Origin of the sequence: Streptomyces sp. NPDC086787 (assembly GCF_044745865.1) — a bacterium.
Classification (GTDB): domain Bacteria; phylum Actinomycetota; class Actinomycetes; order Streptomycetales; family Streptomycetaceae; genus Streptomyces.
This window is the reverse complement of sequence record NZ_JBIVBC010000010.1, coordinates 229,241-285,390: the sequence shown is the minus strand read 5'-3', so window position 1 is coordinate 285,390 and position 56,150 is coordinate 229,241. Positions and strand designations below refer to the sequence as shown.

The following is a 56,150-nucleotide window of genomic DNA, read 5'->3' as shown; positions in this document are numbered from 1 at the left end:
CGACTTCCTTCACACCTACAACTACCATCGCTGCCACACCGCACTCGGAGGCCAACCACCCATCAGCCGTGTCAACAACCCTGCGGGTCAATACAGCTAGGGCCCGTGCAGAGTCGTGATAAGTGTTGGCTGCATGGCGTAGGAAATCGATCTGGCTCCACGCGGTCATGGCGGCGGGAGGCGCGCGCCTTGTCAGCAGCGACGGCGTCGGGCCGGATCCGCGGCCGCACCACCGGGCTGCGGACCTTGATGCCCCGCAGGACGGGGATGAGCTGCGGGCCGTCGGCTGCCTGCCCCGGGGTGAGCACGAAGGACAACGGACAGCAGCGCCGTTCGGACGCCAGGCGCACTTTGGTGAAGCCCCGGTCACAGCCAGTTGACCCTGCTGCCAGTCCTTGGGGCCGCAGTCCGGCGGCAGGACCGACGACGTCACAGCTCGTCATTCAGCAGCGAGTACATGAACATGTCCCGGCGCTCGTCCCCCACCTGCTGCCACCCTCGCAGCAGCCCCTCCTGTCGGAACCCAGCACGCTCGGCGGTGCGCACGGACGCCGTGTTCCACGGCTCCACCCACAGTTCGAGTCGAGGAATCCGCAGATCACGCAAGGCCCAGCCGGCCACTGCGCCGACGGCGGCCACGGCGGCACCCTGACCACGCGCCGACTTGACGACCCAATAGCCCAGCGACACCCGCCCCTGTTCCAGGTCCCTCAGCCACAGCCCCACCTGGCCGACCGGCCGACCGTCGGAGGTCACGATGACGAACGTATAACCGGCCCTCGTGGTTGCCCGGCCCCACTGCCGTTCGATGAACGCGACGCCCGCCGGCTCGGAATAGGGCGAAGGCACCGTCGTGATCAACGGGATGTAGTCGTCTTCCGATGCCTCAAGGACAAGCGGAAGGTCCGAAAGGCGCCAGGGCCGAAGCGTGAATCCACCGTCAGCGGTGAGTTCAGGCACGTCAAGAGGCTTCATCCGCCCATCCTGTCGTGGGTCCAGGTCAGTCCGCACCTACGTTTCGAGCACAGCCCCGCACTGACGTCATTTCTCGGGCTCTGGCTCCAATTCCGTGATCGGTCGCAGTGCGTGCTGGCCACTGGTATCTGGCAGTGGCGCGCTGATGGCCAGCTCGTCGAGTCTGGCTGCCAGATCCGCGGCGAGAGTCGGGACGTGGCGAGCGGCCCACTTCCTGCACAGAGCAAGAACGCCTTGCAGTCCCTCCTGCACGGTATGCAGGATCCCCGGCAGGTCACACATCACGATCTCGATGGGCTGCGCGGAGGGAGTTTCTTCAGCGTCGGCGCTGTCCAGCCACAACTGCACGACCTCGTCGGCGTGCTCAAGCCTTGGTGAAGGGTCATGGCCGGGCCACAGCGTTTCCCCGTCTACGACGTCGAGCCACTCACGCCAGTCCTCCGGGCCACAACAACATCCCGGCTGGGCAGTGACATTGCTCCGGGTGTCGTGAACGCGCAGACCTCCCGGTGCGATGTTCCTCTCTGACTCCAGCAGGCGGCGAGTCGTCTAGCTACCGTCCATCAGGGGGCGTTCGTCGTCGCATGTACGCGAGTTGTGGGCAGCCAGCATGGCGGGCCGGATCGCGCTGCTCGGTGACGCGGCACACGCGATGACGCCCCACCTCGGACAGGGTGCCTGCCCAGGGCTGGACGACGCGGTCTCGCTGGCCGCCGCGCTCGTCAACGAGCCCAGCGTCGAAGCCGCACTTCGCCGCTACGACGCCGAGCGCCGACCGTGCAGTCAGGCAGTCGCGCGAGCCGCCCGGCAGGCCGGGCGGACGGGCCGGCAGCCCTCCCACCCACTGGCCGTCGCCCTGCGGAACACGGCGATGCGGCTGACACCCTCCCGCGCCGCAACGCGCATGATCCTTCGGCACCACGCCTGGGTCCCACCACAGCTGAGCTGAGCTGATCACAGACCGGACTGGCCTCCCGCCAACGCGCCAACAGCCCGCAAGCCGCTTTGGACGAGCGGCGGCAGCCGCATCACCCTTCGTCGCGCAGCCGGGCCGCCAGGGAGGTCAGCGGCTCGGTCTCCTCGGTGTGGCCGAGGGCGGTGAGGTTGGAGACCGCCGCGTCGAGGCGGGTGAGGGCTGGGGCGGGGCGTTCAAGGAAAATGCCCTCCACAGCACCCGCGAGACGGATGCATTCGGCCCACTCTCCGATGTGGTCCGCGTCGGGTCCCGGTTCGCCGAGGAGGGCGAGGCACTTGTCCAGTGCGGCCAGGGCGGTCTCGTACTCACCGGCGTAGGAGTTGACCCGTCCGTGTTCGTAGGCGAGGGCGCTGTCCAGGGAGCGGCCATGGGCCTCGTAACCCGCGGCGCGGGCCTCGTCGGCGACGCTGCCCGCGTCAGCGAGGAGGGCGAGGGCGTCGGTCAGGCCGTCGGAGCCCTGCCGCTGGGCCTGGAGCCGGGCGAGTTCGCGCAGGCAGTTGCTGAGCTGCTCGTAACGCGGGGCCTGCGCGTGCGCGGCGAGCGCCTGGTTCGCGGCCTCGCGAGCCGGGCCGAACTCGCCGGACTCGGCGAGGAGTACGGCGGTCTCCGCGGCGATCACGGCGTGGCTTCCGAGGTCGTCGTGCCAGTCGGCCGACTCGGCCGCGAGGGCGGCGAATTCGGCCGTGGCTGCCTTGAGGTCCTCCCCCGTGTGCAGCGCGCGTGCGCGGGTCAGGCGCAGTTGTGCCACGAGCCGGTCGTCCAGCTCTCCGGCGGCGACTTCCGGTTCGGCCAGGAGGGAGTCGAGCAGGGCGATGCAGTCCTCGACGCGGCCCAGGTCGAGGCTGAGTTGGGCCGCGTTGCTGTAGGTGCAGAACGCGTCGGTCCGGTTGCCGTGGCGCAGTTCCAGCTCGGCGGAGCGTGTGAGGTGCCGCAGTGCCTCGTCGGGGCGGCCCAAATGCATGCCGGCCTCGGCCAGGTCTCCGTGGAAGCGGGCGGTGTCGACAGTGGCGGACGGCCAGTCGGCAGCCAGTCTCAGGCTCTCGGTCAGATCCGCGTGCGCGGCCTCCGCGTCCCGTAGGCCGAGCTGGATCCGGCCGCGCAGTCCGAGTGTGCGGGGCAGGTGCCAGGCCGGGCCGTGCGCCTTCAGCCGGTCCAGGAGGGCGTCGATCTCCGTGACCGCTGCGGGCAGGTCGCCGGAAAGCGCGTACGTACTGGCCCGCAGCAGGAGGGCGCCGGAGACCTGGCTGACGATGTCGTACCGGGTGGCGAATTCGAGCAGCAGGTCCACTTCGGCGAAGACCGGCGCGACGTGCTCCTCGTTCCCCGACGTCTGCAGCCGCAGGCCGAGCGCGGTCGCCCTCAGCCGTAGCAGACGGGCCTCCTGGTACGGGGGGAGCCCGGACGCCTCCTCGTGAAGTCGTACGAGGGCGGCGTGGGCGGCGGTCAGCGCGGCGGCCTTCGCCTCGGCTCCCTCGGCATGCTCCGCGGGGGTCCCGCCCGCAGGGAGCAGGGCACAGGCGCGGGCGAGTACCGCGTGACCCGGTGCTCCGGCCTCGTCATACAGACTCGCGGCCTCCTCGTAGAGGGCGGCGGCTGCGCCGACCTCGTCCTTCTCGCCCGCCCTGCCCGCCTCGTCGGCCGACAGGTCCGCCCGCAGCTGTACGAGTGGTCCCACGGCCGGGTCGTCGGGGTGGGCGTAGTCGGGGGCGGCGACCAGCGTGCGCAGCCGTGCCCAGCAGGCCACTGCGTCCGGATGTCCCTGCTCCTCCAATGCTCGTGCCCGGGCGATGAGTTCGGGCAACGTGTCGGGGACGTCGGCGGCCGCGCGGGCGGTGGGCGCGGCAGCCGGGGCGGCCGGGGTCACGTCGTCGAGGCCGCGGGTGCGCAGGGTCAGTTCCAGGGAGCCCAGGAGGGGGGCGCGGTCGAGGCGGGCTCTGCGCCGGTCGGTGTGGGCCGTGGTTCCGTTGCGGGCGTCGAAGCGGGCGGCGAGGTCGTGGGCGCGGTCACGCACCTCGGCGCGCAGGCCGGCCACCGTCCAGGTGCGGCCGGCGTATCCGGCCGCGGGCAGTTCGCCGTGGCCGAGGTGTTCGACGCGCTGGAGGAGGACCTCCACGCCGGTGAGGAAGCTGAGCAGGTCCAGCGGGGAGTCGACGTCGTCGAACAGGCTCCGGTTCTCCGCGAGCAGTTCAAGCCCACGTGCCTCGTTGCCGGTCAGCGCGCAGAACTCCAGGTGCCGGCCGATCTCGCCGGACATCGAGGGGTTTCGGCGGCAGGAGCGGTAGCCGGTGAGGTGCAGTGCGCGGGCCCGGTCGGTGTGCCCGGTGCGCAGCAGGGGAAGCAGCGCGTACGAGGTGGAGCGGGCGGGTTCTTCCTGGCAGGACTCCTTCCCGGTCAGGACGGGCTCCCAGGTGCGCAGCGCCCGCTCGTCGTCGCCGGTCGCGAGGTGGTACCGAGCGCGCTCGCAGATCTCGCAAGCCTCGCAGTCGGTGAGGTTGGTGCGGGTACGGGCCGCCCACAGCTCGTACGCGAGGGTGGTGTCCTCGCCGACGTGGGAGGCGAGCTGGTATGCCTGTCCGTAGTAGGGCTGAAGGCCGAGGCCGGCCTTCTCGTACCGGTCGCGCATCTCCGCCAGCCACTGGCGCAGGCTGGCCAACGGCACCTCGGGCAGCGCGCGCAGGGCGTTGGCCACCCACTTGAACCGCCAGAACAGCGTGCGACGCAGGCGCTCGTCGAAGACGTCGGGCTGCTCGTCGAAGAGGGTGAGCACACGGGCGAAGACGACGGGTGACTTCCGGGGCTCGGAGCCGTAGGTGTACGCCTCCTGGAGTTCGAGGAGTGCGTGGACGAGCGGGCGGGGCTCGGCGAACTGCTCGGCGGCGTCGACCAGTTCCTCGGCCGTGACCGTGCGGGAGCGGCCGTAGGGGCGCCGGTCGTTCTCCCGAAGCGCCTGGTACAGCTCGTCGGTGGTCTGGGGTGCGGTCGTCATCGTCAGCGGTCCTTGCGGAGGGCGTGGGCGAGAAGGTCGAGGAAGGAGCGGTTGATGAGGCTCGACTCGGCGGGCCTGAGCGGGCGCCGGGACAGCATCGCGGCCTGCCCGTAGAGGGCTTCGGCACTGGTGCGGGCCAGCTCGGGTTCGTCGATGGTGACGGCAGCGCGGACCAGCGGATTGAGCTGGTTGAGGATCAACTGAGCCTGCGGGGCCTCCTGACGAAGGTGGCCGAGGATGTCGCCCCACACACCCCCCTGCTGCTCGCGGGCGAGCTGGGAACGGGTGCGCTCGTGCCGGGCCTCGCGGCTGTCGAGGAGGAGGGCGGGGGCCGAGGCGGGCTTGAAGGTGCGCAGCGCGACGTCGCAGTCGAAGACGGCGAGGGCGTCGCGGGCCAGGGCGAGGTAGGCCGCTGCAGCCAGTTCCGTCTCGCGGTCGACGGGGTCGAGGTGGGCGGTGAGCGTTGCCGGGTCGAGGTCGGCGACGCTGACGTCCGGCCTGATCTCCGGCAGCCGGTGGACCAGTTCACGGTCGTAGGTGTAGCCGCCGTTGACGACGCCGAGCCCGGCGGCCGAGGCGATCGCGGCGACCTGCCGGAACTCCTCCACGCTGGATGTGACGAGCACGGTGCGGTGGGTGCGCGCGAACTCGTCCAGCGTGGCGTGTCCGTCGGTGGTCTCGAAGGGCAGCCACGGCAGCAGCATCCGCAGGATCTCGTCGTCGTGCACGGCCAGCGACTTCACGGCCAGGTGGTGGGCCTGGAGGAAGCGGCCGAGGAGGTCCGGGTCGCTGGCGGCGGTCCGGGCCATCCACGCGCGCAACCGCTCGGCGAGGGCGTCGCGGACCGCGGCGAGGGTGTCGTCCTCGTACAGGGACTCGCGGGAGGCAGTCGGGCGCAGGCTCTCCGCGTCGAGTACGCAGCGGACGAAGAACGCCCACTCGGGCAGGATCTCCTCGGCCTGCTCGGACAGCAGCATGCCCTTGACGTGCACGCGATGGCCGTGGCGGCGCCCGGCCGGCACGGCCTCGGGGAGCACGCACGCGATGCCCTTCAGGCCCACGGCCGGCAGGTCCAGCTCGATGGTGTCCAGGGGCGTGAATCCGAAGATCTCCTCGCCGTACGCGGCCAGCGCACGGGAGCGTGCTCCCGGCGTCGGGTACGTACGCGCCCAGGGCGCGGGCTCGGGGTTGACGGCTGCGCCCGGGCCGCCCGTGCCGTCGGTGAAGGTCACCGGATGGCGCAGCAGGGAGCCGAAGTGTCGGGCCAGCGCGTGCACCTGCGCCGGCCGGGTCCACTCGTCCGCGTCGGCGCGCGGAGTCAGCGTGACGGTGGTGCCGGGGCGCGGGCGGGCGGAGGCGGGCAGGGTGCGGACGGAGTAGCTGCCGTCTCCGCGTCCCCGCCACTCGACGGCGGGGCCATTCGGGGTGCGGGCGGAGCGGCTCACGACATGGATCTCGTCCGCGACCAGGAAGCAGGAGAGCAGGCCGATGCCGAACTGGCCGATGAAGTCGGCGCGTTGATCGGCGATCCCCTCGGCACGCTTGCTGCTGCGGCCGATCGTGGCGAGGAAGGCGTGCACGTCGGCCTCCGTGAGACCGACGCCGTCGTCCTCCACTCGTACGACCGAGCCGTCGGCGTACAGGCGGATACCGAACGCGTCGGCGGGGGCGCCCGGTTGGAGGGTGTGCCGCGCGGTCAGCGCGTCCACCGCGTTCTGCAGGAGTTCGCGCAGGTAGACGCGGGGGCTGGAGTAGAGATGGTGGGAGAGGAGATCGACGAGGCCGCGCAGATCCACCTGGAAGGTGCGGTCGGAGCCGGCCGGGGTCGAAGAGGTGTCGGGCAGAGTCATCGGGCAGTCCGGGGTGAGGTGGGCGACGAGCGGCGGGTGGGGTGGCGGGGCGACGGGTTCAGGCGTTGCGCCGGGCGCGGGCGTACATCTCTTCCGGCCGCGCCATGTACTCCCAGGGCCATGGGGTGTAGGCGCCTTGCAGCTCGCGGAAGACGCGCGGCGTCGCGGTGCTCACGACGGCCAGGGACAAGGCCATGGCGAACATGTTGAAGTCCTGCTGCCAGCCCGGGCGACGCACGTAGGCGGGGTGGAGGATGCTGCGCTCGGCCGCTTCCACCAACTCGTCCTGGATCTCGGGGCTTCTGAGGCAGTCCTTACGGTCGGACTCGACCCAGTCCTCGATGTGCGCCATGGCGATCACACAGCCGAGGCGATGGCCCTCGGGCGCGCCGGCGAACGCCTTCCGGGCGTACGCCAGGGCCTCACCGGGCTCGCCGCCCCAACGGGGCTGAAGTTGAGACACCCACCCGATGTGGGTCTCCAGGTCCAGCGGGTCGCGGCGCAGGGCGGCGGCGAGCCGGGCCTCACTGACGGCGGGGGCAAGCGACATGCCGCGGCCGGAGGTGAGGAGGCGGCGCCAGGGCGTGATCCATTCGGGCCGCAGCTCGGCGGCTTCGAGCAGCTGCTCCTCGGCGATGCAGAGTCGCTCGTGGAAGACCCGCCACTGCTCGGGCGTGACGTTCACCGCACGGTCGCTGGTGCGCGCCTCCCAGCCCCAGTTGATGTGGCGCGCCCCGGATATCAGCAGAGCCGTCGCCCGGTGCTCCTTGTCCTCCTCGACGGCCCGGCCTATCCAGTCCTGCACGCCGTCGAGGTCGGCCAGCTCACCGAGGACCTGGTGGTCGCGACCGAGATCGAAGGGAGCCAGCGCCGCCTTGACCGCCGCCCAGTCACCCTCGGTGGCGGCCTCCACCAGCGCGAGCACCCGTGTGTCTCCGAGCGCGCGCAGCGTGTATGTCCCGTTCTTCGGCCTACGCGGGACGGGAAGGGCGTACGGATCCGCCTCCGGTCTCTCCGCACCCCTACCGAACAGTCTTTCAAACATGCCGCGTTCCCCCGCTCTCCGCGTGATCGTCCAGAGCAGCATAGGTGCCCCCACCGTCACTACTTCCACAGGGTTTCCACCGGTGCTTCACCATTTCGTTCCCGCCGTCGCGCATCTTCCCGGTCCCAGGCGACAACGCGACGGGAACAGTGCAACGGACGGGTGATCAGACCGCATGCCTGCCTGCTGGCCCGCAAGCCTGAAAAGCCCTGACGGGGCTTGTTCCTGCGGCGAGGCTGCTCATGTCACGTCGCTGGGTGGATCCCTACGGCGACAGCCTCAAGGGACGAGGACGATACGGATCGGGTTGCCCGTCTTATGTTCCAGCCGGGCGACCGCCTCCTTGGCGTCGGCGAGGGGCAGCCGGTCGCTGACGGAGCCGGACAGGTTCAGTCGGCCCGTGGAGACGAGTCGGATGAGCTGCTCCACATGTTCCGGCTCGGAGCCGTAGTGACCGCGGATCTGGTTGCCCAGGAAGCCGAACCGCCGGCCGTCGCTGAGGACGAGTGGCTGTCGGGTGATCCCGACCAGCACCAGTGTTCCACCCGGCCCCAGACAGAGCGCGGCCTGCTCCCGTACCGCCGGCACACCCGCGAAGTCGAAGGCGAACCGCAGTCCACGTCCCTCGGTGGCCGCCCACATCGCCTCGACGAATCCCTCATCGCTCGGATCGAGGGCGAGATCCGCTCCCAGGCGCTCGGCACGTCGCCGTGCCTCGGGCAGCGGATCCACCGCGATGACCGGTGCGGCACCTGCCAGCCTGGCCACCATGATGCCGTGCGCTCCGAGGCCACCCGCACCCCACACGGCCACCGCGTCGGCGGGGCGCACCTGGGCCGTGGCCACGACGGCGGCGTAGGGGGTGGAGACCGCGTCGGGGATGATGGCGGCCTGCTCGAACGGCAGATGGTCCGGGATCCGGCAGAGGGTGTCCTCCCGTGCCAGGGCAAATTCCGCCCACCCGCCGTCGTAGTCCACCCCGCGGGTGCGCGGCGCCAGGCACCCGGGGCGGCGCTTGCGGCAGGCGTCGCATTCACCGCAGCTCTGACCGGCCTGCAGGGCCACGCGTGTGCCCGGCGACCAGGAGCCGGTGAGGTCTGGTCCGGGAGTGTGGATCACCCCCGACACTTCGTGTCCGAGGGTGATGACGCCGTCCGGGTGAGACCGCGGCCTGAGGCTCCCGTCGATCAGGTGCACGTCGGACAGGCACACTCCGGCCGCTTCGACCTTCACCAGCACTTCGCCCGGTCCGGGGCGGGGAACCGGGACCTCCTCGACCGCGAACGTCCCCGACGCGAGATGGAGACGCCCGGCAAGCATGGTGTCCATGTGACTCCCGCGACGTGATGGTTCGGCCCGGTCCGCCGCCTGCCAGGTACGGCCGGATCTGCGTCCTTTATACCTCCGGTGTCGTACGTGGACACCTCGGGCAGCCGGTGGCTACGGCGCGGAACTGCTTGAGTCGGTTGAAGCGGGGTTCGACGTCGAGATGTTGGTGGATCTCTCCTTCGTAACGACATGGACGCCGTACTGATCCGACCCGACGGATACATCGCCTGGATGCAAGTCCTCCATGTGGCGCCCGGCAATTACCCCCGAGGTAATCGCGCTGCCCAACCACCCACGGCTACGTTCTGGGCATCGCTCACACCCCCGGCACGACCGGAACGAAAGGAGGCCCCACGGTGCCCGCTTACGGCTTCGCTCATCTCCGCAGCCGTCGGAATCACTCCGACATCATCGAGTACCTGGAGCGCATCCAGGCAACCCTCGACCCGTTCGCCGGCCGCTTCGTCATCCACGGTCCGCCGGTCGAAGTCGTAGAGGGTACGTGGCCCGGCAGCATGGTGCTGATCGAGTTCCCCAGCCTGACCGAAGCCCGTGCCTGGTACGACTCCCCCGCCTACCGGGCCATCCTGAGTTTGCGTACCGACCATGTGGAGGGCGACCTGGTGCTGATCGAGGGCGTCGGTCCGAACTACGACCCGGCCGAGCGAGCCCACAAGCTGCGCACAGAGGACGCCCGAGCGGGCCGGTCGGCCACGTAATCCTTCGGCCACCGACCGCCATGGGTGCCTCCTGTTGAGGAGGAACTGCTACTGGCCGCCCGGGCATGCGCGTTGGGCCGGTGGCATCCATCTACCAGTCACAAGCCGCCCCGGAGGCCGTGGTCGCCGTTGAGACCTTGGTGCGGGTTCTGGGCATCGACAGTTGAAGCCTGCGGCGAGCCGGCATGTCCCCCGCCCCGGTCCTGGCGCATCGCCACTCGACTCGGCCCACGGGCTGAGGGGACCGTTCTCAAGGTGCTGACCACCATCGGTTCGGCTGGAGTGGCCTTCCAGAACGGCCCGCGCCGGAGATCCCCCGACAGTGTCAGGTCCAGGAGGAGCAGAGCTGGGCCCGTGACCGACAGCAGCAGGCGGAAGTCTGGGACGAGCGCCGCCAACCGTGGTGGGAGGTCCGGCATCCGAAGTCACCGTATGCGGCACAAGACTCCTGAGGGGCGTCCTGGCGTGTGGCGGCTCGCGGCAGGCTACGTTTCACTCCCGCGTTCCCCCGGTTCGGGAACGGCTGTCGCCACCACTCATTCTCCTCTGGAGAGCGATGAGCCCCCGAAGGATCGCGCATGACACACGCCCGCCTCGCCGTCCTCGTCACGACCGGTGCTCTGCTGCTCCCCGCGACGGCGTCCGCCCAGGTGCATGCGGCGGATGTCGGCGTGGCCTGCGACCCCGGTGACCTGATCGCAAAGGTTGCCGCGGCCAACACCGGCGGCGACCCGGTACTCAGTCTCGCCTCGTACTGCGTCTACGAGTTCGGTGTCGGCGACGCGAACGGCGACGCCATCCCGCAGATCACTCTTCCCGCCGGCATCACCATCCACGGGAACAACGCCACGCTGCTGCGCTCCACGACTGCCGCAACCGACTTCCGCCTCCTCGAGGTCGCTGTCGGCGGACAGCTCACTGCGGACAACCTCACCGTCATGAACGGCCGCGCCTCCGGCAACGGCGGTGGCGGGGTCCGTGTCACAGGTGCGGGCAGCACGCTCACCACGACCGACGTCTCCTTTCTCGGCAACGCCGCGGGGGAAGGAGCCGGCGGAGCCGTCCTCGGCGAAACCGACACGATCACCTCCCTGACCGGAGGCTCCGTCCGCGACAATCGCGCCCAGATCGGTGGCGGCGTTGACAGCGAAACCGGTGCCGTCGGCTCCACGACCCTCACCTCGGTGACCGTCTCCGGGAACAGGGCCACGGCCGTGGGCGGCGGTGTGGCCACCCTCAACGGCGGCAACATCAACATCAGCGGCAGCACCATCAGCAACAACACCTCGCACTTCGCCGCCGGGGGCATCCTTGCCACCGGGGGTGTCGGCAACCTCATGATCGATGGCGGCAGCGTCATCTCCGGCAACAGCGTCAGCAATTTCGGCGGCGGCGGCCTCTCGGTCACGCTTCCGGCCTCGATCACCGACTCCACGATCTCCGGCAACCTCGTGAACGGGGTCAACGCACCCGGTGCGATCCCCAGAGGCGGCGGCATCGCGAGCGCATCGCCCTCCCTCACCCTGGACAACACCAAGATCACCGGCAACCGGATGGTCAACGTGAGCAGTCTGGGTGGCGGCCTCGCGGTGGTGGGAGGCACGGCGAACGTCACCAACGGCAGCCAGATCACCGGAAACGTCGCCGCAGGCGCGAACTCCCTGGGCGGGGGGCTGTACTCCGACACCGCCATGGGACCCTCCACCGTCAACGTGAACGGCTCCCTCATCGACCGCAACACCGTGTCCGGCACCGGCTCCGTCGCCGGCGGTATCTACAACAACGGCGCCACCGTCAGTCTCACCAACGCCTCCGTCCAGAACAACAAGGCCCCTGCTGCCCCCGCCCCCGGCGGCATCTGGACCACGGTCGTCATCGTCCCCGTCAGCACCACCATCGCCGCGAACAGCCCCACCAACTGCCTCCTCAGCCCCGCCGCCGTCACCGGCTGCGCGAACTGACTTCCGCCCACCCATACGGCTGCCACGGCCCCCGGGCCGAGTGTTAGTCTCAGGGCACTGGAAGTAAAAACGCGTGTGCGCTGCTGGGCATCAACACCAGGTTGACGGAGCAGGGTCCACGCGCGCATACGCGGTATCGGACGAGCCGTCACTTCTTCACATCGAAGGAGTGCGCAGTGCATGTCCGCCGTAATGGAGCTGCCGAGAATGTCGGCGCCCCGACCGAAGCCTCTCGATCACCACGCTCCCTCCGTGAAGCCTGGACAGCCCTCGCAGGGCTGTCAGCGGTGTTTCTGTTCGAGATGCTCGACAACTCGATCCTCAACGTCGCACTGCCGACCATCGGCCGTGAACTGTCGGCGTCGACGACTGCGCTGCAGTGGGTCACGGGCGTGTACGCCGTCGTGTTCGGCGGCCTGATGCCGGCCTTCGGCGCCCTGGCCGACCGGGTCGGCCGCCGCAGGGTCATGCTCACAGGGCTGGTGCTGCTGGGCGCGGCAAGCCTGGCAACGGTGTTCGTCACAACGCCGGAGCAACTCATCGCGATCCGGGCGGCGATGGGCGTGGCGGCCGCGATGACGACGCCGGGCTCCCTCGCTCTGGCATTCCGTCTGTTCGACGAAGACGGGCTCCGTGTCCGTGCGACGACGCTGATCTCGACCGTGGGCCTGGTCGGACTCGCGATCGGGCCCACGACAGGTGGCTTCGTGCTCGCGTTCGCTCCGTGGCAGGCGTTGCTGCTGGTGAACGTGCCGATCGCCGCACTCGCGTTCATCGGCATTCGACGCGGCATCCCCGCCGACAAGGCGCACGAGCTGCACCTCGACCCGATCGACGGCGAGGGTGCCCTGCTCGGCACGGCCACGATCGTGCTCACGCTGGTCGCACCGACACTGTTCGTCGACGCGGGCACCGCATCTCCGCTGCCGTGGCTGACCGCTGCGGCGGCCGTCGTGATGGCCGTGCTGTTCGTCGTCCGCGAGCGATCCGCCGACCATCCACTGCTCGATCTCAGGCTCCTCGCCCGTCCGCTCGTGTCGAGCGGCCTGGCGTTCAAGGCGGCCGCGGGTCTTGCCACCGCCGGCCTCGGCTACCTCGTGACGCTGCAGCTCCAGCTCGACTGGGGCTGGACGCCCGCCCAAGCGGCTGTGGGAATGTTGCCGCAGGTCGTCGTGCTCATCGCGGGCGGTGCTCTCATCGGTCCGCTGGTCACACGCGTCGGTCTCGACAGGGCCGCCTGGCTCAGCGCCGCATCCGTCGTGTGCGGGCTGGCCGTCTACGGGCTGCTGGGCCGCTTCGGGTACGTGTGGGTCGCCCTCGCGCTCGTGCTCGTCGCCGCCGGTATGCGGGTCGTAGGTGTCGTCGCCGGGACCAACGTGATGCGTGGCCTCCCGAGCAACCGCACCACCGTAGGTGCGGCGCTGGTGGACACCGCCGGCGAGGTCACCACCGGAATCGGCATCGCTGTCAGCGGGACCATCCTCGCGACGCTCTTCACCGGTGACATCGCCGCGTCGAGCTGGAGCACGTCCCAGACCACGGAGTTCCGCGAGGCGGTCACCCGCGCCGGCCTCGTGCTCACGGTCCTGGCCGCGGCACTGGTGGGGTGGGGCATCATCCGAGCCCGGCGCTTCACGGACAGCACGACGCCACCGCCCGCGGCCGAGCCGGACGGCAGGTAGGCGCGGGGAACGGCGGGATCAACACCCGGCTCACCCGGCCAAAGCAGCTTCTGCGCCGTCAGGTTGACGTCGCCCTGTATGGCCGGGGTCGGGAGTGGTGGGCGCCGCCCGTCGGCGGACGGGCGGCGCCGAGATCATGACGTGGTTGGAGCGCTGAGCCCACGACCGCTGAAGAGTGGGCGTCAGCGCTCGAACACGTGAAGGACCACGTGCTTACCGTCATCACGTGCCTCGATGTAGCCGGTTGCCCTGCTGAAGCGACCCGTTCCGCCCGTGATCGCGCTTGTCTGCGTGTTCTGCGGATCCCGTGGCTCGAGATCCTGGTCGAGGATCTGAGTGGTGATCTGGCCTTCCGGTGTGTGGAAGGTCGCCACGACCTGCTCCTCCAGAGCGTCCCCGTGCACGGCCAGAACCACGCCTTGATAGCCCCATGTTCCGTAGGGCGCACCAGACTTGGTCAGGGACGAAGTCCCGAACTCGACCCATGTCGAGCCAGGAATGGCATCGGGGTGCGTCCCGTCGGTTTCGGTCAGGGTGAGCTTGATGATCCGCTCGCTGGAGCCCCCGGTCGTCGACACGGCCGGCGGCGATGCGGCTGCCACCAGTCCAAGTACCGTAACTGCCAAGCCGGCTACGCATCCAGCTGCTCGCTTCGTGAACATGTACGCGGCACTCCTTCGCTGCTCATCGGTTTCAGGCAGACACGGTTGATGAGAACTCGTTAGTCATTTGGGGTCTTCGAGTGTGCTGATTTTCAGTATGAGTATTCTCATCCGATTTCAGCGTTCGCGATCCTTTTTCGTTCAGGAGTTTCCCTGGATGGAGTACTGAGCCGGATCGACCGGACGGCCGACAGCCCTACCCCTGTACTGACGACCGCCGGAAGAGTGCTCTTGTCATCACGCCGCATCCGCCCACAGCGATATGGTTTTCGCAGGTCAGATAGCACTCTTCGCCGCCAGGTACGTCGACTTCCAGCGACCTCGGCCCATGAGGCAGCGTGGATTGCCTGGCGATCCGTTACTCCGGGGCAACCGACACAGCCCCTGCGTCATGCGTGTTCAGGCGTTAGCGTAACGCTTGTCAATCTCTCGGAATGATATGAATCAGGGCTTTTGACTTCGCGAAATACTCAACTCCGCCAAGTCGTGCAAGGAGGCCAGTCGTGCATGCGTCCATGTCTCACCGTCCGGTCGGGGTCTGGCTGATCGGAGCACGCGGCTCCGTCGCCACGACCTCGGTCGCTGGGTGTGCTGCCATTGCCACCGGCCTGTATCCGCCCACAGGCTTGGTGACCGAGACGTCTGTCTTTGCCGACGCGGGACTGCCCGCGCTTTCGTCCCTCGTCTTCGGCGGTCACGACACCGCGGACGGCCCCTTGCCCAAGCGGGCTGAGATGCTGACGGCCGAGGGAGTCCTGAATCACGACGTCGTGAACGCAGTCGGGACCGAACTGGCCGCGGCGGACGAGGAAATCAGACCAGGTGGTCCCCTGCGTGGTGACACACGGGACGAGGAACAGTTGATCAGTGCCTTCGCCGCTGACATCCAGGAATTCGTACGCCGCCGAGGGCTGGCGCGCGCTGTCGTACTGAACGTGGCGTCGGCCGAACCTCCGACCCTCGGCGACACCCTCCCCGCGAGTTCTCTGTATGCGGCGGCGGCATTGCGCGCGGGTTGCCCGTACGTCAACTTCACCTCCTCGACGGGCCTTCACCATCCTGCCCTGGCGCGGCCGGCGGCAGCGAGCGGGCTGCCGTACGCAGGGCGCGACGGCAAGACCGGCCAGACACTGCTGCGCTCCGTGCTGGGCCCCATGTTCGCGCAGCGCGCGCTCGCGGTACGGGCCTGGTCGGGAAGCAACCTGCTGGGCGGCGGCGACGGCGCCTCCCTGGCGGACCCCGGCGCCGCGTCCGCCAAGTACGCGGGCAAGGAGCGGGTCCTCGCCGACACTCTCGGCACGGCTCCGGAGGGCGAGGTGCACATCGACAATGTGCCGGCCCTCGGCGAGTGGAAGACCGCCTGGGACCATGTCGCCTTCGACGGCTTCCTCGGAGCGCGCATGGTGTTGCAGACCATCTGGCAGGGATGCGACTCGGCTCTCGCCGCACCGCTGGTCCTGGATCTGGTCCGGATTGTCGCCCGCGCTCACGAGGCGGGAATGTCCGGACCGCTGCGCGAGGCGGGCTTCTACTTCAAGGATCCGGTCGGAGACGGGCCGTCAGGACTCCAGGAGCAGTACCTGGAACTCGCCGGACTCGCCGAGCGGCTGAGGTCTCACGCTCCTCGGTCGGGTGATGGGTGATGAGGCGAAGAAGGCCGGCCGAGCGTTCGCGGGTGGCGGGACGTACAGGGCTTTCGGGCCTGTGGGACGGGGCGGAGCATCGGACGGCGGGGTCGACCGCGGCCCGGCGTGAAGAAGCCGGTGCGGGGCAACGGGGAGGGGGACGGGGCTCGCGGGAGCCGCGCAACCGGATCCTCGGCGTGCCGACGGACGACCGGGGTCGTACGCGGGCTCAGGCGGGTCCGGGCCGCGCGGAGCGCGTGGCGACCCTTGGGGACTGGGCCGAGCTGCTTCGCCTGCCGGCCGTACTCACGGTGCCCGGGGACGCGCTGGCCGGCGCCGCCGTGGTGGCTGGTCGCCCCAACTCCCGGACCATGCTGGCCGTCGGCTGCTCCTTGTGCCTGTACGAGGCCGCCATGGCTCTCAACGGCTGGGCCGATCGGGTCGAGGATGCCGTTGAGCGCCCGCACCGCCCGATTCCCTCCGGACGTATCCGACCGGACGACGCGCTGGTGGCGGCCTGCGCTCTCACGGTGGCCGGCCTCGCCCTGGCGTGGCGTGCGGGGCGTCCGGCATTCGCCCTCGCGACCTCCCTCGCGGTCACCGTCTGGGCGTACGACCTGGTCCTGAAGGACGGTGTGCTGGGCCCGGTGGCCACTGCGGCCGCCCGGAGCCTGGACCTTCTCATGGGGGCCGCGGCCACCGGGGGACGGATCCGCCCGGCGGCCGCGCCGGCCGTTCTGCTGGGTAGCCATACGCTGGCTGTGGCGGCGCTGTCCCGCGAGGAGACGAGAGGCGGCTCCGCGCTGCCCGCCTCGGCGGCTCTGGGCACGGCGGCCATGCTGACCGGCCTGCTCTCCCGCCGCCCTGCGTCCCCGCGCCGCCCCGCCGCCGAAGCGGAGACAGGCTCCGGAGCCTTCACCGGGGCGACCGCGACGGCCGGATGGCTCACCGGCTCGCCGCACGGCGCCGTACGAGCCGCATTCGCCGCCGCCTACGCCGCGGCCGCCGCCCGGCCCTACGCTCACGCCGCTCTCAACCCCTCCTCCTCACTCATCCAGCGCGCCGTCGGGAGGGGCATCCATGCCACGATCCCGCTCCAGGCGGCGCTCGCGGCGCGCTCCGGTGCCGTGACCACCGGTCTGCTGACCGCCTTCCTCGCTCCCGTCGCGGCGAGGTACATGAGGAAGGTGAGCGTGACATGACCCCGGGCGGAGCGCTCTCGCAGGTCACCAGGGCGACCGCGCCGACGGTCCCCGGCACACTGCGCTTCGGCTACGGCACCAACGGCCTGACCGACCTGCGCCTGGACGACGCCCTGAACCTGCTTGCCGACCTTGGTTACGACGGGGTCGGGCTGACCCTCGACCACATGCATCTCGACCCGCTGGCCCCCGATCTCGCGGCCCGCACCCGTAGGGTCTCCCGCCGGCTGAACGCACTCGGCCTGGAAGTCGCGGTGGAGACGGGCGCCCGCTATGTGCTCGACCCACGCCGTAAACACGGTCCGTCCCTCTTGTCCCCCGACCCGGAGGAGCGCGCGCGTCGTGTGGGGCTGCTGTCCCGGGCGATCCGGATCGCGGCCGAACTCGGCGCCCACGCGGTGCACTGCTTCAGCGGGATCCAGCCGGTCGGAACGGACGAGGACACGGCGTGGCGCCGGTTGGCCGACGCTCTGGCCCCTCTCCTCGATGACGCCGCCGCCGCGGGTGTCCCCCTCGCCGTCGAGCCCGAGCCCGGGCACCTCCTCGCCACGCTCAGCGACTTCCACCGTCTCCGCGGCGCACTCGGTGACCCCGCCGAGCTCGGTCTCACCCTGGACATCGGCCACTGCCAGTGTCTTGAGCCCCTCCCACCCGCCGAGTGCGTGCGCGCGGCCGCCCCCTGGCTGCGGCACGTCCAGATCGAGGACATGCGTCGTGGCGTCCACGAGCACCTCCCCTTCGGGGAAGGCGACATCGACTTCTCAGCCGTCCTCGCGGCCCTGGCCGCCACCGACTACCGGGGACTGAGCGTCGTCGAGCTGCCCCGACACTCCCATGCCGGGCCTCACTTCGCGGAACTCTCACTGCCGTTTCTCCGAAGAGCCGAGGCGGCGGCCTCTGCCCCGTCGCACGGAGCCCACCGAGTGCCGTCGGCCGGCCGGGAGGAGAGCTCCGTATGACGCGTTCACCTGCCGCCTCCGGCTCTTGTGCCGCCGACGTGTCCGCCCCCGCCTTCGTGGGCGAACTGCGGGACAGGCTGCGCGCGAGCCTGCCCGAGGCAGCCAGTGCCTGGCTGGATCGGGCCCTCGACGAAGCGGTCGCCGGCCCGGTCGCGCCGGGGCGCGTCCCCGCATGGGAGGTACGCCTCGCCGAGGCCTCACGCCGCTGCGGGAGCGCCCACGGCGACGCCGTTCGCGTCCTCATCCTCGTCACGGCCCGCGCCGACACCGCCGTACTCACCCGCGTGTACCGCCAGGGCACAGTCGATGAGCGCCGTGCCGTCCTGCACGCCCTTGCCCATCTCGTACCGGGCCCCGAGGCCGTCACGCTCGTCGAGGACGCTTTGCGCTCCAACGATTCCCGTCTTCTGACCGCCGCCGTCGGCCCGTACTCGGCCCGCCACCTCGCGCCACACCTGTGGCGGCACGCCCTGTTGAAGTGCCTGTTCACCGGCGTGCCCGTCGACAGCATCGCCGACCTGCCGCGGCGGGCCCACGGCGACGGTGAACTCGCCCGCATGCTCCACGACTACGCCGCAGAACGCGGTGCCGCGGGCCGTCCCGTGCCCGAGGGGCTGTACCGAGTCCTCGGCCTGACCCGAACCACGGCCGGGCCCCACGTCAAGGAATCCTGATGCGCATCTTCGACCCGCACATCCACATGACATCAAGGACCACGGACGACTACGAGGCCATGTACGCCGCGGGTGTCCGCGCCGTCGTCGAGCCCTCTTTCTGGCAGGGGCAGGCACGTACCTCCGTCGGCTCGTTCGTCGACTACTTCGACTCACTGCTGGGCTGGGAGCCGTTCCGCGCCGCCCAGCACGGCATCGCGCATCACTGCACCCTCGCCCTCAACCCCAAGGAGGCCAACGACCCCCGCTGCGTGCCCGTCCTCGACGAGTTGCCCCGGTACCTCGTCAAGGACCGGGTCGTGGCGGTCGGCGAAATCGGCTACGACTCGATGACCCCCGCCGAGGACACCGCCCTGGCCACCCAGCTCCAGCTCGCCGCCGATCACGGGCTGCCGGCGCTGGTGCACACGCCTCATCGCGACAAACTAGCCGGTCTGCGCCGCACGCTCGATGTCGTACGGGAGTCCTCGCTGCCGCCAGAACGCGTGGTCGTCGACCACCTGAACGAAACCACCGTCGAGGCAGCCAGAGCCGGCGGATGCTGGCTCGGCTTCTCCGTCTATCCGGACACCAAGATGGACGAGAAGCGGATGGTCGTGCTCCTGCGCCGATACGGGACCGAGCGTGTCCTGGTGAACTCCGCGGCGGACTGGGGCCGTAGCGACCCGCTCAAGACCCGCAAGGTCGCGGACCTGATGCTCGCCGAGGGATTCAGCGAGGATGAAGTCGACCAGGTTCTCTGGCGCAACCCCGTCGCCTTCTACGGGCTCAGCGGACGCCTCGACCTGAAGCCTCCCGCGACCGGTGCCACACACGAGGGCAACTCCGTCCTCCGCGGCGGAGAGTGACATGCGCTTCCGCCATCCCGACGGTTCCACCATCCACCTCGCGTACTGCACCAACGTCCACCCGGCCGAGACCCTCGACGGCATCCTCGCGCAGCTTCGCGACTACTGCGAACCCGTGCGTCACCGTCTCGGCCGCGACCGTCTCGGCATCGGCCTGTGGCTGGCCGGCGACGCCGCTCACGTCCTCGCGGACACACCCTCCGCCCTGCGCGGCCTGCGCACCGAACTCGACCGCCGTGGTCTTGAAGTCGTCAGCCTCAACGGCTTTCCATACGAGGGGTTCGGCGACGAACAAGTCAAGTACCGCGTCTACAAGCCGGACTGGGCGGATCCCGAACGTCTCGAGTACACCGCCGCCCTGGCCCTCGTCCTCACGCGGCTCCTCCCCGACGACGTGACCGAGGGCAGCATCTCGACCCTGCCGCTCGCCTGGCACACCGCCGACCGTCACAGCGCGAGGTCGGCCCATGTCGCCCTGCGTGCGCTGGGCGACACCCTCGACACCCTCGCCGACCGAACGGGCCGTTCCATTCGTCTCGGCCTGGAGCCGGAGCCGGGCTGCGTCATCGAGACCACCGGAGACGCCATCGCACCGTTGAACGCGATCGCCCACGACCGCATCGGCATCTGTGTCGACACCTGCCACCTCGCCACCTCGTTCGAAGAGCCGCACAACGCCATCGACGCACTCGACCGAGCGGGCATCCCCATCGTCAAGTCCCAACTGTCGGCGGCGCTGCACGCCGAGCACCCGCACCTGCCTGAGGTCCGTGATCGGCTCGCCGCCTTCGACGAGCCGCGCTTTCTGCATCAGACCCGCACCACCACCGTGACCGGTGTGCGGGGCACCGACGACCTCGGTGAAGCCCTCGACGGTGCCGCGCTGCCTGCCGGCTCCAGCTGGCGCGCCCACTTCCACATTCCCCTGCACGCGCCCCCCACCCTGCCCCTGACTTCGACGCTCCCCGTACTGAAGGCCGCCCTGGCCCGGCTCGTCGGCGGTGCACATCCGCTCACCCGCCACCTGGAGGTCGAGACCTATACCTGGCAGGCCCTTCCGCCGGACCTGCGGCCCGGCACGCCGACCCAGCTCGTCGACGGCATCGCCGCCGAACTCACCCTCGCCCACGACCTGTTGACCGACCTCGGTCTGAAGGAGCTTCCGTGACCACGCAGCGGACCAGCGCCCAACCCACCCCGCTCCTCCTGCTCGACGTCGTCGGCCTCACCCCCCGCCTACTCGGCCACATGCCCAACCTCGACGCGCTCGCACGGTCCGGTTCGCACACGCCACTCGGCACGGTGCTGCCCGCCGTCACCTGCTCCGCCCAGTCCACCTTCCTGACCGGCCTCCCGCCCTCCGAACACGGCGTCGTGGGCAACGGCTGGTATTTCCGCGAGCTCGGTGACGTCCTCCTGTGGCGACAGCACAACGGCCTGGTCGGCGGCGACAAGGTGTGGGACGCCGCCCGGCGGGCGCACCCCGGCTACACCGTCGCCAACATCTGCTGGTGGTATGCCATGGGCGCGGACACCGACATCACCGTCACCCCTCGGCCCGTCTACTACGCCGACGGCCGCAAAGAGCCGGACTGCTACACCCGTCCCGCGGACCTTCACGACGAACTCACCGAGAGATTCGGCACCTTCCCCCTCTTCCAGTACTGGGGTCCCGGCGCCGGCCTGGCCTCCAGCCGGTGGATCATCGAGGCCACCCGCCACATCAACCGCACCCGACGCCCCGATCTCACCCTCTGCTATCTCCCCCACCTCGACTACGACCTGCAGCGCTTCGGCCCCGACGACCCACGCTCGCTGAAGGCCGCCGCCGACCTGGACAGCGCCATGGCGCCTCTGCTCGACGACGCGAAGGCCGAGGGCCGTACCGTCGTCGCGCTCTCCGAGTACGGCATCACACACGTGGACCACCCCGTTGACATCAACCGCGCCCTGAGACGCGCCGGGCTCCTCGAGGTGCACATCCAGGACGGCATGGAGTACCTCGACCCCATGGCATCCCGTGCCTTCGCGGTCGCCGACCACCAGATCGCCCATGTCTACGTGCGGCGCCCCGAGGACCTGGCAGCCACCAGAGCGGCACTGGACGGTCTGCCCGGCATCGAGCGACTCCTCGACGACGACGGCAAGAAGAAGAACGGTCTCGACCACCCCCGCTCCGGCGAACTCGTGGCCGTCGCCGAGCCCAACGCCTGGTTCACGTACTACTACTGGCTCGACGACGCCCACGCCCCCGACTTCGCACCACTCGTCGACATCCACCGCAAACCCGGCTACGACCCGGCCGAACTCTTCATGGACCCCCTCGACCCCCATGTGAAGGTGAAGGCGGCAACGGCACTGGCCCGAAAGAAACTCGGCCTGCGCTACCGCATGGCGGTCGTGCCGCTGGACCCGTCACCCGTCCGCGGCAGCCACGGCCGTCTCCCCCTCAGTGACGACGAGGGCCCACTCATCATCTGCTCGCTCCCCGACGCATTCGGCGACCACCTCGCGGCCACCGAAGTGAAGCCGCTCCTTCTCCGTCTCGCTGGTCTCGCCACCTAAGGGCTGTCTCTCCCGGTGTTTGAGGGTGATGCCCCGGCCGGCGCGATGCCGTGATCGCGTCGTGGCTGATGTGATCACGGCCGCGGGACAAGCCTCGGGGAGCCGATTTGGCCGCGGCTCCCGCTAGGCCCTGGCGGACTTCGTCAGGGGTCTGCGGGTCCGTGGGCGACGGGTGACGGCGAAGTCAAGGAGATCGATCAGGTCTTCGTGGACGGCGGGTGGCAGCGCAAGGGTGTCCAGCAGGTTCATCGCCTGTGCGAGATGTGTACGGGCCACCTCCCGGGTGTAGGCGCGCCCACCAGCGGCGTCGATGAGATGGGCCGCCCGGTCCAGGGCGTTGTCGTCCAGGTCGCCCTTGAGGAGGCAGGCCAGTTCGTCGGCGGCGGGATGCCCGCTCTGGAGGGCCGCGATGACGGGGAGAGTGCGCTTGCGGCTTCGGAGGTCCTGGAATCCGGGCTTGCCGACCAGGGCCGTGTCGCCCCAGATGTTCTCCAGGTCGTTCGTGGCCTGCCAGGCCCTGCCCACCTTGTGGGCTGCTTCCCTCAGCACCTCCGCCTGAGCGGCGGGAGCTCCCGCCAGGACGGTGCCGATCACAGCCGCGGAACCCAGGAGCGCGCCTCCTTTGCCCTCACAGACGTACAGGTAGTCGTCGATCGAGAGAGCGGCTACCGGGCCGCTGTCGAAGTCGGATTCCCGGGCGGCGGCGTGGATCATGCATGTGAGGGCATTGTTGAGTTCTCTGGCTGCCACAGGCCCCGCCGGACCGTCGACGGCCAGCAGACCGTCGACGGCCGCGGCCCACAGCGCGTCACCGGACAGCAGCGACGAGCCGGTGCCGTACACGACCCAGGCCGTCGGCCGACCGCGACGGATGTCGTCGCCGTCGATGATGTCGTCGTGCAGCAGAGAGAAGTTGTGGATCAACTCCACAGCCACCGCGCCGGGCAACGCCAGCTCGGCGTCGGCGCCGACGGCCTCGGCCGCGAGCATGGCCATGCACGCCTGAAGGGACCGGCTGCCACGACCGGCGACAGGACTGCCGTCGGCGTCCCACCAGCCGAAGTAGTACCCGGCGACACGCTCCAGGCCGGAGGGGAAGCGCGCGACTGCCTGGGCGAGAGCCGGGCGGACGAAGGCGCGGGCTCGCTGGACGACGGCGGGAACCGCCGGCTGCGTGGTCGGCATCGGATCAGCTCTCCTTGCGGGAGACGATACGGATGTAGCTGATGCGGCCGTTCCGGTAGCCGTCGAGGTAGGTCTGTTCGATGCCCGTGGTCAACTCGGAGTGGGAACGCAGTTCCCAGTAAGGGATGGCTGCTTGGGTGAGATCGTCAACCTGGTACGGAACGAAGCCGGCGTCGAGCAGAGAACCCAGGTATCCGCGTCGGCTGTGCGTACGGCAGTGGTAGTGGGCGTCGATCGTCGTCTCCACCGGCTGCTCTTGCGTGACCTCGTCGTTGACGCACCAGGTGAGGAGCACGTACGGACCACCTGGCTTGAGGACCCGGGCGAATTCGGAGAAAGCCTCTTCGAGCTCTACGTACATCGTCGTCTCGTTGGTGACGACGGCATCGTAGGATTCAGCCGGAAAGTGAGTGTCCGTCATGTTGAGGTCATGGAATCTCACCGATTCCGCCACGCCTCGCTGAAGCGCCTGAGTACGCGCGAAATGATTCTGGTAGGCGGAGAAGTTCACACCGTCCACCTGGCAGCCCAGCACGTGATGCAGGAGAAAGGCCGTTCCTCCCCGCCCCGAACCGGCGTCCAGGATTCGGGATTGCGCCCCCAATTGCGGTAGGGCGCTCACCACCGAGTCCACCTGCCTGGTCTCGAGTCGATGAATCTCACGACTGATCGCCCTCTGCTGCTCACTGCCGCTCAGCTTCAGGACGGACCGGTCGAAATCACCTACGGCGAAATGATGATGATAGAGACCGTCGAGATGACCCAGATGCAGGTTCAGAGTGTCATCACGTTTGGTGTCGTAGTAGGTGAATGCCTTGGCCTCGAAGTGGTTCCGTACCAGAGTCTTTCCTGGCACACTCATCGTGATCATCTCCTGAAAGGCTGGCCTGTGGGCAAGCGCCGAGCAGCAGGGCGCCCGGAGACCTCGGGCATACCCGCCCCCTACGCATGGGACAGCCTCGCTTCCCCTGACGCACCTCATTGCTCTCCGTACGGGTGAAGGTGTGCCCGGTCGTCCCGTCGGTGCCCGATCGGTCGCCGGGGAGCCACCGCTGCCTGCGATGCTCCGACGAGCTGAAAAAGTCCGCCGGATGGGCCGACGGACAGTACATGAGCTCGGGGTTTGGTCATCCTGGAAATCAGAGGACCAAAAGGCGGAGCATCTGGGAGACACGATGGACACCGAAGAGTTTGCCGCCTGCCCCTTCCCCGCGGGACCGCGAGGTGGCCCGCCGGCCGTGCTCGAACAACGCCAGCAGGACGATCCACTCGGGTGGGTCCGCATGCCGAGCGGGGAGGTCGCCCGCCTCGCGGTACGTTACTCGGATGTCGCGCAAGTCCTGTCGGACAGCCGCTTCTCGAGGGAACTGAACGACAGCGCCGCTCCGCGCTTTCTTCCGGGGTTCGACTTCATGGCATCCAACCTCGGCCTTCTCATCAATCTGGACGGCAAACGCCATCAACGGTTGCGCAGCTTCGTCACCAAGGCGTATTCGCGCGTGCAGGTCGAGCACTGGCGACCGAGGGTCTACCGAATCGTCGACGATCTCATCACCGACTTCGTCGCCCAAGGGCCGCCGATCGACTTCGTCGGCCAATTCGCCAACCCGCTGACAAGCACGGTCATGGCTGAACTTCTCGGGATCCCACCGGAGACCTGTGCGCAGCTCCGCGACGGAGCCGGCGTCCTGTGCTCCATCGCCACCGGTAAGGCCACGATGGAGCGTGCCAGGGAGCAGTCTGCCACCTACACGGAGCTTGTCACCGAGATCGTGCGGACAGTGGAGAAGGCTCCGAGTGATGGTCTGATCAGTGAACTGATCAGAATCCGGGACGAGAGCGCCGACTTGTCCGACTCCGAGGTGTGCGACCTGGTCCTCATGATGATCATCGCGGGCCACACTCCTGCGGGCATCCTCACGCGAGCGGCCGTCACCGTGCTGTCGGATCCGGACCTGTACCGCTTCTTCAGTGGCACCAGCGGGCTGTCGTCCGCTGTCGAGGAGCTGCTCCGTTGCCATTCGGTGGCGCTGTCGAGCCTGCGTGTGGCTACGGAGGACGTCGCCCTGCCGTCCGGGACGATTCGAAAAGGGGAAGCGGTTCTCGCCTCGATCGAAGCGGCCAACCACGATGCACGCGTGTTCTCCACTCCTCTCAGCTGTCGACTGTCACGTGACGAAGAGGATTCGACCGAGCGTCATCTGGCTTTCGGGCGGGGCTCGCACTTCTGTCTCGGATCCCACCTCTCGCACCTCGAGATCGAGGCCGCGTTCTCGTCCCTGGCACGCAGGCTCCCCACACTGCGGTTGGACGTCGACCCGGACGACATCAAGTGGGGCGCCCTGATGCGAAGCCCGGTGAAGCTTCCTGTGAGCTGGTGACGTCACCGCCACGGTGGGCGGCTCCTCCAACGATGTCCGACTGACGGCGCCTTGCCCACGAGGCGTGAGCGGAACGGGCCTCGGTGAGAATGACGAGATGGATCATCGTTTCGTCGGTATTCCGGAACTGACCGACGTTCCGCGCGTTGCGGTCGTCGTCGACGTGATGCGGGCTTTCACCGTGACTGCCTGGGCGTTCTCGCGCGGTGCCGAGAGGATCGTGCTGGCCTCGTCCGACGGTGAGGCACTGGCCTTGAAGGAGAGTCGCCGGGGTTGGCTGGCTCTGAAGGACGGTGCCCCGGCGGCGGGCTTCGACACGGTGAATGCACCCGGTCTGATCAGGTCGCTCGATCTGACCGGTCGCACGGTGGTGCAGAAGACGACAGCCGGTACCGTCGGCGCGCTGGCCGTCGCGAGCACTCCCCTTGTCCTGTGCGCGAGTTTCGTGGTGGCCGGCGCGACGGCGCGGTTTCTCAAGACGGAGGGTGGTTCCGGGCCGGTGACGTTCGTCGTGACCGGCGACGCGGGTCGGGCCGCCGAAGACCTGGCCTGCGCCGAATACATCGAGCGGCGTCTCGTCGGAGACGATGTCGGGGTGGCTCCGTATCTCCACCGTGCGCGGACCTCCCGGGCAGCCGCCGACCTTGCCGACGGGGTGCGACGTGGATATCCGGGTGTTCATCCCGACGATGTCGACCTCTGTCTGGAGGTCGACACCTTCTCCTACGCCATGGTCGCTCGCCAGGAAGACTCTCTGACTGTGCTGCGTCCCGTCACGGTGCCCGGCGGATTGGCCGGCGCCGGCTGATCTGCCGGTCCCACTGGCCCCGCCACGCTCGACGAGGGCTGCGCCCTCTCGCTCGGGCAGCGAAACGGCACGGTCTGTCGTGGCATCCTGTGGGCGGTCACTGACGTCGTAACTGTGAGGAACCGTGCCGCAGAACACCAGCCTTGACGTACGTCCCCTGGCATCCGGCGACCGGGCAGCGTGGGAACCGCTGTGGCAGGCGTATCTGGAGTTCTACGAACACACGCTTCCGGACGCGGTTTCCGACCTGACATGGGCGCGCTTCGGTGACCCTGGCGAGCCGATGGCGGCGTTGGGGGCGTGGGACGACTCAGAGCTGGTCGGCATCTGCCACTACGTCCTGCACAGGTCGACCTGGGCCTCCGGCACCTACTGCTATCTGGAGGACCTGTTCACCGTGCCCGCCGCCCGTGGCAGAGGTGCGGGCAGGGCGCTCATCGAGGCGACGGCCGCGGCGGCTCGGGAGGCCGGAGCGGAGAAGCTCTACTGGCAGACACACACCGGCAATACGGCGGCACGCGCGCTATACGACCAGGTGGCCCGGCACGAAGGCTTCCTCGTCTACGAGCGCCCGCTCGACTGAAGTCGACGAGCGGGCCGGCCCATGGGGTCAGGTGGCCGGCCGTTCAAGCGTGGCTGTCTCCGGCGCGTGGTGGGTGGTCAAGGGTGTCGTGCGGGCGACGGCTCGGTCGCCTCGTGGGCCGAAAAGGTGCAGGACCTCCACGGCTGTCGTGTTCGCCGGGCCGAACCAGTGCGGTTGGCTCGTGTCGAACTCGACCATTTCTCCGGGGTGGAGCGTGCACTGGCGTTCACCGAGGATGAGGCGTAGTTCGCCCGCGAGGACGTAGAGCCATTCGTAGCCCTCGTGGGTCACCAGCTTCGGCTCGCGCGGAGCGAGTACCTGCTTGAACACCTGCACCCGGCCCGGGTACTGGGTCAGTGGCACAAGGACGCTCCCGTCGCCTCTGCGCATGGGTGTCAGATGCACGCGGGGGTCGCCGGTGGCCGGTGCGGCCACCAGCTGGTCCAGTGAGACGCGGTGGACCCGGGCGAGTGGGATGAGCAGGTCCAGGGTCGGGCGCCGTATGCCCGACTCGAGACGCGACAGCGTGCTCACGGAGATCCCGGTCACGGCTGCCACCGCCTCCAGCGTGAGTCCGCGGTCCCGGCGCAGCGTGCGCAGCCGCGGTCCCACGCCGTCGATTATCTGTTCCAGTTCCGTGTCCACGGGCTCAGTGTGCCCTCCGTTCTTTGCGATCCTCGCAAAATGGCTGGTCAGCGGTTTCCGCCCTGCTCGAACCTGAGTGGGCAGAGACTCCTCGACCCGAGAGGCAGACCGTGACCGCGGCTACTCCTACGACTACGACTCACCTTGCTCCACCCGTCCTGAGCGCAGGCAGGCGCTGGACCGTACTGGCCGTCTGTTGCCTGAGCATGTTCCTGGTGGGGCTCGACACCACCATCGTCAACGTGGGCCTTCCGGCCATCGGGCGGGGCTTGGACGTCGGGACGCGCAGCCTTGAATGGACGGTGGACGCGTACACCATCGCCCTGGCCGGATGGCTGATCTCCTCCGGTGCGCTGGCGGACCGCTTCGGGCGTCGTCGGGTGTTCCAGTCCGGGTTGATGGTGTTCGGCACGGCTTCGCTGGTCTGCGCCATGGCTCCTTCGGTGGGCGCGCTGGTCGCGGCGCGTGCCGCTCAGGGCCTGGGCGCCTCGATGCTCAGTCCGGTGGCCCTCGCGATCGTGGTGAACGCGATGCCCGATCCCAGGGAGCGGGCGCAGGCGATCGGAATCTGGGCGTCGGTCTTCGGGCTGAGCATGGCCGTCGGCCCGATCACGGGCGGGGCCCTCGTCGCGGGGCTGGGCTGGCGAGCGCTGTTCTGGATCAACGCTCCCGTCGTCGCGGCCGCGCTGGTGCTCACCCCGGTGTTCGTGCCCGAGTCCCGTGGGCCGAGAGCGCGACGCCTCGACATTCCGGGGCAGGCTCTGCTGACCGTCGTCATCGGAGTCTGGGTCGGTGTCCTCATCGAGGGGCCGCACGTCGGCTGGACATCCCCGGCAGCGCTGGCCGCCTACGCGGTCGCTGTAGTGGCGACGGTCGGGTTCGTATGGGTCGAGGGTCGCAGGCACGAGCCGCTCATCGATCTGCATCTCTTCCGCAGCCCGTTGTTCAGCGGAGCGGTCCTGGGAGCCGTGGCGGTCTTCGTCGCGCTGAACGTGACGCTGCTCCTCAACACCTTCTATCTGCAACACAACAGGGGGTTCACGCCGCTCGCCGCCGGAGTGGCGACCTTGCCCATGGCTGTCGGCGCCACCGTTTGCGCCCCCTTGTCCGGTCGTCTTGTCGGCCGCGTGGGACCTCGCCTCCCGTTGGCCCTGGCCGGCGGCAGCACCATGGCCGGAGCGCTCTGCCTGGTCGGGCTGGACGGCCACACGGACATCTCTCTGCTCCTGCTCGCCTACCTGCTCATAGGTGTCGGCGTGGGCTTCGCCAACGCGCCGATCACCAACACCGCGGTCAGCGGGTTGCCCGCCGCCCGGGCCGGTGTCGCCGGAGCGATCACATCGACCGCCCGTCAGGTCGGTTCGGCGATCGGCATCGCCCTCGCCGGCGGTCTGGCAGCGAACTCCACTCCGGCCGGGCTCGCACACGCTTCCCGGCCCGGCTGGATCCTGGTTGCCTGCTGCGGACTCCTGCTGGTTCTCGTGGCCCGTGCTGCGGAGTCGAAGAAGTGAGACGGCCGCTCGATGGAGTGGTCACGTCTCGCGGCACCTGTGCGGTGGTGCCGCCGTAGGTGCAGGGTCTGGCGTCCCGACGGTTCCGGTCGGGACGCCGTGCGGGGCCCGGGACGGACCGGGTCAGGCCGTCCAGTCGGGGGTGCGCTTTTCGCAGAAGGCCCGGGCGCCCTCGGTGGCTGTGCCGAGGACGGGGGCGGTGATCGGGTCCTGGACGGTGAAGGCAGTGGGGTCGTCGAGGCCCCGGGTGGCTTCGACGACCTGTCGGGTGGCCCGGACCGCGTGCGGGGAGTTGGCTCGGATGCGGGCGGCGAGGGTGAGCGCGGCGTCGAGGGCCTTGCCATCGCCGGTGAGCTGGTCGACCAGTCCGTGGCGGGCGGCGTCGGCGGCCTGGAGCGGGGAGACGGTCAGGAGCATCTCCATGGCCAGATGGTGCGGGAGGCGGCCGGGCAGGCGGATGGCTCCGCCTTCGGAGGCGACCAGCCCGCGGGCGACTTCGGGCAGGGCGAAGAAGGCGGTGTCGGCGGCGGTGATGAGGTCGCAGGCCAGGGCGAGTCGAATCCGCCGGCGACCGCGGCTCCTTCGACGGCGGCGATCAGGGGCTTGGACCGGTGGGCACGGGTCAGGCCGGCCGGGCCCCGGTCGGCGACCCGGGGTACTCCTTCGGTGGGGAAGGCTCTGAGGTCCATGCCGGAGCAGAAGTGGCCGCCGGTTCCGGTCAGGACGCCGACCTCGAGACCCGGATCGTCCTCCAGCGACATGAGTGCGGCATCGACGGCGTCGGCGAGGGTCCGGTCGACCGCGTTGCGGACGTGGGGCCGGTTGAGGGTGATGACCAGGACGCCGTCGCGCCGTGAAGTCAGCACCACCGGATCCGTGGAATGGCTGCTCATCATCTCCTTCGCGTGCGAGGTACTGGTGGGGGGCGGGGCTATCGGCGGATCAGGGGCAGGGCTGCCAGGCCGCGCATGACGCGGGCCGGACGCCAGGACAACTCCCCGACCGGCTTCGCCAGTTGCACCGGCCCCAGACGTTCCAGCAGCAGGGGGAAGGCGACCGCGCCTTCGACGGGCGAGGGCCGCGCCGATGCAGAAGTGCGGCCCGTACCCGAACGCGAGGTGCTCGTTGGGCGTCCGCCCCAGATCGAGGCGCTCGGGGTCCGTGAACGGTTTCTCCGGCTCGGGGCGGGTCGATGCGACACCCCACCCAACGAAGGCCCCCACCAAGGCCCCCACCAGGGGATACGGCAGCACACCAGCCCTCCCGGCGCACCCGGCCGCAACCGGACGGACACCAGCGCGCCCAGCGCACCCGGCCGCGGGAGAGCGGCGCCCCGGAGTCCTCCCGAACCACCCGGCCGCCCCCGGCGGTTTCCGACACGCGGGTATGTGGCCTGCCGTTGATGGGTTTCCAACGGACCGAGGAGGCGACCGGGATGCTCGGGTCAGTCCATGCGCTCGTCGACGAGGCGCACGAGTTTGCCGGTGCGGGGGTTGACGGTCAGGCCGTCGGCGTCCGCCCATTCGACGGCGAGCGGGTGGACGAGGCCGCGCCGTACGTGGTCGGCGAACATCGGCCGCAGCTCGTCCAGCCGGCCGGCGATGCGCTCGCCGAGCCGGTCCCGGTCGTCCTGGGACGCCTCGGAGGCGGTGACGGCCTGTGCGAGCCTCAGCACCAGTTCGTCGCGCTCGTCGCGGTGCCGCAGTACCACCTGGAGGTCGCCGATCCGGCGCCCGTCGTCCGCCTGGGCGACGACGCTGCGCAGGTCCTCCAGGTAGACGGTGACCGGACCGACGCGTGCGCCCTCCGCCGAGCGGCCCAGCAGCCGGAATCGGCGGGCGGGGAAGTCGACCCATTCGGCGAGGTCGCCCACCGGGTAGCGAACGATCGGCATCAGGCGGCGGGTGAGGTCGGTGGCGACGACCAGACCCGGGCGGCCGGTCTCCTCGATGGGTTCGCCCGTCTCGGGGTCGAGGAGCTCCACGATCCTGTCGGCGGTGAAGACCTGGTGGACACGGCTGTCCGACTCCCCAGCGACCGGCCCGGCGAGGATGCCCGCGTCCACGCTGGCGTAGCCGATGGACTGCACGCGGGCGGCCGGGAAGGCGCGTGCGAGCAGCGCGAGTTGGTCGCCGTAGAATGCCTCGCCGCTGAAGAGCACGAGCCGGATGCCGGGGAGGGTGCCCTCGGTGGCGAGGACCTCGCGGGCCAGTCTGCACAGCGAGGTCGGCGGTGCGGCCAGCACCGTCGCGGACAGGTCGCGCAGTGCGGCGACGGTGTAGTCCGGCGCGGCGGCGCCGCCGATCGGGAGCTGGACGGTGGGGACTTCCGACTCCTGGAGGAGGTTGAGGGTGAAGACGAAGCTGGAGTACAGCTCTCCGGCGTAGAAGAGGTTGGCGACCCGGTCGCCGGGGAGCAGTCCCGCCGCCGGCAGGCCCTCGCCGAACCGGCGGCACATCGCTCGCCACTCGTCCCGGGTGTACTGGGAGATACGCGGTGCTCCAGTCGTGCCGCCGGTCTTGAAGACGATGCCGTCCTCGTGCGGGCCGGTCAGTACGCGACTGCGTGCCTCGCCGTGAGCCGCCCAGAAGGCTGTGTGGTCGACCAGCGGCAGTGCGGCCAGGTCGGGGGTCTTCGTCGGCAGGTGCGCGTACAGCTCGCGGTAGAAGGGCGAGTGCTCGCGGACGTACGCGAGCAGCTCCGCTGTCTGGTGGTTCATGGGGGTCCTTCGTGGTGGTGGCGGCGCGATGATCCGCCGGGGCCGCCGGGCCGGGTGGCATTCACCGTCCGGCCCGGCGGCGGGGCAGGGTCAGCCGGTGGTACGGATCCGGCGGTCGACGACGGCGGGCAGCTTGCCGCTGGCCGCGGTGCGGTCGAACGCGTCGGCCCGGAGCCGTTCCACCCGCAGCCGCACCAGGTGCTCCCGTACCGCGTCCGCGAGTTCGGGGTAGCCGTCGAGGAAGCCCTGCGCGGCCGCGTCGGCGGTCGGCCCGTCCGTCTCCGTGGTGGTCTCCAGGCGTACCGTCAGCGACTCGCCCGAGGTGTCGGCGTCGAGCACGATCTGAAGGGCGCCCCGGTGGCCGAAGGTCTCTTCCGCCACGGCGGCGAAGCGGCGCACGTTGAAGAAGTAGCTGCCGCTGCGGAAGACGTCCCCGAACCTTCCCAGCAGCTCGAACCGGGGCGTGCGCCGTCCGCACGGGCAGTCGCCGGGCACCCAGCGGCCCAGGTCGCCGATCTCGTAGCGGTCCAGGCGCTGCCCGCGCCGAGTGTGTGCGGTGAACACCAGGCGGCCGGTCTCCCCCGCCTGTGCCGGGCGGTCCTCCGCGATCGCCAGGATCTCCAGTGTCTGCAGTCCGCTGAACAGGTGGTGGACCCGGGCGGGAGCGTGCGCGCACTGGTAGCCGAGCGGTCCGGCGTCCACGCTGCCGTAGGCCGCGGAACGTATCAGCTCCACGCCGAACTCCTCGCGGAGCCAGTCCTGTTGGGCCTGTGGGAAGTGCTCGCCGCCGAAGAACAGCTTGCGCACCCCCCGGTAGGTTCGCAGCTCCGCCGCTCCTTCGGTGAACAGCCGCAGCAGGTAGTTGGGCATGCCGAAGAGCGTGTCCACGCGGTGGTCGACGATCGAGCGGGCGACGAGGGCGTGGTCGTCCTGCGCGGCCATGGGGAACTGGACCGCCCGGAGGTTCTCCAGCACCGAGAAGAAGCTGAGGAAGCCGCCGTAGAGCTGGCCGCCGAAGAAGAGGTTCATCGTCCGGTCGGTCTTGGGGTCGAAGCCCGCGGCGAGCAGGCCCTCGGCGCCGGATCGCATGTGCTCGTGGTAGTCGTCCCAGGCGAACGCGGACAGTTTGGGTGCGCCCGTGCTGCCGCCGCTGCGGAAGAACACCTCGGCCCGGCCGAGGTCGTCCTGGAGCAGCTCGAAGTCGCCCTTGGACACCACCTCGACGGCGGGCGGAGCGAGTTCACGGGCGCCGACCAGGTCGTCGAGGCAGGCGTCGCCGCTGAAGCGCTCGTCCAGCTGCACGTCCACCCGGCGGCTGTAGCGCTGCAACGCGTAGACGCCGTCGTGCGGTTCGCCGTCGTAGCTGTCGAGCATCCGGCCGGGTACGGTGACCCGCTGTGCGCCGGCACCGAGCACCGCGCCCGCCAGCAGCGCGGTGTCGGACCGTTCGGCGCCGACCGCGACTGTCTGGAGGTAGCTGCGCATCGGCCGCAGCACGTCGCTGATCCGCGTGCGGGGCAGCGGCTTGACCCACACGGTGCGGTGCAGGGGCGAGGCGCGTAGCGCGGAGCGGGTGTCGGCCAGGACCCGCCACGCGCCGGCCGGGTCCTCGTGCACCCGGGTCAGCCCGAGGTGTTCTTCGTGCCGTGCGACGAGCACCGTGTTGGTGATCTCCGCGGCCTCCAGCAACGACGGCGGCTGGGGCGCGAGTTCGGCGACGGTCGCGTCCAGTACGGTCGAGAAGCGCTCGGCGAAGGCGAAGACCTCCTCGGTCTCCTCCGTGTCGAGGTAGACCACCTGGGGGCTGGAGCACGCCTGCTGGTCGAGCCGGCAGATGTCGTCGGCGATACCGCGCAGTGCCTCGGGCGAGGACCAGGCGTCCTCGGTCAGATAGGCGAAGGACAGCTTCGGGCCCCAGTCGACCAGCCGGCAGCCGGGCGGCACCAGCGCCGCGACGCCGGCGATCGCCTCCTCGCCGCCCCAGGCCGCAACCGCGTCGGCCTGCGCGCACATACGGCGCAGCCAGTCGACGCGGCTGGAGGGGAAGCCCAGGACGATCGTCCGGGCGGCGATCAGCCCGCTCGGGTCCAGGTCCGCGAGTTCCGCGAGCAGCAGTTGGGTGAAGCGTGAACCCCCGCTGGTCTTGACGGCGTTGACGTTGCCCGCGAGCAGTCCCTCGACGGCGCTCATGGCGCCGGCGGCCGGGGCGTTGCCGGGGGCGACGTGGACGAGCAGGCCGACGGGCAGCCAGCCTTCGAAGATCTCCCGGCGGAAGTCGAAGCGGGCCAGCCGGCCCGGATCGATGCCGCCGAGTTCACGCATGAGCTTGGTCTCCAGCGGCTCGCGGCCCAGTGCCTCGGCGAGGTCGCGCAGCGTGCGGGCCGCCTCCTCGGGCGGGACGCCCGCGGCGTCGAGTTCGGCGGCCAGCCGGAGCGAGGCGGGGCTGTCCGGGTCGGCGAGCGCCGTGGCGAGCCGGTCGCAGGCGGCCAGAACGACCAGCGGGCTCATGGGAGTCGCGAGAGCGGAGCGGACGGCCTCGCCGAGCCGGTCCAGGCGGCCGTCCGCCTCGACGTCGTCCAGCCAGGTGCCCTGCCAGTAGTGCTGATCGGTCGTCATGAGGTCCCCTTGAGCATCTCGGCGGCGGCGACGGCGCAGCTGCGGTTGCGGCTGACCCCGGCCCGGCCGTGCACGGCGAACCAGGGGGTGGGCAGCCCGCAGCCGCACTCCTGCGGGGAGTGCTGCGAGACCAGGTCGCCCATCAGCACCGACTGGGCCGGCACCGAGGTGATGTACGGCGAGACGAACTGGGCGTAGCCGCGCTCGCCGAACGGAAGCGGCTCCAGGGTGCGCACGTCGCGGACCAGCATCCGGGACCAGGTGGGCACATGGAGGCGGTGGTTGCGGCACTCCATGTACAGCACCGAGTGTTCGACGGCACCGTATCCGTCGCGGATGCGCTCGTCAGGGATGCCCAGTTGCTCGTGGATGCGCCGGTACAGCTCCGGCTTGGCGACCTCCTTGTCGGCGTGGCCCTTCCAGCCACCCCCGAAGACCACCAACGAGCGCGGGTTCAGCTGTACAGGTGGTATCCCGAGGTCCCGCATGCGGTCCAGGGTGAAGGAGAGGAAGGCGGGGAAGCCGAGGATCCGGACCGGGGCGCCCTCCTCGGCGTAGCGCAGCAGCGTGCGCACACAGCCGAAGGGGTCGAACTCATGGCCGCTGCCGGTGTGTTTGAGGGCGTACTCGACCGACCGTACCGGTGTGAAGTGGCACAGGTACTCGTCGGTGAAGGAGGTGCCGAGGTTGAGTCCCGGCCTGGGCTGGTAGTTGGACAGCAGGTAGTTGACCGGCTCCTCGTCCAGCCAGCCGTAGGAGTCGAAGACCCGGGCGACCATGCGCTGGCCGTTGCGCAGCGTCCAGTGGTCGAAGAACATCTGCGACTTCTGGCCGGTGGTGCCGGAGGAGGTGACGTGCAGGGCGACGTCCTGCTCGGGGATCGAGACGACTTCGTGCGCCTTGAAGAAGTTGGCGTGTACGAAGGGCAGTCGGCGCAGTTCGTCGATCGAGTCGAGTGGCTTGCCCGCGGTGGGGCTCGACTGCCAGAGGCCCGCGAAGAAGGGGGACCTGGCCGCGTGCCAGGCATTGGACTCGTTCATCGCCTCGGTGAAGAGGGCGTCCAACTCCGGGCCCACTGCGTAGGGTTCGGCGACGTCGCACAGTTGCTGGACGTGCGCGAGCGCGGCTGGGTCGGGAACCGCGACCGGTTCGAGGTACTGGTTCACTGAAAAACCCCGTGTGTGTTGAGGTATCGCTGTTTCCACAGCTCGATGTACTGCTCGGTGAAGGGCCTGAACGCGGCGTCGATCGCGAGGCCTCGGAAGTCGAGCGGCTTCATGGTGCGTGCCATCACCACGTAGTCGCGCCAGCCGTCGCCCTCGCGGCGCATCGCCGGATACGCCGCGGCAGGCAGGAAGCCGTGGCTCAGCAGGAGTTGCAGATCGGCGTGGCGGTCCAGCGGCAGCAGCGTCTCGATGTGCAGGGCGCCGTGGCCGGTGAGCCGGTCGATCATCGCGTCGAGGTCCTCGCCGAGTGCGGCGAGACCCGGCGTCGTCCCGATCAACGCGCAGTAGCCGTCGGTGCGATTGACCTGTGCGAAGACCTCGAAGGCGCCGTCTGCGGCGGCCACCAGCGTGTTCGGGGCGTGGAAGGGGTAGAAGCGGTCGGCCGGATCCGGCAACACCTCGGTGAAGCGGCGCCGGACGAACGCGGGGGCGCCCACCAGTTCAAGGATCCGGTCGGCGCCGCCGCCGCCGGCTCTGGCATCGGCCGTGCGGTCGTCGCTCGGCGTCCTCTGGTCGTCGACCGCGGGCAGCGGCTGGTCCGGTGAGCCGACGGCCTGGTGCAGGGCGCTCACGAGACCGCCGAGTCCGGCGGGGACCCGGTCGACGGGCAGCCGCCGTTCCAGGACTCCGGGGCGGTGGCGGCCGAGCAGCACCATCGTCTCGTGGCGCTCGGCCTTGCGCAGGTTGGGGAAGATGCCCAGCGCCCGGAACCCGCTCTGCAGACAGATGCGCTGCGGCGCGGTGGAGTTGGTGCGGGCCGTGGCGTAGACGGAATCCACCGGCTGGTCGCCGTTCAGCAGCCGGTCGCTGAGTTCGCGTACCGCCTGCCGGGCCAGTCCGCCGCGCCGGGCGTCGGGGTGGATCACCAGTCCCTGGAGTTTGCCGATTCTCTCCTCGGGCGCGAAGTTGCCGACTATCGAGGCGACCAGGCGTCCGCTTCCGCTCTCTCTGGCCACGAGCCAGCAGGTGTTGGGTGAAGTGATCTCCTTGGCCATCACCTCGCGGTCGGTGCCGAGCGGCAGTGCGTATCCACTCCCGTAGACCGTCCGGTAGAGCAGTAACAGTTCTTCCCTGTCGTCGAGGCCGGCGACTTGGAAAACCGCAGCCAACATCTCTCCTTGAAGCTTCGGACGCCCGGGGTTCGGCCCGGGCGCGTGTTGTCATCCCTCGTGATGCCCTGTACGGCAGGCCACAGCGCGGCTCGGCGGATGGATGAGGGCCGAGCCGGGAAACGAACGAAGGAGTCGCGTCCGCATGTTGAGCGGACCGACGTGATTCACCCTATCCCTAAGAAATGGCGATTGATGACACGTCAGTGCCTTTCTTAGCAAGGCGCACCATAGGTGCGACAAGGATCACATCGGTCGCCGACGGGATGGTGAAGGTAAGAAACTCGAAAGAAAAAGATCTGCGAATACCCAAAGGCGCTTCACGGTCGACCAGGGGGCCTGATCGGGCATTGGCGGAAATCAGTCGGCGTGCCGGGCGGCTAAGGGTGGTACAGAGCGCGGGCGCGCGCGCCGTCGAGGGGCTCGTCAGGCCCGAGGGAAAGAAAGTGGTCCACCTGCCATGCCTGGGTGCCGCTTGCCTGGCGGCTGGTTGGGGTCACCCACGGTGGATAGACGCGGAAGCCCCGCTTTCCGCCGGAGCCGTTCCTGGACACGACGTCCCGCTCGCACAGCACCTCTCGGGGGAACACGAAGTGTCCGAAATGGCTGTCGTCACGGCTGCTGATGACGAAGAGGTCAACGCCGTCATCGGCGTCGAAAGGCCGGATCGGGCCTTGTGCGGATCGCTGCCACACGGTGACGAACTGGCCGACCTTCGTCGGGGTGGTCTTGGCCACGCGGAATCTGACCGACAGGCCGTCGAGCATGAAACCGTGAGCTGCGTACTCCGCGCTCTCCGGTTCGGGGACGGGCTGTGAGCAGGAAGAACCAATCGCGTCGTACACCAGTGTCCTGGCCGCCAGCAGGTCACCGTGCAGCCCTGCCCACGGCTGATTCGTCGCCATGCGTACATCCTGCCATCACGCCCGCCACGCACTGGCACGTCGACGGGAGGGCTGTCCGGCCGCCACCGCGCCACGGGGCGGCGGCCTCTGGACCACACCTGCCCGGTCACCCGGACGGAGCCGCTCAGCCCGGCGTCACACCGGCTTGTGCGCTCGAGGCGGCCGCCGTTACGGCGCGCACGACGAACACGGCGGCCACGGCCGCGCCCACCATCGCCGCGTCGGACACCAGCAGCGGCCACACCTCGGTGTAGGCCCGTTCGATGATCTTGTCCTTGGCGTCGGCGTACACCACACCGACACCGCTCGGCAGGCCCAGAAGCCACAGGCCCCACCACACGTTGAGTGCCGGCGGTACCCGGGTACCGCCGGTGCTCGTCCGGTAGGCGTCCGCGACGATCCCGCGGGGCACCCACAGATTCGCGATGGGCAGCCACCAGCCGATGTACACCCACAGACCGGTGTAGCGCGGCGGCTGTCCCGACAGGGCCCGCGCGTTGTCCCGGACCCGCAGGAGCCACGAGAGGAACATGACCGCGCAGAGCAGTACGGCGAACCCGCCCACCGTCGTGACGAAGTGGTACGAGTCCTCCAACGAAGTCAGCGGGCGGTGTTGGCCCTCGCCCTGGTCCGGCGGCCCGGAGGCCGGCTCCCCCGCCATGGCCAGTCGGATCTCCCACACCGCGCGCACCGTCCATGCGGCACCGGCGAGCAGGAGGGTGGCCACGGCGCAGTGGGCGGCGATCCGCAGCCTGGCTGTGCGTTCATCAACTATACGGTCGTTCACTCGTGCATCTTGTCCTACGAACCTGATCGAATCCAGGCCGTGCCGCGCGAGTGATGCGTCAGCGGCGGGAAAGCGGGCCGATGTTTTCCGTGCCGTGTTTTCGTTTCCGAAACAGCCGACTCGGGAAAATGTCGACCCGCTCTTCTCTTTTATCGCTTCGCAGCAGTAGTCACCGATACTCTGCGACGTAATAGAGGGATTTACGGAGTCATCTCGTAGGCACCGGAGAGGGCCTCCACGCGCTCCCAGACCCGTGCCGAGCGGTCCTCGTCGATGACCGGTCGGCGTACCGCGGACAGCGCCCAGGTCTGCTGTGCCTCGTTGGCGGAGTCCTTGCCGTGCAGTTCGACGGCGTGGGCGGAGAAGTCACGTACGAGGACGGCGAAGAGCTCGTCCAGCACGTCCGTGTCGAGGCCCGTCAGCTCGGCCTGCTCCAGGATGAGCTGGCCGTGGACGACGAGAGCGAACAACTGGCCGACGGCGAGAAGGAGGTCGAGGTCACGGCTCTGCTCGTCGTCCGGAGCCGCGGTGGTGACGAACTCGCAGAGGGCGTCGGCCTGTTCGCGGAAGCGGCGGATGTTGGGCACGTGGGCGAACGCCTCGTAGGCGGCGCGCCAGTCGTGGAAGCGGATGGAGCCCAGCCCACGGGCCGGACCCTGCTGGAAGAGGAACGTGTCGTCGGCGGCGTCGAGGCGGGTGGGTACGGCCGGGTAGTCGACCGGGCTGAGCAGGTGGTTGCGCATGAACTTGAGGATCAGCGCGAGGTTGACGTGGACCGTGCCCTCCAGCTTGGGCAGCCCGCGGATCTCGGTGGAGGCCTGCGCGAAGTACGTGTCCTTCTCGAAGCCCTTGGCGGCGATGACGTCCCACATCAGGTCGATGACCTTCTCGCCCTCGGTGGTCACCTTCATCTTCGTCATCGGGTTGAAGAGGAGGTAGCGCCGGTCGTCGGGGCCGGCGGAGCGGAAGTAGTCGACGGCGCGGTCGCTGAACAGCTTCATGCCGACGAGACGGACGTACGCGTCGGTCAGCTCGCGGCGGACGTGCGGGAACGCGGTGACGGGGCGGCCGTACAGGATGCGGTTCTGCGCGTGGGTGACAGCCTCGTACATCGCGTGCTCGCAGATGCCGATCGAGGCGGTGCAGAGGTTGAACTTGCCCACGTTGACGGTGTTGAGGGCGGCGTCGAAGGCGGCGCGGCCGGTGTGGAGCACGTCGTCCGGGGAGACGGGGTAGTCCTCGAGGCGGAACTCACTGACGAACTTCGAGGAGTCGACGACGTTCTTCACCACGTGGTAGGCGGGGTGGCGGCTGTCGGCGGCGAAGAAGACGTAACCGTCGGGCCCCTCGACATCGGTACGGCGACCGAAGACGGAGACGAGTCCGGCGGCGTTGCCGTTGCCTATGTAGTACTTCGATCCGGTGGCGCGGAAGCCGCCGTCGCCGTCGGGCTCCAGCAGCATGTCGGTGGAGTAGATGTCGGCGCCGTGGGCCTTCTCGGACAGGCCGAAGGCGAACACCTCGCCCTGGGAGAGGAGTTCGGCCGCGCGCCTGCGGGCGGCAGTGTTGTCGCTCTGCCAGACGGGGCCGAGTCCGAGGATGGTCACCTGCCAGGCGTACCAGTAGTCGAGGCCGTAGAAGCCGAAGATCTCGTTCAGGGCGGCGATCCGGGCGGTGTCCCAGCGCCTGTCCGAGTGGCCGGCGGCATCGGAGGCCGGGGTGAGGAAGGTCGAGAACAGCCCTTCCTTGGCGGCGAACGCGAGGAAGTCGGCCAGCCAGGCACGGTCGCGGTAGTCCTCGATCAGCCTGCGCTTGCCCCGGTCCTCGAACCAGTCGACCGTGGCACGCAGCAGCCGGCGGGTCTCCGGGTCGAAGTGCGCGGGGTCGTAGGTGCGGGGGTTGAACAGCAGGGAATCGGACATGAGGTCCACCTTCCGAAAAGTCGGGGATCGAAGGGTGCCGGTGCCCGGCCCTCGGGCCGGGGGCAGTGGCGGTGGTGACGGCGGGGTCGGTTCAACCGGGCGGGCGCCCGGGGCCGAGGCGGCGAATCGTGCCGAGTACGTCGTCGAGCCAGGCGATCGTCATTCGCTCGTAGGCGATGCCGCCGCGCAGCACTGCATGCTGGAGTTCCTGACCGGCGTCGGGTACGTCGGGCGCGTCGGGTCCCGTGAAATCGCGGCGCTCTCCGGCGAGATAGTGGTCCAGCCGGTCGCTGTGCACCTGCCGGTGCCGCTCGATCTCGCGGATCAACGCGGCGGGATCGTCGAAGGCGGCGCCCCGGATCTTCACGGCCAGGTCGTGCCGCACGCTCTCCGGTTCGATGGGCTCGTGCAGCCACTGGGAGAGGACGGTGCGGCCGGGGCCGGTGACGGAGTACTCCTTCTTGTCCGGCCTGCCCTGCTGCGGAACTTCACGGGCGTCGATCCATCCGTCGCTCTCCATGCGCTTGAGCACGCGGTAGATCTGCTGGTGCGTCGCGGTCCAGAAGTGGCCGATGGACCGGTCGAACCGCCGGGCCAGTTCGTAGCCTGAGCCCGGCTGCTCCAGCAGGGAGACGAGGATCGCGTGATCGAGCGCCATGCCCTCGATCCTTCTATGCAACTCGTTGCATAGACAAGCGGTGCTGCACGGGTGAGACGAGGCTCACCCGGGAGGCGCCCGCCTCAGTCCCCGTCCGCCTTGGTGAGGGCGTCGGCGATGAGGCGGGTGGCGAAGTTGGTGTCGTCGGTGAGGCGGTTGATGTGTTCCGCGAGCAGGAAGACGGTGGCTTCGAGCGGATTCATCTCCTCCCTGGTCCAGTACCCGTACTACTTGCGCCACAGGTTGGGGCTCAGGCCGGTACCCGCGGCGATGATCAGGCCCGCCATCGTGGGAATGGTCTCGGGTCGGACACTCTTCGGCATCCTGCGCATCGACGCCACGAGGTCGGGCACCACGCATGCGATGACGTCCTTGTCGTGGTCCTCATAGGCCAGCCGCAGCCACTTCATGAACAGGTAGATGAGCGTGCAGGCGCCGTCCAGCAGATCGTCGGCCCCCTTGGGACCCAGTGACGCCGTGTACTGGTCGATCAGGGCCTGCTGCTCGGGGTCGATCGCCGTCTTGCCGCCATAGACGGTCTTGAGCCGGGAGTCGATCATCATCAGCGCAGCACCTACGTCGCCGGCGGCCGCGTACTGGGGGTGACAGGGCGATGGCACTGGTTCCTCCTCGGACGACCGCGGTGGGCAGCGCGGCGTGCCCGCACAGTAGACCGGCACTGAACCAGAGGTCCGACGAATGAGGAGAAGGGACTTCTAACGGATGTATTCAGCGCTGCCAAGGTCTCGAACGCCGCAATCGAACGGATTCGTTCGCCCGTGGGCACCGTGATCGGTGTGGGCTGCTTGCATGACAAGCCGATCTGTGGCGGCATGTCAACATTGCTGCCGGTATTCCACGGTTACGTTGGTTCCTGCGGTCCGCATGTGCGGACCGTGCATCCCAGTGGAGGAATGCGATGAGCTGGCGGAAGGCGCGGGCCGGGGCGGTTGTGGCGGCCGGGGGGCTGCTCGTGGGCTCGGCGGCGTTTCCGGCGCATGCGGTGCAAGACGTGGCCTGTTCGACGTCGGCGCTGGTCACGGCGATCAGCGACGCAAATTCGGGCATGGACGCCACACTGGCGCTCACCCCGTACTGCGTGTACACGCTGACCAACTCCGACGGCTCGCTTCCTACGATCACCAAGCCGCTGGTGATCCACGGCCGCCACGCCACGATCCGCCGCGACCCGAACGCCACCGCAAACTTCCGCGTTTTCGACGTCGACGCGGCCTCCCTGACCATGGACGACCTGACCGTCATGAACGGCAGTGCGAGTCCGGGCGCCGGTGGTGGTGTGTTCCTCGGTGTCAGTGGCGGCTCCCTGACCACCACCGACGTGCGCTTTCAGGGCAACGCCGCAGACGTGGGCGGTGCGATCGTAGCCCTCGACGGCACTTCGGTCTCCCTCACCGGCGGCACGGTCGACGACAACAGCGCCACCGCCCAGGGTGGCGGCATCGTGGCCCTTGGGGCGGCCACGGTCACCCTGGACTCGCTGACCATGACCGGCAACCGCGCCGGCAGCAGCGCCGGTGGGGCGCTCCTCGACACCAGCCAGCAGGTCACCATCAAGGACAGCAACATCAGCCGCAACACCGGGAAGCAGGCCGGCGGCGGCATCGTCTTCGGCGGGTCCGACGAGTTGTCCATCACCGGCACCACGATCGCGGACAACCGGGTCCCGCAGAGCATCTCGGGCGGGGGCGGAATCCTGTTCGCTCCGGCCTCCGGCGGGAGCGGCTCGATCACGGACTCCACGATCAGCGGGAACACCGTCACCGGATTCACCGCCAACGACGGCTTCAGCAACCGTGGCGGCGGCATCTTCAGTGACGGCGGTCCGCTCACCCTGGACAACACCACGGTTTCCGGCAACCAGCTCATCGGCCCCTTCGGCCAAGGCGCGGGCATCGCGGCGGTCGGAGACATCTCGGCGGGCACGCTGGTCCTGCAGCACGGCACCGCGATCACCGGCAATCTGGCCTCCGGCACGCTTTCTCAGGGCGGCGGGCTCTACACCGACGACACCTTCGGCGCGGTGTCCGTGTCGGTGGCCGGCTCCCACATCGACGGCAACAAGGTGGGCGGCACCGGTTCCGCCGCCGGAGGCGTCTTCAACGTCGGCGGCGCGTACTCGTTCACCACCTCCAGCGTGAACGGCAACATGGCCCCGAGCGCCCCCGCGCCCGGCGGTGTCTCCACCACCGTGGCGATCACCAGCGTCGACGCTGCCAGCACCTTCACCGGCAACACACCGACCAACTGCCTCCTCAGCCCCCAACCCGTCACCAACTGCAGCGGCTGAGCGGGGATCGGGCTTTCCCCCTCCGGGGACCTGGCAGTCTCAAGCCGGACGCCATCTCGGGGTGGTGGTGAGACCACCGCCCGATCGTACTCCGGCTCACAAAATGGCATTCAGGCTTGTTAGTCGATAGTCACACTAACTCCCTATGGCCTCACATACGCCCTGTTGCCCACGTTGAACTTCTGGCGTAATGGCTTCAGGTGACGCTGGCAGCGCGCTCTCGGACTCGGCACCGGCCTCTTCCTCTCGGGATGCCCTCTCCTCCTGACTGAGGTCCGGTAAGCAGGTCTTCACAAAGCCGCCGCGCCTGGCACAGAGCGGGCTCAAATCCGTCCGCATCATGTCGAATTCACGAGCGTTCGCCGGTCTCGTCCGCTTTCTCCGCGACTTCACGTCCCGCCCGTACCACGGGTGCCTCTCGCGGACACGGATCAGGTACCACAGCGCCCTCCTGCCATTCCGCACTCACAGAACACAACCAAAGGAAAGACATGGCAACCATCACATCGTTGGTCGACACCACCACCTCAACCAACCAGGGCAAGGCCGGAGACACACTCCACATCAACGGCACGGGCCTGGGAACCACCACCAAGGTGACCTTCGGCTCGGTGACGGTCACCAGCGGGCTCACCGTCACCTCAACGCAGGTCTCCCTCACGATCCCCTCGGTGCAGTGCGCCGGCCAGGTCTCCGTCAGCGTGACCAGCAACACCAACGTCACCAGCAACGCGCTGCCCTTCTTCCTCATCTCGTCACCGAGCGCCACGGGCGTGAGCACCACCTGTGGGCCGACGGCCGGCGGAACCTCGGTCACGCTGTTCGGAAGCAACTTCCTCACCGGCACCGGCGTCACCGTCGGCGGTACCGCGGTCACCCCCACCCCCACTTTCTCCTCGGCCTCACAGGTCACCTTCACCACCCCGGCCCACACGATGGTCAACGCGTGCGTCGACACGGTGGACATCGCCATCACCACCGCCGGCGGCACGAGCCCTCCGACCAGCAACCTGACCCAGTTCTCCTACTACGCGGTCCCGGCCATCACCTCCCTGTCGCCCGACACGGGCACGGACGGTGACCTCATCACCATCAACGGGACCTGCTTCATCAACGTCTCCGCAGTGGAGTTCAGCGACGGGGACAACACCTTCGCCGCGGACTGGACGAGCTTCGGTTCCGGTCAGCTCACCGCCACCGTTCCCGCCGGACTCACCGCCGGCGCCGGAACCATCACGGTCACCACGTGCGGCGGACCCTCCAACGACGAGGACTTCACCATCCTCGTCTGACACCTGTCGCCGGGGACGGACGGACAGCACCACACTGTCCCGAGGCCACAACACGTGGGACATGGGGCAACGTCCCCGCCGCCTTGACCGAATCCGTCGGCCAGGGCGGCGGCCCAACGGCACGAGAAGGAGCGTCATGGCCCCACCCGTCGTGTCCAGTGTCAGCCCCAACCAGGGCCCGCCCCTGGGGGGCACCCCCGTCACCATCACAGGTAGCGGTTTCACCGGCGCCACCTTGGTCCGGTTCGGCGCCAACCCCGCCACGAACGTGATCGTCGTCAACAACACGCAGATCACCGCCACGACACCCTCCGGCAGCGGCACGGTCAATGTCTCCGTCACCACGCCTGGCGGTACCAGCAGCCAGACCGTGCCCTTCACCTACACCAGCGCCGGCATTCCAACGCTCACCAGTCTCAGCCCCACAGCGGGACCGGCGGCAGGCGGCAACACGGTCACCCTCAACGGCACCGGCCTCAACGGCGCCACCTCGATCCGGTTCGGCGCCAACCCGGCCACCAACGTGATCGTCGTCAACAGCACGCAGATCACCGCCACAGCACCCACCAGTACCTGCGCCGGCACGGTCAATGTCACCGTCACCACGCCGGTCGGCACGAGCAACCCGCTGCCGTACATCTATCTCGCCGCGCCGACCGTCATCGATCTGACCCGACACTTCGGCCCCAGCACCGGAGCCAACACGGTCGTCATCTTCGGCACCGGTCTGAGCCTCACCAGCGCCGTCAGCTTCGGCGCGAACCCTGCCACCGGTATCACGGTCGTCTCCGACAACCAGCTGACCGTCACCGCCCCGGCAGGCACCGGCACGGTCACCGTCACTGTCAGCACGCCTGGCGGCACCAGCATCCCGAACGGCGACACCTACTACACCTATCTCGCGGCGCCGGTCATCCAGACTCTCACCCCATCGCATGGACCGGACACCGGTGGCAACTCGACCGTGCTCACGGGCACCAATCTGACCTACACCGACACCGTGACCTTCGGGGGCGTCCCTGCCATGTTCGCCGCGATCTCCGACACCCAGGTGGTCGCCACCGTCCCCGGCGGGCCGCCCGGCACCGTCAACGTCATGGCACACACCCCGGGCGGAAACAGCAACCTTCTTCCCTACCTCTACGAGGTGTCGTAGCCCAGCCCCACGACGCACGGTGATCTCCCATGAACCTGGTGGTCCTGTTCCTCACCCTCGGCGCCATATGCCGCGTCACGCGTTTCATCACGAAGGACACCCTTGCCGCAGGCATACGTGTATGGGTGGCCGACCGATTCGGCGACGACTCCCGGCCCACCTACCTGGTCACCTGCGACTGGTGCGCCAGCATCTGGGTCTCCTCCGCCGCAGTCCCCCTCGCCCACCTCTTCGGCGGCACGACCTGCTTCCGGATCGCGGCGACAATTCTGACCCTGTCGTACGTCACGGGAGTCGCCTCGAACTGGCTCGACTGAAGGAGAACAACCAATGGGCTGCAACTGTGGCGGACAGGCACACTCCCACGGCCGCCGTACGGTCACCGTCTTCCGGCTGACGAAGTCGGACGGAACCCAGCACGACTACCTCACCTCACAGGAAGCCGACGCGGCCAACAAGCGATCGGGCAACGACGGCACCATCACCATCTTCACCCGCCCGGCCTGAGACGCCTCCGCAGTCGCCCTACCGGCGAGCTGCTGTCCGAGCCCATCGGCGTCAGCCGCAGGACAGCAGGCCCGCCTTCTGCTTGGCGGTCAGAACGCGTCGGACGCTCTGGTCCATCTGTGTGCGGAAGGCCGCGTTCTGCGTCATACGGGCCTGTACGGCCTTGGCCATGGTCGGGATCAGGTTGGGCTCGACGGTCAGTACCAGGTCTCCGCCGGCCGACAGGAAGTTCAGGGCGCGGTCCGCCGGAGGTACGTCCTTCACGGAGACCGCGTTGCCGAGGTCGTCGGAGATCACCACGCCCTTGAAGCCGAGGTCCTTGCGGAGCAGTCCCTGGATCACCGTGGAGGAGAAGACGGCCTGGTGCTTCGGGTCGATCTTGCTGTACTTGGCCAGGGAGATCATCACGAAGGGCGCGCCGGCCTTGATCCCCGAGCTGAACGGGGTGATGCTCGCGCTCTTGCTCGTCGTCACCGAGTCCACCACGTTCGCCGTGGTGTCCGTGTTGCCGCGGACAGAGCCAAGTCCCGGGAAGTGCTTGAGGGTTGCCAGAACCTTGGCCTGGGCGAAGCCCGCGGCGAACGCGTCACTGTGGGAGGCCACCGTCGAGGCCGTGTGGCCGAACTCGCGGTCGTACCGGCCTATCGGGCCGTTGTTCCTGCCCAGTCCGGCCGGGACGACGTCGGCGACGGGCGCGAGGTTCAGGTTGACCCCGGCGGCCTTGAGCTGCTCTGCCCAAGTGGCGGCCTCCGTACGGAGTTTCGAGGGTGACCAGCTTCCCTGGACCAGTCCGGTCGGCATGGTCGAGAACCCGGGGCCGGACAGCACCTGCACGTGGCCGCCCTCCTGGTCGGTGGACACCAGCAGGCCCACGCGATGCCCCGAGACCGTGTCGGCCTTCGCCTGGAGGCCGTCGACCAGGGTCTTGGTCGCCTTCGTACCCGACGTGCTGCGTCCCGCCAGGAACACCGATCCGACGTGGTACTGGCGCAGGATCTGGACCTGCTTCTGGTCCGGCTTGGAGGCGGCGACGGCGCCCATGAACAGCTGACCGACGCGCTGCGACTGCGACATCGCCCCGAAGACCTTGTCGACACAGGTCGCCGCAGTGCTCGCGGTCGCCGCGTCGGGGGGCGTCCGTGATGTCGGCGCGGCGTGCGAAATGCATGCGCCGCCCATGGTCGTGGCCGCCAGCGAGAGGGCCAGCAACGGCACGGGCCACACGGCCCGCCTCCCTCCGCGTCGGTGGGATGACGTCTGCCGCGTTGTCATGCGGAGCCCCTTCCGGTACGCCGACCATGGGCCGGGCGCCCCTTGCCCGGCCGTCGACAGCGGTCGCGCAGCCAGTGGGTTCCAACGTAACTCCATCGGACCACGTCCGCCTCCGCGCCTCGGTCCGCGCGGTCCTGGAGGCGCCGCCGATCCCCGTTGCGCGGATTCGCTACTGCGTCGAACCGTTCTCCGCCGGTCCCTTCTCGGCGCCGAACCACCTCGGCAACTGGCTGGTCAGATCCGCCGGGTCCTCGCCGACCCAGGCCACGTGACCGTCCGGTCGCAGTAGTACGGCGGGTACGTCGAGTTCCTCGCTGGTGTCGACGACATGGTCGACCCGGTCCGCCCAGCCCGCTGCGGAGAGCCGGCCGGTCTGGTCGAGCAGCAGCCCTCGGCCGGAGTGCAGCAGTCCGTAGAGGCGGCCTCGCTTCAGCCCCACGTCCCGCATCCGCCGACCGAGCAGTGCGTGGCCGGATCCGAAGTCGTAGCGGATCCCGATCGCGGTGATCTTCTCGATGAGGTGCCGGTTCACCTGCTCGAAGTCCATCAGCTCCGAGACCAGCCGACGTACCGCCCGGGAGCCCGGGTCCGTGGACATCAGCTCCATCTGGGCACGGGTGTTGTCCAGCACGTCGGTGGCCACGGGATGCCGTTCGGCGTGATAGCTGTCGAGGAGGCTCTCGGGCGCCCAGCCGGCCACCTCGGCGGCCAGCTTCCAGCCGAGGTTGAACGCGTCCTGGATACCGAGGTTGAGCCCTTGCCCGCCCGTCGGCGGATGGACGTGCGCCGCGTCGCCCGCCAGCAGCACCCGCCCGACCCGGTAGTGCTCGGCCTGCCGGGTGGCGTCGCCGAAACGGGAGAGCCAGCGGGGTGAGTGCACGCCGCAGTCGGTACCGGCGACCAGTCGTAGCTCCCGCTGGAAATCCTGGAGGGTCGGCGGCACCGAGCGGTCCTCGGCCACTGTCTCTGCGGGCACGACTACTCGGTACGCCCCGTCGCCGAGGGGCATGAAGCCGAACCGCTTCTGGACCTTGCGGACTTCGGTCATGATGATGGCAAGTTCCTCCGGTGTGGCGGTCACCTCCATCTCCCCCAGCAGCGTCTCGACCCGGCTGGGTTCTCCGGGAAAGCCGACGCCGAGCAGCTTGCGGACAGTGCTGCGGCCGCCGTCGCAGCCGACGAGATAGCGTGAGCGCAGCCTTGTGCCGTCGGCGAGTTCGGCGGTGACGCCGTGGTCGTCCTGGCTCAGCCCGACCAGTTCACGGCCGCGTCGGATCTCGGCGCCGAGCCCGGTGGCGTGCTCGGCCAGCAGGCGATCGGTGGTGGGCTGCGGGATGCCGAGGACATAGGCGTGTGCGCTGTCCAGGCCGCCCGGCGAGGGCTTGTCGATGGCGGCGAAGAAGCCGCCCACCGGGTACTGCCGGCCGTGCGCGAGGAACCGCTCCAGCAGACCGCGCTGGTCCATGACCTCGATGCTGCGGATGTGCAGGCCGAGCGCGCGGACCACCTTGGTCGGCTCGGTCTCCTTCTCCAGTACGACCGTGTGCACGCCGTGCAGCCGCAACTCTCCGGCGAGCATCAGACCGGTCGGTCCGCCACCCACAACGATCACGTCAATCATTACGTCTCCCCTGGAAGTTCCCGGCTTCGGCGGGTGATTTTGCAGCACGCCCGGGGTCTTGCCGCAAGGCCCCGGGTGCGCTATAGGTTGAGAGTGGCGAGGGGATGTCAGCAGCCCTTGTGGCGCTTCCCACCGCGGTCAGGGGCTCCGGCCCAGTCGGCCAGCGCCGCGCGGTGTGTGCCGGGACGGCTGTCGTCACCGTGCCGGGCGGCCCAGGCCATGTGCCCGTCCGGGCGGACCAACAGCTTGCTGACGTCGGCCAGTTCCGGGTGGTCGTCGTGGGCGGTGACCGTGACGGGCCGGACGCGTCCGCCCCACTCGGCTTCGATGCCTGAGTTCAGTGCGGGGTCGTCCCCGGTGAGGTCCAGCAGCACGAAGCGGCCGTCGGCCAGGAGTTCGTGGACCCGTTCCGCGGCCGATCCGACGGCGGTCAGCCCGACGTCGGGCACGCGGTGGCCGGTCAGCGGATCGCGGCGTCCGGCGTGGTGGGCGGATAGGTCGTACCAAGTCCGAAGACCAGATCGGCAAGCCGTCGGTTCCCCTGTTCCACGCCCAGGAACTCGTCGAGAAGGCCGCGCAGGGCGATCGCGGGGCGGGCGTACTGTTCCACGAGGGTCAGTTCCAGCAGGAGCGTCTGGATCCCGGTGTTGCCGGTGACGGTCGCGCCGACCGCCCGGCGCTCGCGGTCGTAGCTGGCGAGCAGCCCCGGCGGTGCCCAGCCGTGCACCTCGGCGGCCAGCTTCCAGCCCAGGTTCATGGCGTCCTGCAAGCCGGTGTTGAGGCCCTGTCCGGCCGCCGGGAAGTGGATGTGCGCCGCGTCCCCCGCGACCAGGAGGCGGCCCGCGCGGTAGCGGTCGGCGAGGCGGGTGGCGTTTCCGAAGCGGGACAGCCACCGGGGCCGGCCGATGCCGCAGTCGGGAGCCACACAGGCTTGCCAGGGAGGTGCGGAACTCCTCCAGGGTGACGGGTTCGCGGGACGGGACCCGCATCCTGGCCGGGTCGACCAGGACGAATCGGGTGACCCGGCCGTCCTCGCCGTCCACCGGCGCGGTCAGCACCCCTCGGGCCCGGGCCCCGGCGAGCGCCGGGTCGTGCGGATCGGCGTCGGCGAAGTCACCGAGGAGTCGGGGCAGCGTCTCCGGCGAACCGGGGAAGCCGATTCCGGCCGCCGTCCGTATGAGGCTGCGTCCGCCGTCGCAGCCGACCACGTACGCGGCACGCAGGGTCTTCTCGCCGTACGGCCCGCGGATGTCCACCTCGGCTCCGCCGGCGTCCTGCCGTACGGCGACGGCTTCCGTTCCCCGGGTGATCTCGACCCCGGGCTCGACCTGCTGGTGGGGGGCCTGCGGGCGCTGCGGCCGCCGCCGGTCCAGGGCGTCGGCGGGCCGGTCAGACGTCCTCGTCCTTGAAGACCAGCACGCCTGGCAGCCGTAGCACCTCCGAGGACAGCCCCTCGGTGGTGCTGCGGCCGTGGAAGGTCAGCCTGACGGTGATGATCGCCGGCGTGCTCGTCGGGTCGGGGGCGGTCTTCCTCGGCGAACCGGTCCTCGCCGCCTCCACGACTGAGATGTCGGACAAGCCGAAGCCGGAGTCCCGCAGTCGGTGCAGCACCTCCGGCAGTACCTGGTAATCCGCGACATAGGTGAGCCGATAGGAGAACGACGAGACCCGAAGCCGATCCACTCGCGACATCAGCGGGCGCACCCCGAGGACGAGGACGAAGTACGTCACGGTGGTCATCACCGCCAGCACGGGCAAGCCGGCCGCGGCAGCACAGCCGATCGCGGCCGTGAGCCAGATCGTCGCGGCCGTGTTCAGGCCACGCACCGACATGCCGTGGAAGAAGATCACGCCTCCGCCGATGAACCCGAGACCCGACACGATCTGGGCCGTGACACGGGAGGGGTCCAGGACAACAGTTCCGGCACTGAGCACGTCGGTGAACCCGTACTTGCTCACCAGCGTGAAGAGCGCCGCGCCGACTCCCACGATGGTGTAGGTGCGCAGTCCGGCGGCTTTCTGGCGCAGTTCACGTTCCACGCCGATCGCGCCCGACAGCAGCAGTGCCAGCCCGAACTCCGCCACCTGCTGCCAGCCCTGCCCGGAGGGCTCACCCAGCAACGCCATCATCACCATGCGGCTCATCCTGACAAGGAAGTCTCCTGCGGTATCGCATGGCACGCACACCGGACGCGCGCCACCAGAAGCCGTACGCGGGCGCTGCCGATTGGTCCACTTGAGGATCTCATTCGTCTGATTTGCTGATTATTCGAGTGCGTCATGACGCAACACGCCGCTCGCGCACGGACGCAGACCTCCCGTGCACGGAACATTCCCGCCGCTGACAGCTGACAAGGGAGTACGCACGTGAGGCCTGACGGCACGAGACGGTCCCCATACGGGCCACTGACACGCGACCGGTTCAGGAGGGCAGGAGCGCTGACCTCGCTCGCGCTGGTCATGGCGACCGGTGCGGCCGGCCCGGCCATCGCGCAAATGCGGGGCGCCGCGGACCACACGGCCGTGGCGTTCGGCGGCGACAAATGCGATGACGGCTCGGGCGGCCACGGCAGGCCTGGCGGGCGGGCCGACTCTCCCGCCGGCGGCGACGGCAATGACAAGGGCTGCCCAGGAAAGACGGGGGCCACGGGCCCAACCGGGCCCACAGGCCCAACCGGGGACACGGGAGCCACTGGGCCGACAGGAGCGACCGGAGCGACCGGAGCGACGGGCGCCGCCGGAGACCCCGGTCCGACGGGGGCCACCGGAGCGACCGGAGACCCCGGCGCGACGGGCGCGACGGGAAGCACACGCCCTACCGGAGCCACAGGACCTACCGGCCCGACAGGAGCCACAGGAGCAACCGGAGCGACAGGAACCGCAGGGGTGTCCGGCTACCAGCAGGTTTCCAACGCCCAGACGTGCGGGGTCGACACCTCCTGCACGTTCACGGCGACCTGTCCGGCCGGAACAGTGGTCACGGGTGGGGGAATGACCACCAACAACTTCATCAGCAGTGGCGTGTACGCCTACGAATCCGGACCGACCAGCACCACGACGTGGAGAGCCACCATCCGCAACGTCACCGGCCCCGCTTTCACGATGACGGTCTGGGCCATCTGCGTCAACGCCAGCTGACGCGCTCGTCGTCCGGATTCACCGGGCCCCGGCGCGAAGTCGGGGCCCCGCGATGGTCAGGTCACCGCCCGGCAAGGTGAACTGCGAGACCGTCGCTCCGGAGAAGGTGACCGCCCCGGTGCGGGTGGCCGGGTGTTCGAGCCAGGGTGGTACGACGTCAGGGGTGATGGTGACGGCACGGTCGGGCGGAAGCGGGGCACCGTCGAGGGCCGTGACCGTGCCGGACAGCTCGCGCGCGTAGAAGGTCAGCACGGCGCTGCCGTCCCGGCCCTTGAACGTGGCCGTGGTCGCGCGCCCGGCCGCCAGCCGCATCGCCGTACTGCCCCGGCCCGTGGCCAGGTCGAGACCGACCGCGTCCACCGACCGCGCGGTGAACTTGAGTAGCCGCGCGGTTCCGGTCGCGGTGTGCACGGTGGTCGTGCCGCGGAAGCTGAAGGCATGGAGTACGAGGCGTTCCGCGCGCAGCGTCCAGGCGCCGTTCGCGGGACGGGGCCGCGGCGGGGTGGAGGGTGTGCCGGAGGGCGCGGGTGTGGCGTGCGCGGCGGTGGGTGCCGTACTCGCGGATGCCGGCGCGATGTCCGCGCGGGTGATCCCGGGGCCGGGGGCGGCGGAGCCGGCCGGAGCGGATTCCGGGACGGTGCTCCGCTGGGCCGGCAGTGCGCTCACCCGGGCCGTGGGACTGCCCGAATCGCTCGGGGTGGGGAGCGGCGAGTCGGTCGGCCGGGGTACGGGGAGATGGAGGACGAGAGGCACGGTGGCCACGGCCAGCGCGCGGGCGAGAGGCCTGGGCAGCCTGCCGAGCACCGGGCCGGACGACGCGACGCGGCCCGGGGTGCGAGAGGCGGCCTCGCGAGGAGCCGCGGTCCGATCGGTGCCGTCGGTGTCGTGGTCAGCTGCCACCTGTGCTGTCTCCTCCCGGAGCCGCCGCGGACACATGGGTCGCCGCCGCTGTGGACGGCTCGGGGACGTCGGGCGGCATCCAGGAGCAGGCCAGGGAGCCGCCGATCAGGGCGGAGAACAGTCCGAGGAAGAGACCGCCGAAGTTCGCGACGGGGAAGGAGACGAGGGCGAGCACGAGCGTGGCGATCCCGGCGAAGAAGCGGAGGTGCGGGGAGTACCAGAGGGTCACCCCCAGGGTCATGAGCAGGACTCCGATGACCAGGGATCCGGCACCGGATGTGGTCGAGAGGGCCAGTGGGAGGGCGCCCGGATCCAGGTTGGCGTACGGCCAGTACAGAATGGGGAGGGCGGCCTTGAATGTGAACAGCCCGGCCCAGAACGGGCGTTCGCCACGCCAGGTCCGGAATCTGAACCGGGCGTGTGCCGCGGTGGCGCGCGTTGGCCGGTGTCTGCCGAAGAAGCTGGTCATCACCTGTCGCATGTGCCTTGTGCGGGGCCCCTGGTGCGTGCCGGGCCTCAGGGGCATTCGTGGCTGCCCTGCTCGACCTTCGCGCTCAGGCCGGGAACGTTGAAGGTGGCGGCGCTGACCGCGACCGCGGTCACGTCGACGTCGGTCAGGACCACCGACGTGGCCTGCTGGCCGAAGCCGCTGGGGTCGAAGAAGCGTGACTTGCGGTCGCCGGGGTTGATCGGCCCCTTGGTGATCGCTCCCTGCGCGATACCGATGTCGAGGTCGCGGAAGTTCGCCTGTTCCGCCGATGTGATGGGCGCGTCGATGAACATGTTCGAGGCCTCGACGGGGCGTTGCCTGCCGCCGGTGAGTCTCAGCGTGTACTCGCCCAGCATCGGAACGTCGACCAGGACGGACTGACACAGGTTGTCAATGGTCGCGTGCCGGGCTCCGGTGACCGTGACCGGCACGAGCTCGTGATCCTTGGTCACGTCGACCATGCTGTAGATGCTGAGCCCCCGCACGGTGAACGTGTCCGCGGTGACCTGGAATCTCTTGCCGGAGATGAGGAACGACGCGGCCAGCGCTCCCTGGGCCATGGCGATGCCGAGCGCCGCGCAGGCAGCGACGCTGGGTACCAGGACCGCCGCGAAGCGCCGCCACCGGGTTCTGCCGACACGGTGCGACATCCCGTCTCCTTCGGTCGTGAGGTGGGTCCGCCCGTGCCTGGACAGGGCGGGGGTCGCCCCCCTTGTCCGGTGACGGATCCTAGACTTCCGGGTGCGGCAACCCGCCGCACGTCAGGTCCGCCGTACGGGTGACACAACTCACGCTGGGCCCTTCGGGTGACAGTCCGCACCGGGTCTTTCGAATGGCCACAGGCGGTTCGGCACACGGCAGCAGGGCTCCGGAGGCGCGCTCGATCGACTTGCAGACGAGGTGCCCCCATGTGATCGAATACCTCGATGCGTACCCCCCACATACCGACGCATCAACCGGCTCCTTCCGATGACGCCGTCCCCAAAGGGGTTCCGGTCGGCCGTAATCCCCATGACGAACTGGCCTCGCTGGCAGACGATCCGTCGGACGGCGTCCTCGCCAGGCGCAGTACGAAGGGGCGGGAGGACGACGGCGAGGAGCCCTGGGCGCCGCCCAACCACCGGCGCAAGAGCCGTCGTCGCAACCGTGCCACCGGCCTGCCCACCATGGCCCGCGTCCTCGTCTGGGCTCTCACCCTGGCCTGCCTCGTCACCCTGGCCGACCGCTGGGCGCTGCTCTACGCCGAGCACAAGGCCGCCGACCGGCTCAAGGACCAGTTGCACCTCGCCGCCGCCCCCGAGGTGCGGATCGGCGGCTTTCCCTTTCTGACACAGCTGGCCGCGCAGAATCTGGACTCGGTTCAGGTCACCCTCCCCGACATTCCGGCCGACCGCGTCACCCTCACTCAGGTGACGACCACCGCGAACAACATTCGTATCGACGGTGACGGTCCCACGGCGATACGCGGCGCGCTCGTTCGCCGGTTGCACGGTCAGGTGCTGCTGTCGTTCGCCGACATGAACCGCGAACTCGGCGCCTCGCAGGTGGCCTTCACGGCCCATGGCCCCGGCCATGTGCTGGCCCGGGGTGCCCTGCGGGTCGCGGGACGTGACCTGCGCGTACGGGCCGAGGCCGGCATCCGGCAGGAGGGGGACCGCGGCATCGCCACCTCGGTGGACGGCATACGGCTCGACATCGACGATCTCGCGACCTACCGGCCCGGTACCGGACCGGCCGACGGGCTGCACCTGACCCGGACCTCGGCGCGCCGTGTCACGCGGGAGGCGGAGAGGATCAGGGCGTTCCTGGCGGTTCCGGAGGTCGTGCACCGTCTGGGTGTCCCCGACGGCGCGGTGCGGTCCGCGCTCCATGACGAGGACGAACTCCACCGGCTCACCGGCGCGCCGCGCTTCCTGCACGAGCTGACCAGGATCAACCTCGCGGACGTTGCCCTCGCCCACCCGGAGCTGCTGAAGCGGCTGGGTCTCGACGTGTCCCTGCTCACCTCGCTGACGAAACTCACCCGGCCCCAGATCGCCGACCGCTTCTCCTTCGCCTTCCAGCTCCCGAAGCCGCCCAGGGGTTCCCTGCGGTTGGAGCGCGTGACGGTGGACAAGGACGGCATCCGCGCGGACGTGTCGGGGACGGGCCTGCTGCTGGGGCACTGAGCGCCCTTCTCCCCTGCCCGATGCCGGATGCCGGACGCGCACCTGGCGCACGTCCGACCTGCTGGTCGCCGAAGTCCGTGACACCATCGAAGAGTTGAACGGCCGCCCAGGACATGTGCGCCTTCGTTTCCGGCGGGCCCGAGCCCGCCGACGGGGAGGACGGAGGTAAGGTCGCCCCGTCGAGA

Annotated in this window: 45 protein-coding genes and 5 pseudogenes; 23 read left to right on the top strand and 27 right to left on the bottom strand. The window is 69.4% G+C overall.

The annotated features are described in order from the left end of the window. Positions 1–100: pseudogene (locus ACIPK3_RS24015) on the top strand (IS481 family transposase); the annotation flags it as partial. Between the two features lie 329 nt (positions 101–429). Here the strand turns inward: ACIPK3_RS24015 and ACIPK3_RS24010 are convergent. Both ACIPK3_RS24010 and ACIPK3_RS24005 read right to left on the bottom strand, forming a co-directional pair. Further along, positions 430–960, bottom strand: a complete 531-nt coding sequence (locus tag ACIPK3_RS24010) for a GNAT family N-acetyltransferase (RefSeq protein ID WP_402572697.1) — start codon at positions 958–960, stop codon at positions 430–432. An 81-nt stretch (positions 961–1,041) separates the two neighbouring features. Further along, positions 1,042–1,323 (bottom strand): hypothetical protein, encoded by a 282-nt coding sequence (locus tag ACIPK3_RS24005; protein ID WP_402572695.1) that lies wholly within the window; start codon positions 1,321–1,323, stop codon positions 1,042–1,044. A gap of 268 nt (positions 1,324–1,591) precedes the next feature. Here ACIPK3_RS24005 and ACIPK3_RS24000 point away from each other — a divergent pair. Next, positions 1,592–1,924, top strand: a pseudogene (locus ACIPK3_RS24000) (FAD-dependent monooxygenase); the annotation flags it as partial. Positions 1,925–2,003: 79 nt separating this feature from the next. Here the strand turns inward: ACIPK3_RS24000 and ACIPK3_RS23995 are convergent. The 4 genes from ACIPK3_RS23995 to ACIPK3_RS23980 form a co-directional block, all read right to left on the bottom strand. Next, entirely contained in the window at positions 2,004–4,937 is a 2,934-nt protein-coding gene (locus tag ACIPK3_RS23995; protein ID WP_402572694.1) for a tetratricopeptide repeat protein, read from the bottom strand. Between the two features lie 2 nt (positions 4,938–4,939). Further along, positions 4,940–6,787: an HSP90 family protein gene (locus tag ACIPK3_RS23990; protein ID WP_402572693.1), complete on the bottom strand. Its 1,848-nt coding sequence runs from the start codon at positions 6,785–6,787 to the stop codon at positions 4,940–4,942. A 58-nt stretch (positions 6,788–6,845) separates the two neighbouring features. Further along, a complete protein-coding gene (locus tag ACIPK3_RS23985; protein ID WP_402572692.1) occupies positions 6,846–7,832 on the bottom strand; it encodes a hypothetical protein in 987 nt (328 codons plus the stop codon). A 279-nt stretch (positions 7,833–8,111) separates the two neighbouring features. Further along, complete coding sequence (locus ACIPK3_RS23980) at positions 8,112–9,161, bottom strand: zinc-binding dehydrogenase (protein ID WP_402572690.1); 1,050 nt, start codon at positions 9,159–9,161, stop codon at positions 8,112–8,114. A 356-nt stretch (positions 9,162–9,517) separates the two neighbouring features. Here ACIPK3_RS23980 and ACIPK3_RS23975 point away from each other — a divergent pair, with 356 nt between their 5' ends. The 3 genes from ACIPK3_RS23975 (at position 9,518) to ACIPK3_RS23965 (ending at position 13,523) form a co-directional block, all read left to right on the top strand. Continuing rightward, positions 9,518–9,880 (top strand): DUF1330 domain-containing protein, encoded by a 363-nt coding sequence (locus ACIPK3_RS23975; RefSeq protein WP_402572689.1) that lies wholly within the window; start codon positions 9,518–9,520, stop codon positions 9,878–9,880. A gap of 578 nt (positions 9,881–10,458) precedes the next feature. Next, a complete protein-coding gene (locus tag ACIPK3_RS23970; RefSeq protein ID WP_402572687.1) occupies positions 10,459–11,841 on the top strand; it encodes a hypothetical protein in 1,383 nt (460 codons plus the stop codon). Positions 11,842–12,128: 287 nt separating this feature from the next. Continuing rightward, the gene (locus ACIPK3_RS23965; protein ID WP_402572685.1) at positions 12,129–13,523 is read left to right on the top strand and encodes an MFS transporter; all 1,395 of its coding nucleotides are present in this window, start codon (positions 12,129–12,131) and stop codon (positions 13,521–13,523) included. Between the two features lie 182 nt (positions 13,524–13,705). Here ACIPK3_RS23965 and ACIPK3_RS23960 read toward each other — a convergent pair whose 3' ends face one another. Beyond that, on the bottom strand, positions 13,706–14,185 hold the full coding sequence (locus ACIPK3_RS23960) for a hypothetical protein (protein WP_402572684.1): 480 nt from the start codon (positions 14,183–14,185) through the stop codon (positions 13,706–13,708). 515 nt (positions 14,186–14,700) lie between these two features. On the opposite strand from ACIPK3_RS23960, the gene ACIPK3_RS23955 reads away from it, so the two are divergent. Genes ACIPK3_RS23955 through ACIPK3_RS23925 form a run of 7 tightly spaced genes read left to right on the top strand, consistent with a single transcriptional unit; the run spans position 14,701 to position 22,058 of the window. Next, positions 14,701–15,828, top strand: a complete 1,128-nt coding sequence (locus ACIPK3_RS23955) for an inositol-3-phosphate synthase (RefSeq protein ID WP_402572683.1) — start codon at positions 14,701–14,703, stop codon at positions 15,826–15,828. Next, complete coding sequence (locus tag ACIPK3_RS23950) at positions 15,828–17,012, top strand: SCO3242 family prenyltransferase (RefSeq protein ID WP_402572682.1); 1,185 nt, start codon at positions 15,828–15,830, stop codon at positions 17,010–17,012. Before ACIPK3_RS23955 ends, ACIPK3_RS23950 begins: the two co-directional genes overlap by 1 nt. Then, positions 17,009–17,971, top strand: coding sequence for a sugar phosphate isomerase/epimerase family protein (locus ACIPK3_RS23945; RefSeq protein ID WP_402572681.1), 963 nt, complete (start codon positions 17,009–17,011; stop codon positions 17,969–17,971). Before ACIPK3_RS23950 ends, ACIPK3_RS23945 begins: the two co-directional genes overlap by 4 nt. Beyond that, positions 17,968–18,645, top strand: coding sequence for an EboA domain-containing protein (locus ACIPK3_RS23940; protein ID WP_402572680.1), 678 nt, complete (start codon positions 17,968–17,970; stop codon positions 18,643–18,645). The genes ACIPK3_RS23945 and ACIPK3_RS23940 overlap by 4 nt, the downstream gene beginning before the upstream one ends. Next, on the top strand, positions 18,645–19,493 hold the full coding sequence (locus ACIPK3_RS23935) for a TatD family hydrolase (protein WP_402572678.1): 849 nt from the start codon (positions 18,645–18,647) through the stop codon (positions 19,491–19,493). The genes ACIPK3_RS23940 and ACIPK3_RS23935 overlap by 1 nt, the downstream gene beginning before the upstream one ends. 1 nt (position 19,494) lies before the next feature. Next, positions 19,495–20,661, top strand: coding sequence for a metabolite traffic protein EboE (eboE, locus tag ACIPK3_RS23930; RefSeq protein ID WP_402572676.1), 1,167 nt, complete (start codon positions 19,495–19,497; stop codon positions 20,659–20,661). Then, positions 20,658–22,058, top strand: coding sequence for a nucleotide pyrophosphatase/phosphodiesterase family protein (locus ACIPK3_RS23925; RefSeq protein ID WP_402572675.1), 1,401 nt, complete (start codon positions 20,658–20,660; stop codon positions 22,056–22,058). The genes eboE and ACIPK3_RS23925 overlap by 4 nt, the downstream gene beginning before the upstream one ends. 123 nt (positions 22,059–22,181) lie before the next feature. Here the strand turns inward: ACIPK3_RS23925 and ACIPK3_RS23920 are convergent, their stop codons facing one another. Further along, positions 22,182–23,243, bottom strand: coding sequence for a polyprenyl synthetase family protein (locus ACIPK3_RS23920; protein ID WP_402572674.1), 1,062 nt, complete (start codon positions 23,241–23,243; stop codon positions 22,182–22,184). A gap of 4 nt (positions 23,244–23,247) precedes the next feature. Beyond that, entirely contained in the window at positions 23,248–24,114 is an 867-nt protein-coding gene (locus ACIPK3_RS23915) for an SAM-dependent methyltransferase (protein ID WP_402572672.1), read from the bottom strand. 304 nt (positions 24,115–24,418) lie between these two features. Here ACIPK3_RS23915 and ACIPK3_RS23910 point away from each other — a divergent pair, with 304 nt between their 5' ends. The 3 genes from ACIPK3_RS23910 to ACIPK3_RS23900 all read left to right on the top strand — a co-directional run bounded on the left by ACIPK3_RS23910 (position 24,419) and on the right by ACIPK3_RS23900 (position 27,015). Next, on the top strand, positions 24,419–25,624 hold the full coding sequence (locus tag ACIPK3_RS23910; RefSeq protein WP_402572670.1) for a cytochrome P450: 1,206 nt from the start codon (positions 24,419–24,421) through the stop codon (positions 25,622–25,624). Between the two features lie 97 nt (positions 25,625–25,721). Further along, complete coding sequence (locus ACIPK3_RS23905) at positions 25,722–26,432, top strand: 2-phosphosulfolactate phosphatase (RefSeq protein ID WP_402572668.1); 711 nt, start codon at positions 25,722–25,724, stop codon at positions 26,430–26,432. Between the two features lie 124 nt (positions 26,433–26,556). Next, positions 26,557–27,015, top strand: coding sequence for a GNAT family N-acetyltransferase (locus ACIPK3_RS23900; RefSeq protein WP_402572666.1), 459 nt, complete (start codon positions 26,557–26,559; stop codon positions 27,013–27,015). 27 nt (positions 27,016–27,042) lie between these two features. On the opposite strand, the gene ACIPK3_RS23895 is transcribed toward ACIPK3_RS23900, so the two are convergent. After that, positions 27,043–27,660 (bottom strand): helix-turn-helix domain-containing protein, encoded by a 618-nt coding sequence (locus ACIPK3_RS23895; RefSeq protein ID WP_402572664.1) that lies wholly within the window; start codon positions 27,658–27,660, stop codon positions 27,043–27,045. A 110-nt stretch (positions 27,661–27,770) separates the two neighbouring features. On the opposite strand from ACIPK3_RS23895, the gene ACIPK3_RS23890 reads away from it, so the two are divergent. Continuing rightward, positions 27,771–29,171: an MFS transporter gene (locus tag ACIPK3_RS23890; protein WP_402572663.1), complete on the top strand. Its 1,401-nt coding sequence runs from the start codon at positions 27,771–27,773 to the stop codon at positions 29,169–29,171. A 123-nt stretch (positions 29,172–29,294) separates the two neighbouring features. Here the strand turns inward: ACIPK3_RS23890 and ACIPK3_RS23885 are convergent. From ACIPK3_RS23885 to ACIPK3_RS23840, 10 genes and pseudogenes are all read right to left on the bottom strand, one after another. Beyond that, positions 29,295–30,064 (bottom strand): annotated as a pseudogene (locus tag ACIPK3_RS23885) (crotonase/enoyl-CoA hydratase family protein). Positions 30,065–30,615: 551 nt separating this feature from the next. Next, entirely contained in the window at positions 30,616–31,890 is a 1,275-nt protein-coding gene (locus ACIPK3_RS23880) for a phenylacetate--CoA ligase family protein (protein ID WP_402572661.1), read from the bottom strand. A gap of 90 nt (positions 31,891–31,980) precedes the next feature. Then, a complete protein-coding gene (locus ACIPK3_RS23875) occupies positions 31,981–34,506 on the bottom strand; it encodes an acyl-CoA reductase (protein ID WP_402572659.1) in 2,526 nt (841 codons plus the stop codon). After that, positions 34,503–35,672, bottom strand: a complete 1,170-nt coding sequence (locus tag ACIPK3_RS23870; protein WP_402572657.1) for an acyl-protein synthase — start codon at positions 35,670–35,672, stop codon at positions 34,503–34,505. The genes ACIPK3_RS23875 and ACIPK3_RS23870 overlap by 4 nt, the downstream gene beginning before the upstream one ends. Then, positions 35,669–36,844, bottom strand: coding sequence for a GNAT family N-acetyltransferase (locus ACIPK3_RS23865; RefSeq protein ID WP_402572655.1), 1,176 nt, complete (start codon positions 36,842–36,844; stop codon positions 35,669–35,671). The genes ACIPK3_RS23870 and ACIPK3_RS23865 overlap by 4 nt, the downstream gene beginning before the upstream one ends. 377 nt (positions 36,845–37,221) lie before the next feature. Further along, positions 37,222–37,746: a MepB family protein gene (locus ACIPK3_RS23860; RefSeq protein ID WP_402572653.1), complete on the bottom strand. Its 525-nt coding sequence runs from the start codon at positions 37,744–37,746 to the stop codon at positions 37,222–37,224. A 124-nt stretch (positions 37,747–37,870) separates the two neighbouring features. After that, a complete protein-coding gene (locus ACIPK3_RS23855) occupies positions 37,871–38,533 on the bottom strand; it encodes a DUF4328 domain-containing protein (protein ID WP_402572652.1) in 663 nt (220 codons plus the stop codon). Between the two features lie 200 nt (positions 38,534–38,733). Then, complete coding sequence (locus ACIPK3_RS23850) at positions 38,734–40,455, bottom strand: acyl-CoA dehydrogenase family protein (protein ID WP_402572651.1); 1,722 nt, start codon at positions 40,453–40,455, stop codon at positions 38,734–38,736. A 91-nt stretch (positions 40,456–40,546) separates the two neighbouring features. Beyond that, a complete protein-coding gene (locus ACIPK3_RS23845) occupies positions 40,547–41,113 on the bottom strand; it encodes a PadR family transcriptional regulator (protein ID WP_402572649.1) in 567 nt (188 codons plus the stop codon). An 83-nt stretch (positions 41,114–41,196) separates the two neighbouring features. After that, a pseudogene (locus tag ACIPK3_RS23840) lies at positions 41,197–41,733 on the bottom strand (hypothetical protein). A gap of 299 nt (positions 41,734–42,032) precedes the next feature. On the opposite strand from ACIPK3_RS23840, the gene ACIPK3_RS23835 reads away from it, so the two are divergent. From ACIPK3_RS23835 to ACIPK3_RS23815, 5 genes are all read left to right on the top strand, one after another. Beyond that, entirely contained in the window at positions 42,033–43,421 is a 1,389-nt protein-coding gene (locus ACIPK3_RS23835) for a hypothetical protein (protein WP_402572648.1), read from the top strand. A gap of 491 nt (positions 43,422–43,912) precedes the next feature. After that, complete coding sequence (locus tag ACIPK3_RS23830; RefSeq protein ID WP_402572646.1) at positions 43,913–44,713, top strand: IPT/TIG domain-containing protein; 801 nt, start codon at positions 43,913–43,915, stop codon at positions 44,711–44,713. A gap of 136 nt (positions 44,714–44,849) precedes the next feature. Then, a complete protein-coding gene (locus ACIPK3_RS23825) occupies positions 44,850–45,869 on the top strand; it encodes an IPT/TIG domain-containing protein (protein WP_402572644.1) in 1,020 nt (339 codons plus the stop codon). A gap of 29 nt (positions 45,870–45,898) precedes the next feature. Next, positions 45,899–46,186 carry a hypothetical protein gene (locus tag ACIPK3_RS23820; protein WP_402572642.1) on the top strand — a complete coding sequence of 96 codons (288 nt, stop codon included), beginning with the start codon at positions 45,899–45,901 and terminating at the stop codon, positions 46,184–46,186. A gap of 13 nt (positions 46,187–46,199) precedes the next feature. After that, entirely contained in the window at positions 46,200–46,376 is a 177-nt protein-coding gene (locus tag ACIPK3_RS23815; RefSeq protein WP_402572640.1) for a hypothetical protein, read from the top strand. A gap of 51 nt (positions 46,377–46,427) precedes the next feature. On the opposite strand, the gene ACIPK3_RS23810 is transcribed toward ACIPK3_RS23815, so the two are convergent. The 4 genes and pseudogenes from ACIPK3_RS23810 to ACIPK3_RS23795 form a co-directional block, all read right to left on the bottom strand. Further along, positions 46,428–47,600 (bottom strand): glycoside hydrolase family 3 N-terminal domain-containing protein, encoded by a 1,173-nt coding sequence (locus tag ACIPK3_RS23810; RefSeq protein WP_402572638.1) that lies wholly within the window; start codon positions 47,598–47,600, stop codon positions 46,428–46,430. A gap of 217 nt (positions 47,601–47,817) precedes the next feature. Continuing rightward, positions 47,818–49,269: a rifampin monooxygenase gene (gene rox, locus ACIPK3_RS23805; RefSeq protein ID WP_402572637.1), complete on the bottom strand. Its 1,452-nt coding sequence runs from the start codon at positions 49,267–49,269 to the stop codon at positions 47,818–47,820. 107 nt (positions 49,270–49,376) lie between these two features. Beyond that, a pseudogene (locus ACIPK3_RS23800) lies at positions 49,377–50,594 on the bottom strand (FAD-dependent monooxygenase); the annotation flags it as partial. Between the two features lie 64 nt (positions 50,595–50,658). Then, positions 50,659–51,414 carry an MgtC/SapB family protein gene (locus tag ACIPK3_RS23795; protein ID WP_402572635.1) on the bottom strand — a complete coding sequence of 252 codons (756 nt, stop codon included), beginning with the start codon at positions 51,412–51,414 and terminating at the stop codon, positions 50,659–50,661. A gap of 846 nt (positions 51,415–52,260) precedes the next feature. On the opposite strand from ACIPK3_RS23795, the gene ACIPK3_RS23790 reads away from it, so the two are divergent. Further along, positions 52,261–52,407, top strand: coding sequence for a hypothetical protein (locus tag ACIPK3_RS23790; RefSeq protein WP_402572633.1), 147 nt, complete (start codon positions 52,261–52,263; stop codon positions 52,405–52,407). Positions 52,408–52,425: 18 nt separating this feature from the next. Here ACIPK3_RS23790 and ACIPK3_RS23785 read toward each other — a convergent pair whose 3' ends face one another. The 3 genes from ACIPK3_RS23785 to ACIPK3_RS23775 are packed head-to-tail and all read right to left on the bottom strand — an operon-like array spanning position 52,426 to position 54,447. Then, the gene (locus tag ACIPK3_RS23785) at positions 52,426–53,307 is read right to left on the bottom strand and encodes a hypothetical protein (protein ID WP_402572631.1); all 882 of its coding nucleotides are present in this window, start codon (positions 53,305–53,307) and stop codon (positions 52,426–52,428) included. Next, positions 53,297–53,776 (bottom strand): DUF6114 domain-containing protein, encoded by a 480-nt coding sequence (locus ACIPK3_RS23780; RefSeq protein WP_402572629.1) that lies wholly within the window; start codon positions 53,774–53,776, stop codon positions 53,297–53,299. The genes ACIPK3_RS23785 and ACIPK3_RS23780 overlap by 11 nt, the downstream gene beginning before the upstream one ends. A 47-nt stretch (positions 53,777–53,823) precedes the next feature. Next, positions 53,824–54,447, bottom strand: coding sequence for a DUF6230 family protein (locus ACIPK3_RS23775; protein WP_402572628.1), 624 nt, complete (start codon positions 54,445–54,447; stop codon positions 53,824–53,826). Between the two features lie 276 nt (positions 54,448–54,723). Between ACIPK3_RS23775 and ACIPK3_RS23770 the strand changes: the two genes are divergently transcribed. After that, on the top strand, positions 54,724–55,965 hold the full coding sequence (locus ACIPK3_RS23770) for a DUF2993 domain-containing protein (RefSeq protein ID WP_402572626.1): 1,242 nt from the start codon (positions 54,724–54,726) through the stop codon (positions 55,963–55,965). The last annotated feature ends 185 nt before the right edge of the window (positions 55,966–56,150 follow it).

Excerpts from the sequence above, each read along its gene's own strand:
- ACIPK3_RS23995 (WP_402572694.1), bottom strand. The coding sequence starts at position 4,937 with ATGACGACCGCACCCCAGACCACCGACGAGCTGTACCAGGCGCTTCGG.
- ACIPK3_RS23990 (WP_402572693.1), bottom strand. The coding sequence starts at position 6,787 with ATGACTCTGCCCGACACCTCTTCGACCCCGGCCGGCTCCGACCGCACC.
- ACIPK3_RS23985 (WP_402572692.1), bottom strand. The coding sequence starts at position 7,832 with ATGTTTGAAAGACTGTTCGGTAGGGGTGCGGAGAGACCGGAGGCGGAT.
- ACIPK3_RS23980 (WP_402572690.1), bottom strand. The coding sequence starts at position 9,161 with ATGGACACCATGCTTGCCGGGCGTCTCCATCTCGCGTCGGGGACGTTC.
- ACIPK3_RS23970 (WP_402572687.1), top strand. The coding sequence starts at position 10,459 with ATGACACACGCCCGCCTCGCCGTCCTCGTCACGACCGGTGCTCTGCTG.
- ACIPK3_RS23960 (WP_402572684.1), bottom strand. The coding sequence starts at position 14,185 with ATGTTCACGAAGCGAGCAGCTGGATGCGTAGCCGGCTTGGCAGTTACG.
- ACIPK3_RS23955 (WP_402572683.1), top strand. The coding sequence starts at position 14,701 with ATGTCTCACCGTCCGGTCGGGGTCTGGCTGATCGGAGCACGCGGCTCC.
- ACIPK3_RS23950 (WP_402572682.1), top strand. The coding sequence starts at position 15,828 with ATGAGGCGAAGAAGGCCGGCCGAGCGTTCGCGGGTGGCGGGACGTACA.
- ACIPK3_RS23945 (WP_402572681.1), top strand. The coding sequence starts at position 17,009 with ATGACCCCGGGCGGAGCGCTCTCGCAGGTCACCAGGGCGACCGCGCCG.
- ACIPK3_RS23940 (WP_402572680.1), top strand. The coding sequence starts at position 17,968 with ATGACGCGTTCACCTGCCGCCTCCGGCTCTTGTGCCGCCGACGTGTCC.
- ACIPK3_RS23935 (WP_402572678.1), top strand. The coding sequence starts at position 18,645 with ATGCGCATCTTCGACCCGCACATCCACATGACATCAAGGACCACGGAC.
- eboE (WP_402572676.1), top strand. The coding sequence starts at position 19,495 with ATGCGCTTCCGCCATCCCGACGGTTCCACCATCCACCTCGCGTACTGC.
- ACIPK3_RS23920 (WP_402572674.1), bottom strand. The coding sequence starts at position 23,243 with ATGCCGACCACGCAGCCGGCGGTTCCCGCCGTCGTCCAGCGAGCCCGC.
- ACIPK3_RS23915 (WP_402572672.1), bottom strand. The coding sequence starts at position 24,114 with ATGATCACGATGAGTGTGCCAGGAAAGACTCTGGTACGGAACCACTTC.
- ACIPK3_RS23910 (WP_402572670.1), top strand. The coding sequence starts at position 24,419 with ATGGACACCGAAGAGTTTGCCGCCTGCCCCTTCCCCGCGGGACCGCGA.
- ACIPK3_RS23905 (WP_402572668.1), top strand. The coding sequence starts at position 25,722 with ATGGATCATCGTTTCGTCGGTATTCCGGAACTGACCGACGTTCCGCGC.
- ACIPK3_RS23880 (WP_402572661.1), bottom strand. The coding sequence starts at position 31,890 with ATGAACCACCAGACAGCGGAGCTGCTCGCGTACGTCCGCGAGCACTCG.
- ACIPK3_RS23875 (WP_402572659.1), bottom strand. The coding sequence starts at position 34,506 with ATGACGACCGATCAGCACTACTGGCAGGGCACCTGGCTGGACGACGTC.
- ACIPK3_RS23865 (WP_402572655.1), bottom strand. The coding sequence starts at position 36,844 with ATGTTGGCTGCGGTTTTCCAAGTCGCCGGCCTCGACGACAGGGAAGAA.
- ACIPK3_RS23860 (WP_402572653.1), bottom strand. The coding sequence starts at position 37,746 with ATGGCGACGAATCAGCCGTGGGCAGGGCTGCACGGTGACCTGCTGGCG.
- ACIPK3_RS23850 (WP_402572651.1), bottom strand. The coding sequence starts at position 40,455 with ATGTCCGATTCCCTGCTGTTCAACCCCCGCACCTACGACCCCGCGCAC.
- ACIPK3_RS23845 (WP_402572649.1), bottom strand. The coding sequence starts at position 41,113 with ATGGCGCTCGATCACGCGATCCTCGTCTCCCTGCTGGAGCAGCCGGGC.
- ACIPK3_RS23835 (WP_402572648.1), top strand. The coding sequence starts at position 42,033 with ATGAGCTGGCGGAAGGCGCGGGCCGGGGCGGTTGTGGCGGCCGGGGGG.
- ACIPK3_RS23830 (WP_402572646.1), top strand. The coding sequence starts at position 43,913 with ATGGCAACCATCACATCGTTGGTCGACACCACCACCTCAACCAACCAG.
- ACIPK3_RS23825 (WP_402572644.1), top strand. The coding sequence starts at position 44,850 with ATGGCCCCACCCGTCGTGTCCAGTGTCAGCCCCAACCAGGGCCCGCCC.
- ACIPK3_RS23820 (WP_402572642.1), top strand. The coding sequence starts at position 45,899 with ATGAACCTGGTGGTCCTGTTCCTCACCCTCGGCGCCATATGCCGCGTC.
- ACIPK3_RS23815 (WP_402572640.1), top strand. The coding sequence starts at position 46,200 with ATGGGCTGCAACTGTGGCGGACAGGCACACTCCCACGGCCGCCGTACG.
- rox (WP_402572637.1), bottom strand. The coding sequence starts at position 49,269 with ATGATTGACGTGATCGTTGTGGGTGGCGGACCGACCGGTCTGATGCTC.
- ACIPK3_RS23795 (WP_402572635.1), bottom strand. The coding sequence starts at position 51,414 with ATGAGCCGCATGGTGATGATGGCGTTGCTGGGTGAGCCCTCCGGGCAG.
- ACIPK3_RS23790 (WP_402572633.1), top strand. The coding sequence starts at position 52,261 with ATGACCACCAACAACTTCATCAGCAGTGGCGTGTACGCCTACGAATCC.
- ACIPK3_RS23780 (WP_402572629.1), bottom strand. The coding sequence starts at position 53,776 with ATGACCAGCTTCTTCGGCAGACACCGGCCAACGCGCGCCACCGCGGCA.
- ACIPK3_RS23775 (WP_402572628.1), bottom strand. The coding sequence starts at position 54,447 with ATGTCGCACCGTGTCGGCAGAACCCGGTGGCGGCGCTTCGCGGCGGTC.
- ACIPK3_RS23770 (WP_402572626.1), top strand. The coding sequence starts at position 54,724 with ATGCGTACCCCCCACATACCGACGCATCAACCGGCTCCTTCCGATGAC.